The sequence below is a fragment of the Aeromonas sp. S9(2024) genome (assembly GCF_041403185.1).
Classification (GTDB): domain Bacteria; phylum Pseudomonadota; class Gammaproteobacteria; order Enterobacterales; family Aeromonadaceae; genus Aeromonas; species Aeromonas enteropelogenes.
Window position 1 is genome coordinate 115343 of the sequence record NZ_JBGLRE010000006.1, and the last position, 55761, is coordinate 171103.

The following is a 55761-nucleotide window of genomic DNA, read 5'->3' on the forward strand; positions in this document are numbered from 1 at the left end:
GCGCTTTCGGCGAGCTGCACCAAGGCGATGGGTTGCGGCATGCCATAACCAATCACGCACAGCTGCTCTATGATGGACTCCTGCCCAAGCAACCCTTCGATGGGGACAGGCGCCACATACTTGCCCTTGGCGGTCTTGAACACATCCTTCATCCGCCCCGTGATGGTGAGATACCCCTCCCTGTCCAGCTTGCCCATGTCGCCGGTATGGAGCCAGCCATCCGCATCGATGGCCTCGGCGCTGTGCTCGGGATCCTTGTAGTAGCCCAGCATCATGCCTTCGCAGCGGCAGAGGATCTCCCCTTCATCGGAGATCTTGATGGTCACGCCAAGCCCCGCCTTGCCGACGGTACCGATCTTGTCGGCCCTGAACGGATAGTTGATGGTGGAGTAGGCATGGTTTTCAGTCATGCCCCAGGCTTCGGTGACATTCAGGCCGATGCTCAGGTACCACTCAAGCAGGGCCGGTGACACAGGCGCCGAGCCGCAGCCCAGCACACGCGCCTGATCCAGCCCCAGCCCCTTTTGCAGCTTGCTCTTGATGAGGCTGGAGACCAGCGGGATTTTGAGCAACAAATCGAGTTTCTTCTGGGGCAATTTCTCGAGGATCTTGATGCGGAACATGGCCCACAGGCGCGGCACCGAGATGAACACGGTGGGACGGCAGCGCTTGACGTCCTCGATAAAGGTGTCGAGGGATTCGGGGAAAGCGATGGTGGCGCCGCCAAACAGGCTACCGCCATAGATGTAGACCCGCTCTGTGATGTGAGCGAGGGGCAAATAGGAGAAGCCGCGATCGGCCTGAGTCAGGCCAACCGTTTCCACCAGCTTCTCGCAAGACCAGGCGTAACGCTCGACGCTCAGCATGGCCCCTTTCGGCTTGCCGGTGCTGCCAGAGGTGTAGACCAGGCTCAGCAAGGAGTCCGGCGCCTGCACCGGGCTGTCTGGAATGGGCTCGTGCGACTCCAGCAGGTCGTCCCACTGGTGGCTGGCCGGCATGGTGTCATAGGGAAAGGCGATACGCAGCAGATCGGCGGGGACGCCGGCCTCCTGACTCTTCCAGTCATCCAGCTTGCCGACGAAGATAGCCTTGGCTTCGCTGTGGCGCAGCACATATTCGATGGTATCAACGTTGGCGGTGGGATAGATGGGCACACTCACATACTGCCCCATCTGCATGGCGAGATCGGCGATGAACCACTGGGCACAGTTCTTGGAGAGCAGCGCCACCTTGTCACCAGAAACCAGCCCCAGATGACGCAGGGCCGTCACCATGCGCCGCGCCTCTTCCGCCACTTCACCCCAGGTGAAGTCGACATATTCGCGGTTGATGGTTTGTCGCAGATAGATCCGATCAGGACACTGCCGCTCCCAGTGATAGAGCATCTCGAGCGGCAGTTTCTTGGCAATACTGGATGTGGAAGCCATAGTTTAATCCCTGAAACAAAAGGCGATACTTATTATTAACCTTTTGATAACTATCAGGGAAGCAGAAACTCATACTTCCGTTTGAAATTTGTTTTTGATCAAGCTTCCGCTTGTTGCTGCAGGCGTTTCCACATGGTCTGCACCAGCTCTTCATCCTGCTCGGAGAGCTCCCCCTGCAAGATGGCCTCGTTGAGACTGCGCAGCACATAGCTCTTGACGTCGCGCACCAGGGTCTTGCCTTCCAGCTCGGCCCGGGCCACCGCCAGCGAGATATGCCCCCGCAAGTATCCTCCGGCAAACAGCTCATCGTCTGTCGCGGTGGCAACCATGTCGTCGATCAGTCCCAACAACTTGTGCTCAAAATCGTGAATCGTCATGTAACGCAGCCTCATTTCCGGGGTTGCCGGCAAAATAATTCGGGGGTATGGAACCGCAATCCGGTTGATTGCGGCTCTCTGGCGCCAGGCCAGCGGCTTCCTTGACGTCCTATTCCGGGTTGGCCACCGGGTAGATGACCTGATCCTTGTATCCCGTGGTGATCCGCAGATAACCACTCAACGCCCGGTTCAATTCGGGATCATCGGTATCCACCAGCAGCGGTCGGCCCTCAAGCGCGGCCAACTTGCTCTTGGTCGCCAGCACCTGGATATTTTCCAGTCCGACACACCGAATCACCTCTGGACTCAATTGCTGATTTCCGCGCCCGAACAGATGTCCCTGACCGCCTATCAGGGTAATGATCAGACGGCAGCGACGGCCGCGGATCCGGGTCAGGATCTCGGCGGCGGACAGATCCTGCCCGATAAGCCGGCCATTTTCCACCAGATCCACACCGAGCAAGGTATTTTCCAGGCCAAGCTCCGCCATGCAGGCGGCCACCGTGCTGCCGGACCCCATCAGGTAGAGAATATCGGGTTCCATTTGCTCCACAAAGCCGGCGGCCAGATCCGCCAGCACCAGCTCTTCGGACTCCTTGCCCCCCTGCTTGACCGCCTGTACGTAACGCAGATCGCCGGGCACCAGCAGCTGGCCATAGTGACGGGCACGCACCTTGCCCGCTCGAAACGCCTCTTCATCTATGTCCATCACCTCGGCATCGATGAGGCTGAGCAGCTCCCCTGCGATCATCCGTGCCGCCACCCTGCCCGTCGCGGCAGGGGTCACCCCGTAGACCCCCGAGTGGATCTTGCAGCCCGCCGGAATGCCGAGCACATGGCACGACTCCCCCACCGCCGCACAGATATCCCGCGCCGTGCCATCGCCGCCGGCAAACAGCAGCAAATCGACCCCGGCATCGCGCATCCGCTCGGCCGCCTGACGGGTGTCGGTGGCGCTGGTGGCCTCCCCTTCGGGGTGGTAGACAATCCGGCAGGGCAAGCCAAGAGAATGGGCCAGCGCCTCCCCCATTTCGCCGGCGACCGTCAGCAACTCGAACCGCTCAGTCAGCTCGCACAGTGGCAACAGGGCCTGCCGTGCCCGCTCTTGAGCCTTGGGCACGGCGCCACGAGCAAGCGCCTCTTCCACTACGCCATCACTGCCCTTGAGACCAACTGCCCCGCCAATGCCGGCAACCGGATTAATGATGAGTCCTAATCGAAACATGTGTCCCTCCCTTACGATGGCGACCATTCTTATCTTTTCGCCACACTGGGACAAGCGGTCTCCCCCTGTTAAAATGTTCCGTTTCGTTTTTCCCTATCAAGGTGCAATTATGTTGGAATGGGTTCTTGACCCCTCAGCCTGGGTCGCTCTCGCTACTCTTACCCTGCTCGAAATCGTACTTGGCATTGACAATATCATCTTCATCTCCATCCTGGTCGGCCGCCTGCCCGAGGCCCAGCGCCAGAAGGCGCGCATTCTGGGACTGGCGCTCGCCATGGGCACCCGCATCCTGCTGCTGCTCTCCCTGGCCTGGGTGATGCGCCTCACCAGCCCGCTCTTCACCGTGCTGGGCGAGGCCATCTCGGGGCGCGATCTGATCCTGTTGCTGGGGGGCCTGTTTCTCATCGGCAAGAGCGCCCACGAGATCCACGCCACTCTAGAGGGCGCGGCTGAGCCTGAGAGCACGACGGCCGTCGCCTCCGGCTTTGTCAGCACCCTGCTCCAGATCGCCATCCTCGATATCGTGTTCAGCCTGGATTCCGTCATCACAGCAGTCGGCATGGCGGATCATGTACCCGTCATGGTGCTGGCCATCATGATCGCCGTCTTCATCATGATGTTCGCCGCCAAGGCCATCGGCGATTTTGTCGACAGCCACCCCACCATCAAGATGCTGGCGCTCTCCTTCCTCACCCTGGTAGGCTTCGCCCTGATGGCGGAAGGACTTGATGTGCACATTCCGAAGGGGTACATCTACTTCGCCATGGCCTTCTCGCTGGTGGTGGAGATGATCAACATTCGCCTGCGCAGCCACACGACTGCCAGCGGGCAGAAATAGCCATCACGATCGCAGGATCAAAAAGAGCGCCTCCCGGGGCGCTCTTTTACTATGTACACGACATGTCTGGCTGGCTCTTGCCTTATTCGTTGGCAATCACGATAGCCACCCGACGATTGTCTGCCCGTCCGGCCGAGGTGCGATTGTCGGCTACCGGGGCCGTATCACCACGCCCGCGGACCTCGAGGTTGGCCGGCTTCATGCCCACCGAGACCAGCACATCCGCCACCGACTGGGCCCGTTTCACCGAGAGCTGCTGGTTATAGGCGGCGTCACCCGTGTTGTCGGTATGACCGTCTATCCTGGCCTTGTCGAGGCCCACCTTCAGCAGGGAGTTGCCCAGCGTTTCCACCGCCTGGCGGGTCTGTGGCGTAAGCTTCCCGACGTTGTTGGCAAACAACACCCGGTTGGCAAAATCCAGCGTCCAGCCTTCATCTGTCAGATGAAAACCTTGCTCCTTCAATACCGTCACTTGTTCTTCGGTCAATCCCCTGGGCGGACTCTGACAGCCAGCCAGCAGGGAAAACAGCAGGCCAAGTACGGCGGCCTTGAGGGAGAGGGACATCTTCATGGTTACGACTCCTTAACGACTTCCATTCACGCCGTCCTGGCGGCATCAACCTCCTCTCGACGGGCGCGTTTTGCCAGATACATGGCACTGTCAGCCAGCGCACAAAGCTCGCTGGCACTTGTCCCGGGCTGATGGATGGCAAACCCTATGCTGATCCCGGCGACCAGCTGCTGCCCATCCCGCAATACCACAGGATCCTTCATCGCCTGCTGAATACGAGTGATCACCTCTTCCACATCCATAGCCTGATGGGCGGGACTCAACAGTATGGCGAATTCGTCTCCCCCGAGGCGGCACACCAGATCCCGCGGCCGCAGCTGGTGCTGCACACGCTTGGCCAGGGTAACCAGCACATCATCGCCGGCGTTGTGCCCGAGGGAATCATTGATCTGCTTGAAGCGATCACAATCAAGGTAAAGCAGTGCAAAGGAGCTACCCTCCTGCTCCACCTCTATGATGGCCTGCTCCAGACGAGCCTCGAACAGTGCCCGATTGGGCAGCCCCGTCAAGGCATCGTGAGTCGCCTGATGCAGCAGGCTGGCATTCTCGCGAGCCTGATGCTGCTGCCATTCCTGCAACTCGTCGAGCAGGGAGTTGAAATCCTCCCCCAACTCGTTGAGCTCAACGATGGCAGCGGGGCTGGCGCGCATCCCAAGGGTGCGCTGGCGGCGCACCGAGTGGGCAACCTGCGCCAGATCCCTCAGCGGCCCGATGATCGACACCTGCATTCGTCCTGCCACATAGAGCGCCCCCATGGCACTGAGCAGCAGGCAGACCAGCATCACCAGCAACACCGCCAGCAAAAACAGCAACAGCGACTGTCCGTGTCCCCTGACCCGCACTTCGGCGATCACTTCCTTGCCCCGCATCATGGACTCACGGGCAGGCCCCGGCAGTATCCGTTCGGCCAGGTAGTTCTCCAGCCCCGCCAGGGGGGTATTCGTGGCTCGACGCCAGTTTGCCAGCAGGGTGCCATCGGGCAGATAGATCTGCGCTTCGGCAACCTCTTCACGCTCGGCGATGGTTCTGAGCGCCTCGTTGGCCGCCTCCTCATCCCGGAACACCACAGCCGCCTCTGCGGTATAGCTGATGGCTCGGGCCACCAGCTCCAGATTGTGCTCCGCATGGAACCGCATGGCCAGCAAGGCGATCAGGGTAAGGAAGATCCCCACTACGCAGGCCGAGGTGAAGGCTGCCATCAGGTGGGTACGTCTGAGGTTTTGGTGCAGGGTCAGTCGTTGATCACGAGAGCCTGGCCAGGCCGTCATGGAGCCCCCCTATTCGCCTTGGCAAGCTTGAGGACAGCGGGATGGACCCGCACACCGCTCAGGGCCAACGCATCCAGGTTGACGTCGAAGCGAACCCGCTCGCTCGCGGGATCCGGCTGCAAACAGAAGACTGCACTGGCACTGCACTCGGCGTTCTGTTCACTGATGCTGAGCACGGCCCGGCCTTTCAGGCGGGAAAAGAGGTCGAGCCGGGTCGTCTCATCCACCACCCCCAGATAGAGGACATCACAGTGATCGCGGATGGCAGGATCCGTCACCCCGTAACGATTGACGCTTACCGCTCTCCCATTGCTCTGCCCCGTGATGGAGAAGAGGGCGCCGGCATATTCGGTCGGCGCCACCACACACAGACGCAGCACCTCGGGCTCCACCGGCCAGCGGGTGTAGCTCATGATATCGAGCACCAGCTCCTTGACGGCACTCGCCCGCACCTCGGCAGCCGTCTTCGCCGCGGCGATGGTCCCCGAAGGAAATACCAGCCCCAGTGCCAGCAACAGGAGTGACAGGCGGACAACAACGCCAGGGGAAGGAAATAACATCAGGATAAAACCGCCTCTCTATATCACCGCCATCGTGCGGTTTCGGTACATGAACTGGAGAGAGTAAGGGGCCCGGCAACCCCTTGACAAGTCCGGATCCGGTCCCGATGGTCGGGTCGTACAAATAAAAACGGAGCCCATATTCCAATGGACTCCGTTGGATGCAAGGGGCGGGAGGAGATTACTTCTTGCCGATCCCGTATTCCCGCAACTTGTTGGCGATGGCGGTATGCGACACACCCAGCCGTTTGGCGAGCTGGCGGGTCGACGGGAAGGCCGGATAGAGCCGCGCCAGCAACTGGCTCTCGAAGCGCTTCACCGCATCGTCGAGATCCCCCTCGAACCACTCGTCGATGAGCGGCATGGCCTCGGCAGCCACCGGCAGATCGATCTGCTCGGGACCCAGCTCATCCCCTTCCAGCAGAGTCATGGCCCGATAAAGACAGTTGCGCAGCTGGCGCACGTTGCCGGGCCAGCGATAGGCGGTCAGGTAATCGGCCATGTTGCGGGTAAAGCGCGGACGCGGGCGCTGCAACTCGCTGGCAAAGCGGGAGACAAACTGCTGGGCCAGCGCCATGATGTCCGCCTTGCGCTCGCGCAGGGGGGGCAGAGCCAGACTCAGCACGTTGAGGCGATAGTAGAGATCTTCCCGGAACTTGCCTTCATGCACCAGATCCAGCAGTTGCTTTTGGGTGGTGCAGATGAAGCGCACGTTGACCTTCACCTCCTGCTCGTCGCCCACCCGGCGAAATACCCCGTCCTGCAGCACTCGCAGAAACTTGGTCTGCAGATGGGGAGACATGTCGCCGATCTCGTCCAGCATCAGGGTGCCACCGCTCGCCAGCTCCAGCACGCCGCGCTTGCCCTCGGTGTTGTTGCCAAAGGCGCCGGGGGCATAGCCAAACAGCTCGCTCTCGGCCACGTTGTCCGGCATGGCGGCGCAGTTGAGGGCCATGAAGGGGTGGCTGGAGCGCAGGCTGGCGCCGTGACAGGCGCGAGCCAACAATTCTTTGCCGGTGCCGGTCTCGCCAACGATGAGCAGCGGGGCATCCTGCATCGCCAGCTTGCGGGCCTGGGCCAGCACCTCTTTCATCTTGGGGCTCTCGGCCTGCAGATGCTCAAAGCCCCCCACCTCCACCGCATGGAGAGCGCTGAAATGCATGCCGACCCGGCGGGCGGACTTGAGCACCACCACGGCGCCGGCCAGGGCCTGTTTGCCCTTCTCCTCGGCCACAAACAGCGGCATCAGATCCGCCAGATACTCCTCACCATGGATGGTGAGCTTGCAGGTCTGGGGCTTGATCTCGCTCGCCTCCAGCCAGCGACCGAAGGAGAAGCCCTTGACCAGGGAGCCCAGCGCCACGCCGCGCACCTCCTCCACCGGCAGGCCGAGGGTGGTGAGCGCCGACTGGTTGGCCTGGGTCACCTTGCCCTTGCTGTCGAGGGAGAAGACCAGATCCGGCAGCGCCTTGAGCAGCGCCTCGATTTCGTGGTGTTCCCGTTCGGAGGGCATGTAGGGGATGGTCTTGACGTCATAGACGCCGGGAATGCGGCGGATCTCCGGCATCAGGTGCTGGAAATCACGAAACTCCAGCTCGGGAAAGTTGAGATAGATGATGCCTGAGGTATCGATTTCGATGCCGCGCAGATCGATGTTGTGCTCCACCAGGCGGTCGAGCAGTTCCCGGGTCAGGCCCAGGCGGTCTTCACAGCTGACTTCAAGACGCATTCGGGACACACTTCCTAGCTAACTCTATGAATGACGGGATAATACAGACTCGCCCCCCCCAGTGCGAGCGCCAGCCCATAAAAATGCGGGCCTACCCCGCTTTCGCCGGGCAGGCCCTGGTCAACCCATGACGCTTATTTGAGCAGCTGATCGGTGCGCGCCGCCATGATGAAATCGTTGCGGTGCAGCCCCCCAATCTTGTGGGTCCACCAACTCACGGTCACCATATCGCCCACTCGATGAGTGGTGGCGTCTTCACTTCAGCAGCTCATCCGTGCGTGCCGCCATGATGAAGTCGTTACGGTGCAACCCGCCGATCTTGTGGGTCCACCAGCTGACAGTGACCTTGCCCCACTCGGTCAGGATGGCCGGATGATGAAACTCCGCCTCTGCCAACTCGCCGAGCCGGTTGGTAAAGGCCAGCGCCTCCTTGAAATTGCGAAAGACGAATTCGCGCCTCAGCTGCAGCGCCCCCTCCACGACCAGCGGCTGCCAGTCAGGGATGAGATGCATCAGCTCGGCCAGCTCCTGATCGCTGACTTTGGGGGCATCGGCGCGGCACGCTTCACACTGCTGGCTCGCCAGTTCGGACATGGGACTCTCCTTGTTGCTCTCTTGATGGGGATCACGAAAAACGGGTGACGTTCAGCTCGCCTGCTTGCCCGCGGCGGGGGCAAAGCGTGGCGGGCGCAAGCCAAGGCGTTTGGCCTCGGCCAGCGCGGCCAAGATCTCCTCCCCGGTCAGCCGGTAGAGGGTATCTAGGCTTGGCAGCACAAAATAGGTGGGCTGCATGATATCGATGCGATAAGGGGTGCGCAGTATCTCGAGCAGGTCGAAGGGTTGCAACAGCGGCTGGCCCGAGAGGGCATAGGCGGTCTCGCCGATGGAAGAGAGAATACCGCCGCCGTAGATCCTAAGCCCCGCCGGGCTTTCAATCAGGCCAAACTCCACGGTGAACCAGTAAAGGCGCGCCAGAAAGACCCGCTCCTCCTTGCTTGCCTTCTGCCCCAGCTGGCCATAGAGATGAGTGAAGTGAGCAAAGGCGGGATTGGTCAGCATGGCGCAGTGACCGAAGATCTCGTGAAAGATATCCGGCTCCTGCAGGTAGTCGAGCTCGTCCCGATGGCGAATGAAGGTCGCCACCGGAAACTGGCGATTGGCCAGCAGGGCGAAGAAGCGATCGAACGAGATGAGGGCAGGTACCGCGGCCACCGACCAGCCGGTGGCCTCTTGCAACACGGCATTGATCTCTGCCAACTGGGGGATGCGATCCCGGGGCAGGCCGAGGCGGGCCAGCCCCGCCAGGTACTCATCGCACGCCCTCCCCTCCAGCGCCCCGAGTTGGCGGGCGATCAGGATCTGCCAGGTGCCATGATCTTCATCCGGGTAGTGAATGACACCCCGGGCATCCGGCTGATATGCGGTGTAAAGCGTTGTCATAGCGGTTCCATCCCTCAGCCCGGTGCGGGCTCCTTGACACTCTCTGGATCACTGTAACGTTTCGCCCCGCAAAAAAGCAGCCGACCCTCGGGTCGGCTGGCGGCAACAAATGTAAATAATTTGTGACAACCATTCTGGCTACGCTGCTAGAGCTTGACCATGATGTGGCGCGGCACCGTGTAGTCCTCCAGGGCGTAGAGGGAGAGATCCTTGCCATAGCCGGACATCTTCATGCCGCCGTGGGGCATCTCGGAGGTGAGCATAAAGTGGGTGTTGATCCAGGTGCAGCCGTACTGCAGGTGGTTGGCCACCTTGCTGGCAAGGCCGAGATCCCGGGTCCAGACCGAGCTGGCGAGGCCGTAGTCGGAGTCGTTGGCCCACTGCACCACCTGCTCGGCGTCGCTGAAGCGGGTCACCGACACCACGGGGCCGAACACCTCCCGGCGTACGATTTCATCCTCCTGGCGGGCATGGGCGATCAGGGTCGGCTCGAAGAAAAAACCGTTACCGGCGCGGATCTTGCCGCCGGTGGTCACCTCCACGTGGCCGCTGCTCTGGGCCCGCTCCACGAAGCTGGCCACCCGGTTGCGCTGCCGGTCCGAGATAAGCGGTCCCATCTCCACCCCCTCCTCGCGCGGACCGCCCACCTTGATGGAGGCCACCGCATTCGTCATGGCGGCGACGAATTTGTCATAGATCTTGCCTTGGGCATAGATGCGGCAGGCGGCGGTGCAGTCCTGGCCGGCGTTGTAGAAGCCGAAGGTGCGGATGCCCGCCACCACGGCCTCCAGATCCGCATCGTCGAAGATGATGACCGGCGCCTTGCCCCCCAGCTCAAGGTGGGTGCGCTTCATGGTACGGGCGGCGCTCTGCAGGATCTTCTGGCCGGTGGCGATGTCACCGGTCAGCGACACCATGCGTACCAGCGGGTGCTCCACCAGCGGTGCCCCCACGCTCTCGCCCCGGCCGCAGACGATGTTGATGACGCCGCGTGGGAAGAGCTCGCTGGCCAGCTCCGCCAGGCGCAGGGCGGTGAGGGGGGTCTGCTCGGAGGGCTTGAGCACGACCGTATTGCCGGCGGCGAGCACCGGGGCCATCTTCCAGGCCGCCATCATCAGCGGATAGTTCCAGGGGGCGATACTGCCCACCACTCCGATGGGGTCACGGCGGATCATGCTGGTGTGCCCCTCGATGTACTCCCCGGCGAGCGGCCCCTGCAGGCAGCGGGCGGCACCGGCGAAGAAGCGGAAGCAGTCCACCACCGCCGGCAGCTCGTCGTTCAGCACCGCCAGATAGGGCTTGCCGCAGTTGAGGGATTCCAGCGCCGCAAACTCCTCGGCGTGGCGTTCGATGGCATCGGCCAGGCGCAGCAGCAGGGTACTGCGCTGGGCTGGCGTGGTGCGGCTCCACTGGGCGAAGGCGCGTTGGGCGCCGTTCACCGCCCGGTTCACCTGCTCGAACGAGGCTTCGGGCACCGAGGCGATCAGCTCACCGGTAGCCGGGTTGAGGATGGGCTCGGCCTGGCCGTCACCGGTGACGAACTGACCGTCGATCAAGAGTTGGGTAGAGAGTTTCATGGTTGCATCCTTGCGCACGCGTTGAGTCGTTATTTGCCACTGCCGGCGACGTCCTGGCCGTCGCGGGTGAGGTAGTAGGCAAGCAGAATGGGAATGGTGGTGAAGGCCACTATGATGAGCGCCACCACGTTGGTGACCGGCCGATCGCGCGGGCGGATCAGCTCCTGATACATCCAGATGGGCAGCGTGGTCTGCTGGCCGGCGGTGAAGGTGGTGACGATCACCTCGTCAAAGCTGAGGGCAAATGCCAGCATGCCCCCCGCCAGCAGCGCGGTGGCGAGGTTGGGCAGGATCACGTAGCGCAGGGTCTGGAAGCCGTCGGCGCCGAGATCCATCGACGCCTCGATGAGGCTCTGATTGGTGCGGCGAAAGCGCGCCAGGGCGTTGTTGTAGACCACTACCACGCAGAAGGTGGCGTGACCGATGACGATGGTCCAGAAGCTGAAGGGGATCTCCATCACGCCATAGGCGGAGCGCAGCGCGATGCCGGTGACGATGCCGGGCAGGGCGATGGGCAGCACCAGCAGGAGTGACACCACCTCCTGGCCGAAGAAGCGGCTGCGGGCGATGGCCCCCGCCGCCAGGGTGCCGAGCACCATGGCCACCAGAGTAGCGAGACCGGCCACCTCCAGCGACAGCTGGATGGCGCGCCACACATCGGGGCGGTTGAGGGTCACCTCGAACCACTTGAGGGTGAGTCCGGGGGGCGGGAACTGGTAGCTCTTGCTCTCGCTGGTGAAGGCGTAGAGGAAGATGAACAGGATCGGGAAGTGCAGGAACAAGAGGCCGCCGATGGCCGCGTACTTGAGCAGGCCGGAGGGCTGGTTCGTAGAGGGATTAGAGCGCATCGAAGGCCCCCAAGCGTTTCGCTATGGTCAGGTAGATGGCGATGATGAGGATCGGCACCAGCGAGAAGGCGGCGGCGAAGGGCAGGTTGCCGGCGGTGCCCTGCTGCATGTAGACCACCTGGCCGATGTACATGGTGGAGTTGCCGATGATGCCGGGGATGATGTAGTCCCCCAGCGTCAGGGAGAAGGTGAAGATGGAGCCCGCCACCACGCCGGGCAGGGCCAGCGGCAGGATCAGGGTGCGAAAGGTCTGGGCCGGGGTGGCGCCCAGATCACTGCTCGCCTCAAGCAGAGAGCGCGGGATCCGCTCCACCGCCGCCTGGATGGGCAGGATCATGAAGGGCAGCCAGACGTAAACGAACACGATGAAGGTGCCGATGCGGGAGAAGGAGAGCGACGGCCCCCCTATCACCGGCAAGGAGAGGATGGCGTCGAGCAGCCAGTCCAGCCCCAGGGTGTCCGCCAGCCAGCTGATAACCCCCTCCTTGGCCAGGATCAGCTTCCAGGCATAGACCCGCACCAGATAGCTGGACCAGAGCGGCAGCATGATACCGACGTAGAACAGGGCCCGGGTCTTGCCGCTGGTGTAGCGCGCCATGTAGTAGGCGACGGGGAAACCGAGCAGGGCGCAGGCCAGGGTCACCAGCAGGGACATGCCGACGGTGCGCAGGATCACGTCCAGGTTCTCCGCCCGCAGCAGGGCAACGAAGTTCTGCAGGCCCAGCTCGTGTCGGATCTGGCCGCTGAACTCGTCCAGCCCGAAGAAGGCGTTGGAGAGCAGCATCAGCAGGGAGCCGACATAGATGATGCCGAGCCAGAGCAGGGGCGGCCCCAGCAGGATGGCCAGCAGCAGGCCGGAGCGGCCATAGAGCAGGGTGGAGAGGCGCCGCAGCGGCCTGAAGCGAACGGAGTCGGTAGCTTGGCTCATGGCAAGGCTCGCACTGTGGGGGGCGCTCATGGTTGAGCTCCCTGGTGGGCGGTGTGCAGACGATGGATCGCCTGCTCCGGCCAGCTGAGGCTGACCCGGGTGCCACGGGGCAGACGGGCCTGGCCCTCGTTGGGATGGTTGACGATAAGCTCGAGCTGCTCGCCGAGATCGACCCGGTAGCGCACGAAGGGGCCGAGGTACTCCACCTCGCGCACCTCCCCGGACCAGCCGGGAGCGCCGGCCTCGGCGAGGCGGATCCGCTCCGGGCGCACCATCATCTGGCGAGCATCGCCACACAGGCGGCGGGCCTGCTCCCCCTCGAACAGGTTGACGGTGCCGACGAAGCGGGCGACGAAGGGGGTGGCGGGGGCGTCGTAGATGGTGTCCGGCGCGGCGATCTGCTCGATCTTGCCCTGATTGAAGATGCAGATGCGGTCGCTCATGGAGAGCGCCTCCTGCTGATCGTGGGTGACGAAGATGAAGGTGATGCCGAGCTGGCGCTGCAGCGCTTTGAGCTCAAGCTGCATCTGCTCGCGCAGCTTGAGATCGAGCGCCCCCAGCGGCTCGTCCAGCAAGAGGATACGCGGCTGGTTGATCAGCGCGCGGGCAATGGCGATGCGCTGGCGCTGGCCGCCGGAGAGCTGGCCGGGCTTGCGGTTGCCGACACCGGGCAGGCGTACCAGCTCCAGCATCTCGTCCACCTTGCGGTAGCGCTCCGCCTTGCCCACGCCCTTGAGCATCAGGCCGTAACCGATGTTGTCGCGCACATCCATGTTGGGGAACAGGGCGTAGTCCTGAAACACCGTATTGAGGTTGCGATCGTAGGGCGGCACCGTCGAGCAGGGTTCACCGAACAGGCGGATCTCCCCCTCGCTCGGGTATTCGAAACCCGCGATCATCCGCAGGCAGGTGGTCTTGCCGGAACCGCTCGGCCCCAGCAGGGTGAAGAACTCGCCGGCCGGGATCTGGAAGGAGATGTCGTCAACCGCGGCCACCTCGCCATAGTGGCGGCTGACCCGGTCAAATTGTACGGCTGTCATGGTACGTCCTTGTCAGAGGGAAGCGGGCCGGACTCCTGTCCGGCCCTGTGGTTACAGCATTGCCAAGTCTGGATCAGCGGCCACCCAGGATGGCGATATAGTCGGAAACCCAACGGTAATAAGGCACACAGGTCCCTTGGCTCTTGCACTGGGAGACGGGGGTACGCCAGAAGTGCACCCGATCGAAGTTGTCGATGCCGTTGGTCTTGCACCCCTCTTTCCCGAGCAGGGCATTTCCCTCGCAGGCGGCCGGCACCACGGGCACGGAACCGAACCAGGAGGCGAGATCCCCCTGCAACTTGTTGTTGAGGGAGTGCTCCAGCCACTTGTAGGCACAGGTGAGGTTTTTGGCGCCACTGTGCACCATGCTGGTATCGGCCCAACCGGTGACCCCTTCCTTGGGCACCGTCGTGGCGACGGGCTGCTTGTCGGCGATCAGGGTATTGGCCTGGAACGGCCAGGAGTCGGAGGCCACGACTCCCTCGTTCTTGAAGTCATCGATCTGGACGAAGGCGTCGTGCCAGTAACGTCCCACCAGCTGGCGTTGCTGGCGCAGCAGGTCGAGGGAGGCCTTGTACTGATCCTCGTTCAGTTCATACGGATCCTTGATACCGAGGGCCGGCTGATGGGTCATCAGATAGAGGGCCGCATCGGCGATGTGGATGGGGCCGTCAAACGCCTGCACCCTCCCCTTGTTGGACTTGCCGTCCGCCAGGGTTTGCTCCTCGAACACCACGTTCCAGGAGTCCGGCGCCTTGGGGAACACCTTGGTGTTGTACATCAGGATATTGCCGCCCCACTGGTAGGGCACGCCGTAGTGCTTGCCATCCACCGTGTGCCAGGGGGCATTTTGCAGGCGGGGATCTATCTTGTTGTAGCTCGGAATGAGCGCCAGATTGAGCGCCTGCACCTTGCCGCCAGCGATGAGACGCAGACTGGCATCGCCGGAGGCGGTCACCAGATCGAAGCCCCCCTCGTTCATCAGCGCCACCATCTCGTCCGAGGTGGCCGCCGTCTTGACGTTGACCTTGCAGCCGGTCTCTTTTTCAAATCCAGTGACCCAGTCGTAATTCTTGTCAGTTTCACCGCGCTCGATATAACCGGCCCAGGCCACAATGTTGAGCTGGCCTTCCCCCTTGCCGAGTGAGGTGGGGGCGGCCTGAGTCTGGCCTGCCAGCAGCGCCGGGATCAGGGCCAGGGTCAGAGGGGTCAATTTCATCTTGCTCTCCTTGCATGATTGGCAACCGTGGCGGCGCCACAGTAGGCATTAACATCCCGTTAACCAGTCATGAGCGTAGGAGAAGGTGGGAGCAATGAGAATTTCAATTTTTAACGGCTTTGGTATCTGCAAAATCGATATCGAGTGCAGATGAATCTGATTTTTAGCGACAACCCCGCCTGATGGTTGACGCCATCCCTTCGGTTAGCGGGAAGCCTGCTGGCGAGCCCGCAACCGGCTCTGATCCCGCGCGATATCGATAAACTCGCGGGCGGTCCAATCCAGCCGGGAACCACGTCGCCACACCAGGCCGATGTCGATGGCGGGGATCGGCTCCTTGATGGCACGAGCCTCGACTCGCTCCTGCTCCAGCGACCAGGGGCGATAGGCAAAATCCGGCAGCAGGGCGACGCCGAGCTGGCTCGCCACCAGGCTGCGCACCGCTTCCACCGAGGCAGTGCGCAATACGGTGCGCGGCGCAACGCCGTAGCGACGCAGCCCGCCGCCGATGATCTGATCCAGCTGATCGGCGGTCAGGGAGATCATGGGCTCCTCCCCCAGCGCCTTGAGAGAGAGGGTGGATTCGGCGCAGAACGGGTGGTTGGCGGCAAGCCAGAGCCGCAGCGGCGAGCGGGTCAGCAGCTCGGTATCGAACGCCTCCTGGCGGATGGTGCGGTTGGTCATCAGGATCCCCACATCAACCTCGCCATTGACGATCTGGTGCTCAAGATAGGGCTGCTCATCCTCCTTCACCTCGATCTGCACCGCCGGAAAGGCGCGGCGAAAACGGCCGAGCGCCTCCGACAGGTAGTAGCCCGCCACCAGGGTCGTCACGCCGATAGTGAGCCGCCCCTGATCCTGCTGGGCCACCGCCTTGAGGGAGTGGCTGGCCTCGGTCATGGCGCCGAGGATGCGGCGAGCGTGCAGTAAAAACTGGTGGCCCTGGGTGGTGAGGCTAACCCCGCGCGGGTTGCGATCGAACAGGGGGGCACCGAGCTCGGTCTCCAGTTCGCGGATGGCGCTGGTGACCGCCGACTGGGAAATATGCAACTCGGCGGCGGCGCGGCTCACCGAGAAGCTGTCGGCCACCGCCACGAAATAGCGGATCTGGCGAAAGGTAAAGTTCATCTGGCATCCTTGCCGTAGAGCATCGGTCGAATGGCCAGCTTACCCGCAATGCCCGCCGGACAACAATGCACACAGGGATCACAGTTGCTGAACCGGAGGGGCAACACGACGCATCCCCGCCACCCTTAAACAGGATCGGCGGGGATGCGATGATCCACATGTCATCGAAAGGCAGGATCAGCCTTTGTTGAGATAACCTGCCAGCTGGCCGATCAGCCGCTTGCGCAGCTCACCGAGTTTGGGTTTCTCATCCGCGCACCAGGGCAACGGGCGGCACGCCTCTATGGTACGCAGACCAAGGCGAGCGGTAAGCAGCCCGGCCCCCACCCCTTGCGCGGCGCGGGCGGAGAGCTTGGCAGTGAGCTCGGCCCCCAGCAAGTCCATCCCCACCTCGGTCACCAGCTCGGTGGCACCGGCGTAGAGCATGTTGCGAAACACCTGGCGAATGAGGCGAATGCGGCTCCAGTAACCAAGCTCGATGGCGTAGACATCGGCGATGTCCTCGATCATCCGCAGGTTGCGCCACAGCATCAGCATCATGTCGACGGTGGCAAGCGGGCTCAGGGCCACCAGCACGGCGGCCTCCCCCGACCACTTGGCCACCCGCGCCAGGGCCAGCTTGTCGCGCTCGCCGAGCACCAGCTGGCTGTAGAGAGTCAGCACCTCCCGATCGCTGTGGCTCTCGTCGAGCTGGGCAAGCCAGCTCTGGTACCCTTCGCGCCCCTTGTCACCGCTGCGCTCGGCCAGCTGTTCGCAGAACGCCAGCCCCTGCCCGACCCCCTGATGGGCCAGCAAGTCTTCGGCCCGCGAGCGCACATCTTGGCGCTTCTTGAGGGTGCGCAGCCGCAACCACTCGCGCCCCACCACCCCGGCGGTACCCACCGCCACCAGGCCTGAGGCCAGCAGCCAGGCGCTGCCCCAGAGAGGGGTGGTGAGAAATTGATCGTAGAGGAAGGCGCCATATTGCCCCAGGGAGAGCAGGCCGACCGCCCCCAGCCCCCAGGCGAGCAACCGATGACGCCGGCGCGGCCGCAGGGTCAGAGCCGGCTCCACCTCGGTGAGGGCATCGAGATCGTCGAGGCGCTCGAAGCTGGTCTCATCGAGACGCTGGGCGGGGGCAGGCGGTCGCTCCTCGCTCGCCACCTTGAGGGCTGGCTCCAGGATCACCTTGCCCTGCAGCGATGCCTTGGCATCCCCGTGTTGTTTTGTCTGATCGTTCATCACTTTTTCTCCTGTGCGCGGCGTGTCGGCACGACACGACAGCGCGCACGACTCATTCGAGATGATCCCCGAGCAAAAACTCCAGCGCCGCATCGAGCCGGATATGGGGCAGCACCTGATGGGCACTCATGGGCATGGGGCGAAACGCCTGAAAATCAAAGCCCTGGGTGTTCCACCATTGCGCGGGCGGAATATGGGAGGGCACCTCGCCCGGGAACAGCAAGAGCGGCTCACCCGAGAGGCTGGTGCCACGGATGGCGGGAAACTCGCGGCCATTGGCCACCCCCTTGCCCACTTCGGTCGCCTTGATGGCGGCCAGCGCCAGGCACTCTGTGGAGATCCCCTCAAAGCGGGCCTGGCCGCGACCACTACGCACCAGATGCTGGAGCAGGGAGACCAGGGGACCGTGCTGCTCCGGCGTCACGTGATCCGCCTTGCTCGCCACAAACAACAGCTTGTCGATACGCGGCGAGAAGAGCCGGCGCCACCAGTTGCTCTTGCCGTAGGCAAAGCTCTCCATGATGCGAGCGATGGCCTGTTGCATGTCGCCAAAGCTGGCGGCGCCGGCATTGAGGGGCTGCAAACAGTCCACCAGCACGATCTGGCGATCAAAGCCCGCGAAGTGCTGCTCATAAAAACCCTGCACCAGGTGCTGCTTGTACTGCTCAAAACGCTGCTTGAGGGTGGCGTAGAGGGTGCCATCAACGGGTTCGCCGGCAGGCTTGTCCCACACCCAGGGCACAAACTGCAGCATGGGGGCACCAGCATACTCCCCCGGCAACACGAAGCGACCGGGCTGGATAAGGTGCAGTCCCAGCTCCCGCTTGCAGGCGTGCAGATAGTCGGTATAGCGCTCGGCAAGCTGGGCGACCGGCCGCTCCTCGAAGGGTTGATCCGCTTGCCAGGCGGGCGTCAGCCAGCCGGCGGCGAGGGTCTGCAGCTCGGGGCGGCGCAGCTGATCGCACACCTGCTCGCTCCACTGCTCATAACTCATCTCGAGTAACGGCAGATCGAGCAACCACTCCCCCGGATAGTCCACCAGATCCACGTAGAGGGTGGAGATCTCCCCCAGGTGCTTGCGCAGGGGATGACGGGTGCGATAACGGATTTCGAGGCGCACCTCGGCTACCCCACGAGTGGGCTCGGGCCAGGCCGGCGGATCGCCAAACAGGGAGTCGAGGCCGCGCTCGTAGGCAAAGGTGGGAATATGGGGATTTTGCTGCGGCACCCGGCGGGCACCGAGAATGCGCCCCTGGCGCAGGGCATCCCACAGGGGCAGACGACCGTCGATGGCCGCATGTTCCAGCTGGTTGACCAGGGCGGTGATGAAGGCGGTCTTGCCGCTGCGGGAGAGGCCGGTCACCGCCAGCCGGATGTGGCGATCCCGAACCCGGTTCACCACGTCGCTCGCCTTGTGTTGCAGGCGATTCAACTTCTGTTCCAGTTTATTGAGTATCAAGGCTGATCCCGTTCTCCCTAGCTTGGTGATTGGGTTGGTGATGGTGTTGCTGATTGGCTTGGATAGTCTCCCCGTCCAAACACTCGCCTCTGCCGATGGGCACCTGCCGCCACCTTGGTGGTGGCAAGTGCCTGTCTGCGGGGTGAGAGGTTCGCACAGGGCCGGTGGCTGGCTTACAGCTTGCGAAACTCCCGCTGCAGGGTGAACTCCTTGGAGGTCACCAGCTTCTCGATCTGCTGCAATCTGGGCTCCAGCGCATCGAGCTCGCGATGGATCCGCCCCAGGGCCTGATGGGGGGTGATCCCCGCCTGCCAGCTGCGCGCCTTCATTCGTACCTCGGCAAAGGCCTCTTCCTCCTGCTCATAGAGGGTGACCGGCTTCTTGTCGAGCAGGAACCAGGCCGCCATATAGGCGGTGAAGGTGATGAAGCCGGCGAAGATGAGGCCACTGATGGCCAGCAGGCGCACGATCCAGGTCTCCACCCCGAAATAGTCGGCAAGACCGGCGCAGACCCCCGCTATCTTGCCCTGGCGGGGATCGCGATAGAGATTGCGCCCCTCACGATACGCGCTGTTCATACCTTGTTCCTCCAGCCCGGGACTTCAGCGTCCAGAATCGACTCGAGTGCCCCGACTCGCTCCTGCATCTTCTCGGCGCGGGCCAGCAGCCCTTGCAGCTGCTCCCGCTCGCTATCGGCCAACCCGGCGCCGATCCGCCCCTTGGCCCGGTAGTGCAGCACCAGCCAGATGGGAGCCACCACCACCATGAAGACCACCATGGGAACCATCAATACACCCAGCAGATCTTCCATCTGTTACTCCCCCTGTTTCGGCGCACTGTCGCCCTGGCCCAGCTTCTGACGCATGGCCTCAAGTTCGCGGCTTATCTGATCGTCTACCTCCAGCTCGGCAAACTGTTGATCCAGCGCCTTGTCGGACTGTCCCAGATCGGCGCGGGCCTCCATCTCGTCGATGCGACGCTCCATGCGCTCGAACTTGCTGACCACCGCCTGGCTGTCACCACGGGCCACCTGGCTCTGCACGTTGAGACGGCTGCTGGCCGCTTCGCTGCGAATGGCCATCGCTTTTTGGCGGGCGCGGGCATCTTCAAGCTTGGCTTCCAGCTGACGGATCTCCTCCCCCAGCTTCTCGATGCCGCTGTCCACCGCCTGCTGCTCGCGCAGGAGCGCGTCGGCCAGCTCGGTCTGCTTTTTCTTCTCGATGAGGGCGGCGCGGGCCAGATCCTCACGTCCCTTGGTCAGGGCCAGTTCGGCCTTGGCCTGCCACTCGTCCACCCGCTCCTGATGACGGGCGACCTGACGGCCGATCTCTTTCTGGCTGGCGAGGAAGCGGGCCAGGTTGGAGCGCTCCTTCACCAATTCGTCTTCCATCTCCTGGATGATCAGGCGCACCATCTTCTGGGGATCTTCTGCCTTGTCGAGCAGGGCCGTCAGGTTGGAATTGATGATGTCGGCCAGACGGGAAAAAATACTCATGATTGCACTCCTGTTATTGGCATGGCGTTGTTTCTCCATTGACAATGGCAACTTGTGTGCCAATCTGGAACGAAATTTAACTCTTTGATTTATATGGGTGCAGAATGATCGCGTTTCAAGGTGCCCGGTACAAGTGGTGATAAAAATCACCAACTTTTGGTAAGATTGACCAGCTTTTATAACCGACAGGGATCACTATGACCACGGCCACGGAAAGCCTGCTGGGAGAATCCAACGTGTTTCTCGAGATCATTGAGCAGGCCTCACGCCTCGCCCCGCTGCGCAAACCCGTGCTGATCATCGGTGAGCGGGGAACCGGCAAGGAGCTCATCGCCCACCGCCTACATTATCTCTCGACGCGCTGGGATCAAAGCTTTGTCACCGTCAACTGCGCCACTCTGAGCGAGAGTCTGCTGGAAACCGAGCTGTTCGGTCACGAGGCAGGCTCCTTCACCGGCGCGGCCAAGCGCCACCAGGGGCGGTTTGAGCGGGCCGACGGCGGCACCCTGTTTCTCGACGAGCTGGCCACCACCAGCGCCCGGGTGCAGGAGAAACTGCTGCGGGTCATCGAATATGGCGAATTCGAGCGGGTCGGTGGTGCCAAGGCGCTCAAGGTCGATGTGCGGCTGGTGTGCGCCACCAACGAGGATCTGCCGGCCCTCGCCGACAAGGGGCAATTTCGCCACGATCTGCTCGACCGCCTCGCCTTTGACGTCATCACCCTGCCCCCGCTGCGCGAGCGCCGGGAAGACATCCTGATGCTGGCGGAGCACTTTGCCCACGGCATGACCCGGGAGCTGGGCTATCCGCTGTTCGCCGGGTTCTCGCGAAAAGCGACCCAGCTGCTGCTGGACTACCCCTGGCCTGGCAATGTGCGGGAGCTGAAAAACGTGGTGGAGCGCAGCATCTACCGTCAGGGCAACCCCCAGTTGCCGCTGTCTGATCTGGTGATCAATCCCTTCGACTCCCCTTGGCGGCCGCGCCAGACGGCGGTCGCCACAACGCCAGTCATGCCGGAAGAGCGCTCTGTTCCTGCGGGCGGGATGACGCCCCCCCTGGCCCTGCCGCTCGATCTGAAGCAGGCGGTGGCGGAGTACGAGATTAATTTACTCAAGCAAGCGATGCAGCAATCCCAGTATAATCAGCGCAAAGCCGCCCAACTGCTGGCCTTAAGCTATCACCAGTTCCGTGGCATGCTACGCAAGTATCAGCTGCAAGATGGTGACAATGATGCAGAACAGGACCAGACGGAGATCGGTTGAGACCGGCTCCCGCGACACGCCAGCCACGACGCTGGCACCTTCGTATAAAAACATGGTTAGACAATGAGAATGCTCAAACCCTTGCTGCTCGGCCTGCTGGTGCTGGTCACCGGCTGCCAGAAGCAGTCCGAGGCCTCGAAAACCGGGCTCATTTACTGCGCCGAGGGCTCTCCCCTCTCCTTCAACCCCCATGTCTCCAATTCGGGGGTAACGCTGGACGCCAGTGCCCGTCCGCTCTATGACCGCCTGCTGGAGGTCAACCCCAATACCCTGACGCTGGAGCCGGCCCTGGCGAGCAAGTGGCAGATAAGCGAGGATGGCCTCACCTATACCCTGACCCTGCGCCAGGGCGTCACGTTTCACCAGACCCCCTGGTTTACGCCGACCCGCACCCTCAACGCCGAGGATGTGGTCTTCACCTACGAGCGCCAGCTCGATCTCCTTCATCCCTATCACCAGGTTTCCGGCGGCGACTATCCCTATTTCTACAGCCTGGGGCAGGATCAGCTGATCAAGCGGGTCTACGCGAAAGATCCGCAGACAGTGGTGTTCGAGCTCAACCAGCCCAATGCCTCCTTCCTCGCCACCCTGGCCAGCGACTATGCGGTGATCCTCTCCGCCGAATATGCCGATCAGATGCTCAAAGCCGGTACCCCGGCGCTGCTCGACAGCCGCCCCATCGGCACCGGCCCCTTCCGCTTCAAGGAGTACCGCCACAACGAGTTCATCCGCTACCTGCGCCACCCCGGCTACTGGGGCGGCGAGGCCAGGATTGAACAGCTGGTCTACGACATCACTCCCAGGTCCTCCAAGCGACTGGCCAAACTGCTGACCGGCGAGTGCGACGTGATGAGCACCCCGGTTGCCAGCCAGCTGTCAGTGATCAAGCAGCACCCGGATCTCAACCTGTCGGTCCAGTCCGGGATGAACGTCGCCTTCCTGGCCCTCAATACCCGCAAGCCGCCGTTCAACGACATCAAGGTGCGCCAGGCCATCGCCAGCGCCATCAATGTCGACAATCTGCTGCAGGCGGTCTATTTCGATACAGGCTTGCCCGCCAACAGTCTGCTGCCGCCCCTCTCCTGGGGTTACAACCCGAGCCTGCCCCAGCGCAAGCAGGACCTGAAACGGGCCCGCCTACTGCTCAAACAGGCGGGTCTGGAGCAGGGTTTCGAGATGCAGGTGCTGGTGCAGCCGGACGCCCGCCCCTACAACCCGGATGCCATCAAGACCGCCCAACTGATGCGCAATGATCTCGCCAGGGTGGGGATCAGGCTCAAGATAGTGCAGCAGGCCTGGCCCGTTATCGAGCGCCGCCTCATGAAGGGGCAGTATGACAGCCTGCTGTCTGGCTGGATTGCCGACAACGCCGACCCGGACAACTTCTTTCGCCAGCTGCTGAGCTGCTCGGCGGTGGAGCGGGGCAATAACTACAGCCGCTGGTGCAACCCGGCCTTCGATCAGTTGCTTGACGATGCGGTCACCACACCCCAGTTGGCGTTTCGGCTGCGCAACTACTATTACGCCCAGACCCTGCTCAACGAGCAGTTGCCGCTCATTCCGCTGGCCCATGCCCTGCGCACCCAGATCAGCCGCAGCGATATCGAAGGGCTGCAGCTGATGCCCTTTGGTGGCACCGTCTTCAATCAGGCCTACAGGGAGTAAGCATGTTTCTCTACACCTTGCGTCGCATCAACCTGCTGCTCATCACCCTGCTGGCGCTAACCCTGGTCGCCTATCTGCTGGAGTATCGCCTCATCGGCCACGAGCTCAGTTTCTGGCGCGGCTATCCCGACTTCCTGCGCCGCATCCTGGCCGGCGATCTGGGGCTCTCCAGCGTCTCCGGGCTGCCGGTGCTGGACGAGATCCGCCACTACTTCCCCGCCACCCTGATCCTCTGCTTTGCGGCCTTTGCCATCTCGCTGCTGGTGGGGATTCCCCTTGGTACCCTGGCCGCCCTCTATCAGGGACGGGGGCTCGACCTCTCCATCATGACGGCGGGACTGATCGGCTATGCCGTCCCCGTGTTCTGGCTGGCCCTTCTGGTGGTGATGCTCTTCTCGCTGGATCTCGGCTGGTTGCCTGCCTCCGGCCAGATCAGCCTGCTTTATGACGTGCCCACCATCACCGGCATCGCCCTGATCGATGTGCTGCTGAGCCACGAACCCTGGCGGGAGGCGGCGCTGCACGATGCCCTGCGCCACCTCATCCTCCCCTCCCTGGTGCTGGCGGTAGTGCCCACCACCGAGGTGATCCGCCATGTGCGCAGCTCCCTCATCGACGTGATGAAGCAGAACTACATCAAGGCGGCGGCGAGCCGCGGCCTCTCCCGGGCCCAGATCGTCTGGCGCCATGGTCTGAAGAATGCCCTGCCCCCGGTGCTGCCCCTGCTCGGCCTGCAGCTTGGCAGCGTGCTCACCTCCGCCATGATCACCGAGGTAGTGTTCGAGTGGCACGGCATTGGCCGCTGGCTCATCAGCAGCATCGCCCTGCAGGACTACGCCGCCATTCGCGGCGCCACCTTGGTAGTGGCCAGTTTCGTGATTTTCATCAGCGTCAGCACCGAATTGCTGACCACCCTTATCTATCCGGCAAGGCGCAAAGAGTTGTATGCCAGACAAGATTGAACGCGCTCATGGCGTAACCCGGAGCCAGGTATCCTATGCAAGATAAATCGAACATCTATCCCGAGCTCAAGATCCTCTCCCCCATGGAGCAGACCTGGGCTGCCTATCGCCGCAATCCCCTGGCGATGGCGGGGCTCTGGTGCTTCCTGCTGCTGATCGCCATCACCCTGTTCGGACCACTGCTGGTGCCCTACGGCATTGACGAGCAGCATCCCACCCACCTGTTGCTGGCCCCCTCCTGGTCCAACAACGGCAACATCGATTACTTCCTCGGCACCGACGATCTGGGCCGTGACATGCTCTCCCGCCTGGTGGTGGGAGCACGGCTCACCTTCGGTTATGCACTGGTGGTGGTGGTCATCGCCCTGGTGGTGGGCTCGGCCATCGGCATCCTGGGGGGCATGAGCAAGGGGCTCAAATCGAGCGTACTGCACCACCTGCTCGATACCCTGCTCTCCATCCCCTCCCTGCTGCTGGCGATCCTGGTGGTCGCCATCCTGGGGCCCGGCCTGTTCAACACCCTGATCGCCATCACTCTCGCGCTGATCCCCCCTTTCATCCGCGCCACCTACAACGCGGTGCACGCCGAGATGCAAAAGGAGTACATCACCGCAAGCCGCCTCGATGGTTCGCCCCCTTTCCGGATCATGCGCCTCGCCATCCTGCCCAATATCGTCGAAACCCTGGTGACCCAGACCACCCGTACCCTGTCGGCCGCCATCCTCGACATCTCGGCGGTGGGCTTTCTCGGTCTCGGCGCCCAGTCGCCGCAACCCGAGTGGGGGGCCATGCTCGGCGACTCGGGGGATCTCATCTACCTCGCCCCCTGGACCGTGACTCTGCCCGGCATCGCCATCCTGTTCAGCGTGCTGGTGACCAACCTGGTGGGGGAAGGCATTCGTGAAGCACTCAAGGAGGGGAATGACTAATGCAGCCCCTGTTCGACAAAGCCAATATCAGCACCGGCGCCGTGGCGCGCCCAGTGCCACATCGTCATGAGGAAGGTCACTGATGCCCCTGCTCGATATTCGCAATCTCACCATCGAAATTGACACCCCACAGGGCAAGGTCAAGGCGGTGGACAAGGTGAGCCTGACCCTGGCCGAGGGGGAGATCCGCGGCCTGGTGGGAGAATCCGGCTCCGGCAAGAGTCTGGTGGCCAAGGTGATCGTCGGTATCCAGAAGGACAACTGGACGGTGCGCGCCGACCGGATGCGCTTCAACGACATGGACTTGCTGACCATGGCCCCCCGGGAGCGGCGCCGCATCATGGGCCGTGAAATAGCCATGATCTTCCAGGACCCCATCAGTTGTCTCGATCCTTCCGAAGAGATAGGCACCCAGCTTGAGGAGGCGATCCCGACCGACTCCTTCGAGGGGCAGTTCTGGCAGCGCTTCCAGTGGCGCAAGAAGAAGGCCATCGCCTTGCTCCACCGGGTCGGCGTCAAGGATCACCGCAAGGTGATGCGCGCCTACCCCCACGAATTGTCAGATGGCATGTGCCAGAAGGTGATGATCGCCATGGCGATTGCCAACCAGCCGCGCCTGCTGGTGGCCGACGAGCCCACCAGCGCCATGGAGTCCACCACTCACTCCCAGATCCTGCGGCTGCTGGACAAGATGAACAAGCTGGGCAACACCACCATCCTTATCATCAGCAACGACATCGCCGCCATCGCCAACCTGACCGACACCATCAACGTGATGTACTGCGGCCAGATGGTAGAGGTGGGCACCCGGGAGCAGATCCTGGAGACCCCCCACCACCCCTATACCGACGCCCTGCTCAAATCCATCCCGGACTTTGACAAGCTGGTGCGCCACAAGTCGCGACTCGAAACCCTGCCAGGGGTCATTCCGCCGCTGCAGCACCTGCCCATCGGCTGTCGCCTCGGCCCCCGCTGTCCCCACGCCCAGAAGCAGTGCGTACAGACCCCGCTGATGAGCAAGATCAAGGGCCATCAGTTCAGTTGCCACTTCCCGCTGAATATGGAAGAACCCAAGAAATGAGCCTGACCGTCAACCTTCCCCCGCAAGCGGCCCAGCAGGAACTCGACCCCTCCCTGTTGCAGGTCAGGGGCCTGTGCAAGACCTACCAGAACCGCACCGGCCTGTTCCGGCGCCAGGCGGTGGAAGCCATCAAGCCCCTCTCGTTTGACCTTGAAGTGGGCCAGACTCTGGCCATTGTCGGCGAGGCCGGCTCCGGCAAGAGCACCCTGGCGCGCATTCTGGCGGGCATGATCGAACCCAGCGGCGGCGAGATCGCCATCAATGGCCAGCGGATGGTGCACGGCGACTACCAGACCCGCTGCAAGCTGCTGCGGATGATCTTTCAGGACCCCAACTCCTCCCTCAACCGCAAAATCCGGGTCGGCCAGATCCTGGAGACCCCGCTGCGTCTCAACACCGAGATGACGGAGGAGGAGCGGCAGGACAAGGTGATCCAGACCCTGCGCATGGTGGGCATGCTGCCGGATCACGCCCTCTTCTACCCCCAGATGCTCTCCGCCGGTCAGCAGCAGCGAGTGGCGCTGGCGCGGGCGCTGATCCTCAACCCCAAAATAGTGGTAGCAGATGAAGCTCTTTCAACCCTGGATATCTCGGTGCGTTCCCAGATCATCAACCTGCTGCTGGAGATGCAGGAGACGATGGGACTCAGCTATGTGCTGGTGGCCAACGACCTGGGGGTGGTGAGCCACATCAGTGACGAGGTGCTGGTGATGCACGAGGGGCGCGTGGTGGAGCGTGGCAAGACCCTCAAGGTATTCGCCGATCCCCAACACGAGGTGACTCGCCGCCTCATTCAGAACTACGACAACGAATACCGTCGATAGCCTTTTCCCTTGCGGATATAAAAAAAGCCCACTGCATGCAGTGGGCTTTTTGTTGATGCTTGCCGCTTAGGCTTGCAGCAGCAGACGGTTGATGCGGGAGACAAAGCTCGCCGGATCGTTCAGCCCGCCCTGCTCGGCCAGCTGGGCCTGTTCGTGCAGCAGGGTGACCCACTCGCCAAACAGCGCCTCGTCTTCGATGGTGTCGAGCTTCTTCACCAGGGCGTGGTCGGGGTTGAGCTCCAGAATGTACTTCTGCTCCGGCACCGGCTGACCGGCCGCGCGCATCAGCTTGATCATCTGGGTGCTCATGCCGTAGGTGTCGGTAACGATGCAGGAGGGGGAGTCGGTCAGACGGTGGGTGACACGCACCTCTTTCACCGCATCGCCCAGGCTCTTCTTGACCCGCTCCACCAGACCTGCGTTGGCCTTCTCGGCCTCTTCCTGTGCCTGTTTGGAGGCTTCGTCTTCCAGATCACCGAGATCCAGCTCGCCACGGGTGACGGAGATGAGTTGCTTGCCGTCGAACTCGGTCAGATGACTCATCAGCCACTCGTCGACCCGCTCCCACATCAGCAGCACTTCGACACCCTTCTTGCGGAAGATCTCGAGGTGCGGGCTGTTCTTGGCCGCAGCATAGGAGTCGGCGGTGATGTAGTAAATCTTCTGCTGGCCTTCCTTCATGCGGCCAACGTAATCCTCGAGCGACACGGTCTGGGCTTCGCCCTCGCCGGCGGTGCTGGCAAAGCGCAACAGCTTGGCGATCTCTTCGCGGTTGGCGTAATCCTCGGCCGGGCCCTCTTTGAGCACATTGCCGAACTCTTTCCAGAACTTGGCGTACTTCTCGGCGTCATCCTTGGCCAGCTTGGAGAGCATGGTCAGCACCCGCTTGGAGCAGGCCTTGCGCAGGGAGGCGGTCACCTTGTTGTCCTGCAGGATCTCGCGGCTCACGTTGAGCGGCAGATCGTTGGAGTCCAGCACCCCTTTGACGAAGCGCAGGTAGGTCGGCATAAATTGTTCGGCGTCGTCCATGATGAAGACGCGCTGCACGTAGAGCTTCAGGCCATGCTTCTGTTCGCGGTTGTAGAGATCGAACGGTGCACGGGCCGGCACGTAGAGCAGGCTGGTGTACTCCTGAGCCCCTTCCACCCGGTTGTGACCCCACAGCAGCGGATCTTCGAAGTCGTGGGCGACGTGCTTGTAGAACTCCTGATACTCCTCATCCTTGATGTCTTTCGGGTTGCGGGTCCACAGAGCGGTGGCACGGTTGACCTGCTCCCACTCGCCCGGGGTACCGACGATGGTCTCGCCATCTTCTTCCCGATCCGGGGTGCCTTCTTTATACATCTCCACCGGCACGCTGATGTGGTCAGAATACTTGCCTACCACGGAGCGCAGGCGCCAGTCGTCGAGGAACTCGTCCTCTTCGGCGCGCAGGTGCAGGATGACGTCGGTACCGCGACCCTCTTTGGTCACGTCAGCCACGGTAAAGGAGCCTTCCCCTTCCGATTCCCACTGCACGCCCTGGCTCGGCTCGGTGCCGGCGGCACGGGAGACCACGGTCACCTTGTCAGCGACGATGAAGGCGGAGTAGAAGCCCACCCCGAACTGACCAATCAGCTGGGAATCTTTGCCTTGATCACCGGAGAGGTTCTTGAAAAATTCGGCGGTGCCGGATTTCGCGATGGTACCCAGGTGCTCGATCACCTGATCCCGGGTCATGCCGATCCCGTTATCGGAGATGGTCAGGGTACGCTTCTCTTTGTCCACCACCAGGCGCACACGCAACTGGCCGTCGTTTTCGAACAAAGAGGCATCGGAGAGCGCCTTGAATCGCAGCTTGTCCGCCGCATCGGAGGCGTTGGAGATAAGCTCGCGCAGGAATACTTCTTTGTTGGAGTAGAGGCTGTGGGCCATCAGGCTCAACAGTTGTTTGACTTCAGTTTGAAAGCCGTGGGTTTCGGCATGAACACTTTGGGTCATGGACCAATCCTCAGAAACATCGGGTTGAACATACGCCCAACCTAGATGGGGACGGCCGATCAAATATCAAGGGGCGAGTGTGCAATCTGCCTCACTCGCCCCTCTTTTTCCGTTCGATTGCCGGTTTTTCGGCCAATGCGTGTCGCCATCAACAGGCGGCCAGCGGGCTTAGGTCAGGCGCTGGCGCCCCATCAGGGAGTGGGAGAGTGTAGTGCCATCCACCAGCTCCAGTTCGCCCCCCACCGGCACCCCGTGGGCGATGCGGCTCACCTCGACACCGGCGGCGCGGGCCATGTCGGCGATATACCAGGCGGTGGCATCCCCTTCGATAGTGGGGTTGGTGGCGAGGATAAGCTCGCTGATAGCCTCCTCTTTCAGGCGCCGCTCCAGAATATCGAGCCCCAATTCCTCAGGGCCTATGCCATCGAGGGGCGACAGGTGGCCCATCAGCACGAAGTAGCGACCGGAAAACTGGCCGGTCTGCTCGATGGCCGCCACATCCGCCGGGCTCTCCACCACGCACAGCAGGCCGTTCTCTTCGCGCTTGGGATTGGCGCAGATATCGCAGCAATCGTTTTCGGTAAAGGTGCGGCAGTGACTGCAGTGCCCGATCTCGGTCAGCGCCCGACTGAGCAGCTGGGCCAACCGCAAGCCACCGCTGCGCTCGCGCTCGAGCAGGGTGAACGCCATGCGCTGGGCGGACTTGGGGCCCACCCCGGGGAGCACCTGCAGGGCTTTCATCATCTCATCGAGCAGGGGACTGAATTTCATGGGCTAAGTATCCTTTGAGGCTGTATCGGCTGGAGATGCTGTGCTCTGCTCCCGAGGGAGCCTGACTACCCGGCCGAACCAATCTTGTTGGCGCAGGACTATACCCGAGCCGGCTCCGAGCGCCAATGACCTTCTGGCCTCCATTGCCCTGGCCGTAGTCTCTCCTTGCGCAGCACTCTGCCCTCACACTCTGCGCCAACTCTCTGCGCAACGCCCCGAACCGGAGCGCGGGGCCGGCTCGTCAGCATGCGATGCTCGCAGCTCTTGTCAGTCAGCAGCCGATATTCAGTATTTGCTATTCGCACTTTAATTCCGGGTCGTAGCGCAGTCGATGGCGCACGTTGTCACGCCATAGACCGGCTGCACCACCAGGCTGGCTGGGATAAACCCGATACGCTGGATAGAAATCGCTGCCAATGTCATTAAACATGACACAAACCACCAATCGAGAAATTTACGCGGAGTTTAAAACCGCAAAACCCATAAAGATCGATTTAATATCTCACTTTGTTTACCACTAACAGACCAACTGATAACATAAATAAAACACAAGCAGTCAGATACACCAGCAATGGCATTCATGACTGTCTGAACTGGCAAAAGAGACTGAGGAAATAAAGGCTCGCAGGCCGACATGGATAACAGTCCCCTTTATCACAGCAGGCGCCGATCAGTATCCAAGTTGCTATCGGCTGCCAATAAGGACGTTATCCCGACACAGAGATTCACGCAGGACATCCCCTGGATGTGGGATGCCAAATGACCTTGCCCCTTGATAGAGGGCAACCCTTTTTCTCTATTTCACGGAAGAAATGGCACATCATGAACACTGTTACCGCCAGCATCGATCTGGATGCCTTGCAACACAACTTTGCCGTGGTACGGCGCCATGCCCCCCACAGCAAGATCATCGCGGTCCTCAAGGCCAATGCCTATGGCCATGGCCTGCTGCCGGTCGCCCATGCCCTGGCCCGGGCCGATGCCTATGCGGTGGCCAGGGTCGAGGAGGCCCTGGTACTGCGCGCCAACGGCTTCACCAAGCCCATCCTGGTGCTGGGGGGATTCTTCTCGGCAGAGGCACTTCCCCTGCTGGCGGCCCACGATCTGCAAACCACCATCCACACCCGCGAGCAGCTGGCGCTGCTCGAGCAGGCCCACCTGCCCGCTCCCATCAAGGTCTGGCTCAAGCTCGATACCGGGATGAACCGGCTGGGGCTGCGCGCCGAAGAGCTGCCCGCCTTTATCGAGCGGCTCACCCGTTGCAAGAATGTGGTACAGCCTTTCAATCTCATGACCCACTTCAGCCAGTCCGATGAGCAGGATGGGCCGGCCACCCAGTTGCAGATAGCGGAGTTCAACCGCCTCACCGCCCATCTGCCGGGCGAGCGAGCCATGGCCAACTCGGCAGGGATCCTGGCCTGGCCGGATTCACGCAGTGACTGGATCCGACCCGGACTCATGCTCTATGGCGCCTCTCCGTTTGGTGGGCAACTGGCCAGCGAGCACGATCTGCGCCCGGTGATGACCCTCAAGAGTCAGCTTATCGCCACCCGGGCATGCAAGCAGGGAGAAAACGTCGGCTATGGCGGCCACTGGGTGGCCCCTCATGACACCATCCTCGGTGTGGTCGCTGTCGGCTATGGGGACGGTTATCCGCGCATGGCGCCCGAGGGCACCCCTGTGCTGGTCAATGATCGTCGGGTGCCCGTTGTCGGTCGTGTCTCCATGGACATGATCACGGTCGATCTTGGCCCCGGGGCCCGCGACAAGAGTGGTGACGAGGTAACCTTGTGGGGGGAAGGACTGCCGGTGGAACAGGTGGCCGAGAAGATAGGCACTATCCCCTACGAGCTGCTGACCCGGCTCACCGCGCGGGTCTTTATCAAGCTCAGACGCGCCGGTGAACAGGCCCCTTCACTGGTCGAGGCTAGGCGGGTTGCCTGATGACATGCACTCACCGGCACCTGTCCGTTTTCCCGCCAGGATTTGCGCAGTACGAGAAACGCCAGAAAGCAAAAAGCCCGACCATCAGGTCGGGCTTTGCAATTTGGCGGTGAGGGAGGGATTCGAACCCTCGATACGTTGCCGTATACACACTTTCCAGGCGTGCTCCTTCAGCCACTCGGACACCTCACCAAATTTTGGTCTGTTGTTTAACGTGTTCAGCCAACACGCTGCTCGTTGCGCCGTTGCGCTGGAACGGGGCGTAATTTAGGGGAAAGCCCCGCCCGCGTCAACGGCTTTTTTTGCAAAACGAATCGTTCGCGGAATTAATGAACAGATTCCGGTGCAACCTGGATTTCCGGCAGGTTGAGGAAGCCGGAACGCTCGCATTCGGATACCAGTTCATGGGTCGCCGCGATCGTGCTCTGCACGAACAAGAGGAACTGCTCGACGCTGAGCCCCGCCTTGGTGAAGACGGTGTGACCGACCACCAGCCGTGGCAAGTTGTCGTCGATGATATCGAGAAACACCTTGAGCGAAGGGTACTGCATGTTGAGTCGCCCCAGTTCGGCCACCAGCGGCAGCAGTGCCGAAGGACGAACTTCCAGTTCGGATGAAAACAGCAGCCCTTCCTCTTCGACAAAGATCCGGCTCTCCTGAATACCGTCGACGGACTGCAGGGAGACAATATGGATGCCATGGCACTGGTCACACACATAGTGCTCGATACGAGCCTGCTGCAACCAACGCATTATCATTTCAGAGCTGGGGATATTCATTATTTCCACGACAAGATTGGGATCGAGGGGCGCAGTCTAAACCAATTTGCCAGCAACCAAAAGCGCACCTGCCCACTCGGCGCGGGGCCGGCTTCTTTTTGGCAAGTGCTATGCATATACTCAGCCCAATCCACGGCCACGCTTGCCCCACAGGGGGCCCTATGACCATCCAAGAAAAATATCGCCTGCATCTGAAATCTCTGTCGGACGAGCTGCTCGCCCTGCAAAAGCCCATCCGCATTCTGGATGCCATCAAGTGGCCACGGCAGATGCAGGAGCGCTTTCTGGCCAGTGGCGGCCGGCAGCTTCCTGCTATCGACAGGCACTTCTACGAGGGGCTTCCCCTCGGCTTTGATCCCCGCAACAAGTATCTGGAGCTCAAAGAGCTCAGGGACCGGATCCGCAGAAAGCTGGGCCCCCAGGACGATCTCGGGCGCATTTTGCAGGAGACGGTCGATCAGTACATGGTGGTGATCGAGATGCTGCGCCAGCGCGGGCAACCGGACTTTCTGCGCTACAGCCAGCTGCTATATGGCTCGGCCAGCGATCACCTGCGCGGGGATCGCAAGACCCTGCGCGAGCTGGGGGAGCGATTGTGCGACATCTTCTCCCTGCCCGGCGCCCGCCATCTGGTGCGCCCCTACCCCAAGGAGTTTGAGGGGGAAATCGCGGTTGCCAGGCTGCAGGGCAAGCTCTCAAGTTATTTCAGCGACGGCACCGTGCAGGTCAAGCTGAGCGATGGCATCGTCTCGGACGCCGCCGCCGGCGGGGATTACATCAAGCTCAACTCCCATGCCCGCTTCTCGGAGCTCGATCTGCAGGTACTGGAGGTCCACGAGGGCTGGGTGCACGTCGGTACCACCCTCAACGGCCGTCAGCAACCCTATGCCACCTGGCTGAGCGCCGGCTCCCCCCGCATCACCGCCTGCCAGGAGGGGTTGGCCGTGCTTATCGAGACCCTCACCTTCAGCTCCTTCCCGGATCGGGCCAAGCGCATCTCGGATCGGGTGATGGCCATTGACATGGCTGAGCGGGGAGCCAACTTCCTCGAGGTGTTCCAGCATTTCGTGCAACGAGGGGCCAGCGAGCACGACGCCTACAAGATCACCCAACGGGTGTTTCGCGGCGGCATGGTCGAAGGGGGCGCCTGCTTTACCAAGGATCTCTCCTACGTGCGCGGTTATGTGGAGACGGTCAACTTCATCCGTAGCGCCGTGCTGGAGGGGGTCCCCGAGATCCTGCCCATGCTGTTTGTCGGCAAGGTGACCCTGGATGATATCCCCGTGCTCTACCAGCACTACCTGGAGGGGTTGATCGCCGCCCCACGCTACCTGCCCCCCATGTTTCGCGATCTCACCGGCCTCTACGTCTGGTTCGGCTTCGCCTCCGGCATGTCGCTGGTGGATATCGGCCGGGTGCAGCATCATTTTCGTCAACTGTTCCACCGCCTGCCGGTGGCCGATCCCATCATAGCGCCGGTGGATATCGAGATTGACTGAGCCCCGGACAAACAAAAGGGCGCCGACATGGCGCCCTTTTGTTGTCAAAGGATCCGCAAGGCGACGTTACTTGAATGCCCGCCCTTCCAGATAGTGTTTGCGGCACAGTGACACATAGCGATCGTTGCCGCCGATCTCCACCTGCTCGCCATCGCGCATCACCTGCCCTGCCTCACTCACTCGCGAGTTCATGTGGGCCTTGTTGCCACACCAGCAGATGCTTTTGAGCTCTTCAAACTTGTCCGCCAGGCAGAGCAAATGGTAGGAGCCTGGGAAGAGCTCGCCGCGAAAATCGGTCTTGAGGCCGTAGGCGATGACCGGAATATCCTGCTCATCGACGATGCGCGCCAGCTGATAAACTTGCTCCTTGGTCAGGAACTGGGCCTCGTCGACGATGAAGACATCGATCCGTTTCTCGGCATGGCGCGCCTTGACCATCTCGAACAGATCGCAGGTGTCGCTGAACACCTCCACTTTCAATTCGAGCCCTACCCGGGCGCTGATCACGCCCACCCCGAACCGATCGTCGATCGCCGGAGTCATGGCCAGAGGATGCATGCCCCGCTCCAGATAGTTGAAATGCGCCTGGATGAGCTGGGTCGATTTGCCTGAATTCATGGTGGCAAATTTGTAGTGCAATGAAGCCATGTTACTGTTCCGAAACTGAATTGATGGGGCGCATGCTAACCAAAGCCCCAGACAAAACCAAGGGGCCCGCAGGCCCCTTGCACTATTGACGTTACGCGGTGGCAAGCACCGGCCGCGCTTTCGCCTTTCTCAGGTGATAGCTGGTAAAGAGTGCAAACCAGAGAGCACTGATGCTGAAACCGGCCAGGGCGGAGTGCATGAACCCCATGGCCAGGTAACCCAGCGCCGCGCCGAACGCGATGGAGAGGGCATAAGGCAGTTGGGTCATCACGTGATCGATGTGATGGCAACCGGCACCGGTGGCCGACAGGATACTGGTGCTGGAGATGGGCGAGCTGTGATCGCCGAATACAGAACCGGCCAGTACCGCCGCCAGCATCGGCAGCATCAACGCCGCATCGCTGGCCGCGGCCATGTCGCCGGCCAGCGGCAGCATGATGCCAAAGGTGCCCCAGCTGGTACCGGTGGCAAACGCCATGGCGCAGGAGAGCACGAACACCACGGCAGGCAGCACTTCGACAGGCAGGTTGCCGTTGGCCAGGGAAGCCAGGTACTTGCCGGTCTCCACGTCGCGCACCACGGCGCCGATAGTCCAGGCAAACAGCAGGATGTTGATCGCGGGCAACATGGCCATTACCCCTTGCGGCGCGGCCTTGATCCAGTTCTTGGCACCGAGCTTGAGGCGCATGGCCAGACCGATGGAGACCACCAGGCTGCACAGGGCACCGTACACCAGGGAGGAACCCACGTTGGTGTTCTCGAACGAACCGAGCACGCTAAACGGCAACCCTTGCTCGCTCAACACGGCGGCACCTGAGTCAATCATGAAGTAGATGGTGGCGGCGGTCAGGGTCAGGATCGGCAGCACCATGTCGATCATGCCGCCGTTGCTCTCTTCCGGGCTCTCCATGTCCAGACCGATGGGGCGCCCCTTGGATTCATCCCACAGCTTGCCTTCCAGCGCCCACTCTTCATGCTGGCGCATCGGGCCGATATCGAGCTGGAATGCGATCACCACCAGCACCATCACCAGGGTGAAGACGGCATAGAGGTTCATCGGGATCATCTCGACAAACGCGGCGATGGGGCTCTGTTCAGTCAGGCCATGGGCCGCCATAATGCCCCCCACCAGGGCGATGATGTAGGCCCCCCAGGAGGAGATGGGCATCAGCACGCACACGGGCGCCGCGGTGGAGTCGAGTAGATAGGCCAGCTTGGCACGGGAGATCTGGAAACGGTCGGTCACCGGACGGCAGATGGCCCCCACAGACAAACTGTGGAAGAAGTCATCGATGAAGAAGGCAAAGACCATCATGCCGGTGAGCGCCTTGGCCCCCTTGCGGGTCTTGGCACGACGTTCGGCCCACTCGGCAAAGGCCCGGGTCGCGCCGGAGACGCTCATCAGGCTGATGAGGCCACCCAGCAGCAGCATGAACAACAGCATGTTGATATTGTCGCTATTGAGGGCACCATCAACCCAGAAAATCTTGAGCACTGTGTTCAGCAGGTAGTGCAGGGAATCGAGCGGTGAAAACTGGTTGAGCAGCAGGCTGCCGGCTAGGATACCGACCCCGAGCGACAGCAGGACGCGGCGGGTCAGGATCGCCAGGGCGACAGCCAATAAAGGGGGAACGACAGACCAACCTGAGTCGGCGAAATGACTAATGTCCATGATCTCTTTGCACCTAAAGATACAGGTGGAGATCTACCGAGAGGATCTAAAGAAACAAAACCCATGGGGAGGTCATACTCCTCAGCCCCTTCAGGTAGCGCTCCATAGTGGATGACTATGGCAGTCCTGCACCTATTAGATGCAGAACCAGCAGCCCGGTATGATGGCCTGGCCACTTCGGCGCTGACTCCTTTCCTTGTGCATCATCGGCATCACCCTCCACACAAGTAGTCATAGGCAGCGCGCCTCTACTTAAAGGTATTCGCAGGACATTTTATCCAGCCATCAGCTTATAGCAAGTCTTTTGATTAAATAACCATAACAAACACGTCACCAAGCATCAAAAGGGTAGTCAAATGATTCGCTATTGAATTTTTTGGCGCTATTTTCAACTAGTCAGGCGCCATTGATATCCCGTTGAACAATGTCCCGACTACCAATTATTGCTGCCAGCATTATCCGGACAAGGCTCCTGTTATATTTCCACTGCCTTGACATATTTAATTTGAGACGCAAGAATCAGAGTCGACATATATATTTCCTTGTGACGCTACATGGTAAATCCTATGCATGATTTCTTGAAAGTACTGCTTAATATCCGCAGCCTGCGCGCGACTTGCCGCGAGCTATCCCTGGCACAACTGGAAGAGGGCTTGGAAAAACTTTCGATTATCGTAGCCGAACGCCAGCAGGATGAGGCCGCTGAACGTCAGGCTCGCGAAGAGCATCAACGGAAAATTGAAGAATACAGTGAAATGCTCAAAGCGGCCGGTATTGATCCTGCCGACCTGGTCAAAGTTGTCGCAGCCAGCCCGGCCAAATCCGAAAAAACCAAGCGGGCACCCCGTCCTGCCAAATATCGTTATCAGGATAACGGCATAGAGAAAACCTGGACTGGCCAGGGACGCATGCCATCGGTGATTGCCAATGCCATTGCGGCAGGCCAATCGCTGGAAGATTTCGCTATTTGATGACATGCCTATCCAATAAAAAACCTCGCCAAGGCGAGGTTTTTTATTATTTTTCCCATCAGACATTCGAGGGCTGGCGATCGGCAGCTTTGAGCCACACTACCTCCCCCTTGCCTTCCCGGCTCAAGAGGTAACGGGCGATGGTAAAGAACCAGTCGCTCATCCGGTTCAGATAAGGCAGGGTCTCGGGGTTGATGGCCTCTTCCTTGCTCAGGGTCAGCAGCAGCCGTTCACAATGGCGCACCAGGGTTCGCACCACATGAGCCTGGGCTGCAGCGCGCGATCCCCCGGGCAGTATAAATTGACGCAGCGGGGTCAGCTGCTCGCTGTAAGCGTCTATCTGTTGTTCCAGACGGGTAGTCCAGGCGGCATTGACTTGCCAGATGGCAGCATTCTGGGCGGCACTGGAAAATGCCAGCTCGCCGCCCAAATCGAATAACTCCTGCTGCAGCAACTGCAAATCGGCCAATAAGGCTGTCTCTTGCGCGGGTACCTCGCAAATCAATACCCCGATATGGGAATTGAGTTCATCGATATAACCATAGGTTTCGACGCGCAAATGATCCTTGGCCAGACGAACACCATCTGCCAGGCGAGTCATGCCCTTGTCACCCTGCCTCGTATATATTCTCATACCGACATCCTGTTAATAATGGGAATAATCATGGACTCCAGCCCGTTTAGCTTGATCTCGTAGGCCAGGGCCAGTGTCTGACCCAATTTACCGGCTGGAAAACCATTGCGGGCCAGCCACACCAGATAAGGTTCCGGAATATCAATGATCCGCCGCCCCTGATATTTGCCATAGGGCATTTTATTGGCCAGCGTCAGCAGCACCCGCTCGTCGGACAACCACTCCATATTAATCGATATCCAGATATTTATGGGTCTGGATGGAGAGTCGCCAATTACGGGCAATACAGGTCGTCATCGCCAACTGGGTAGCTCTGGGCTTCTGGCTGATAGGCTGCAGCGCAATCACCACATCGGCCCGCAGGTGTGCAGTGGCCAGCAGCTCATCCAGCTCTTCGATATGGTGTTCGGTGGCCACCGGATGCTTTATCTCGTTGGCACGCTCCAGCGCCGATACCAGCACGGGCAGCCCCCCTTTCATACCGATCTTGGGAGACACTGTCACCCAGGTATCGTCATGGGTCTTGATCTCGCTGGTGCCACTGGTTTCGATTTGCACCTGATAACCCGCCGTCAGCAAGGCGGTGGAGAGCTCATGCAGATCATAGAGGCAGGGCTCGCCCCCGGTGATCACCACATGGCGAGCCTGATAGCCAAGTTGCTGAAAACTCGCCAGGATCTCTGCCGTGCTCATCTTGCTCCAGCCATCCGACTCGTTGGAGCAATCCAGCACCGCCTGCATACCCACCTCACGTTCGGGATCGACAATCCAGGTATGACGGGTATCGCACCAGGGGCAGCCCACGGGGCAGCCTTGCAGGCGTACGAAGATGGCGGGCAGGCCGGTGAAGATGCCCTCCCCCTGGATGGTCTGGAAAATCTCGTTGATTGGGTAGTGCATCTTGATCACTGCTGGTTGCAAAAGTCGCGGATTATACCTCAAGCACAGGCAAGAGGCAGGTTTACAATCCGGTTTTCTCGCGCAGGCGAGTCGTTACGCCAGCCTTGTCGGCGAGATAGTGGTTCAGCCCGCGGCTGCGCAATTCGCAAGCCGGGCAACTGCCGCACCCATCGCCGGGGATGCCGTTGTAGCAGGTGAGCGTCTGCTGGCGCACCGTCTCCAGATGGCCGTAGTGATCCGCCAGCGCCCAGGTCTCGGCCTTGTCGAGCCACATCAAGGGGGTTTCAAAGCGGATGCCGCGATCCAGCCCCAGGGACACCGCCTGATTGAGCGCCCTGACGAACTCGTCACGGCAATCCGGGTAGCCGGAGAAATCGGTCTCGCACACGCCGGTGATCACCGCCTCGGCTCCCACCTGGTAGGCATAGATGGAAGCCAGGGTCAGAAACAGGATGTTGCGACCCGGCACGAAGGTGTTGGGCAGGCCGTTATCCTGCAGCTCGCCGCTCACCGGAATGTCGTCACGGGTCAGGGCCGAGACGGCCAGTTCGTTGAGTAGCGTCACATCCATCACCTTGTGGGCCGCGACGCCCAGCTGGCTGGCCAGACGACGGGCCGTGTCGATCTCTTCCCGATGGCGCTGGCCATAGTCAAACGTGATGGCGTGCACCTCGTCATATCGGGCCAGTGCCTGCACCAGACAGGTGGTGCTGTCCTGCCCACCGCTGAAAACCACAACTGCTTTTTTCATCTTGATGACTCCTCGGGATATTTAACGACGGCGCCCTTCGGCAAAGGCCAGCCACTGGCTGTTGAGCTGATTGAACAGGGTGAGCAAAGGGGCATAGCGCTCGGGCGTGCCTTCCCATTGGGCGAGGAGGTGATAGCCCGCCTCCAGGGTCGACAACGCGTCGGGAAAGGGTTTCTTGCGAATGGCGTACTGGCCTGCCACCGCCTCCAGGCCGATGCGGGGCAGCCGGGCCAGCATGGGGTTGCTCTGCAACATGCGATACGCCTTGCGCCAGGTGCCATCGAGCAGAATAAAGGCGATCGGCAAATGCGAACCCGAAGTAAGTTCGCACTGCTGGCGCAGTTGAGCCAGTGACAACGCCTCCTCATCCGGCCACAACAGATAGCAGCGGCGTGCGGGATCGGCCAGCAACTCATTGAGCCAATCCACTTGCGAAAAATCTTCGCCAACATGCAGCTCGGCGCCTTTGAGAGAGGCCGCCAGCAGGGAAGCCGTGCCCTTGGGATGCGCCACTTCATTGGGGTGTTGCAGGATATAGAGCGGCGTCTGGTTTTCAACCGGCACGATATAATCGCACAGGCACGCTTTAAGGGCCCGGGTACAGCGTGTACAGTATCGACTCTTCTTGTTGTTGGGCTGTGTCATGTTGTCAGAAAAATCCGGATGGCTCTGGGTTATCACGCTCTCTCTCGCCAGCTTGCTGCTCTTTTTTACCGTCCCCAATCTCCAGCTGTCGTTCGACAGGGATCTGATCGCCCGGGGCGAAGGGTGGCGGATCATAACAGGCAATCTGGTTCATACCAATCAATGGCACCTGTTGCTCAACCTGGGTGGACTCACAATCCTGTATAGCCTGTTTCGCGACTACCTGGGGTACGCCAGACTCCCTGTGCTGATGCTGTTGCTCTGGTGCGCCGTCGGATTGGGGATCTGGTGGTTGTGCCCGCAGACCCACTGGTACATGGGGCTATCCGGCTCACTGCATGGTCTGTTTATGTGGGGCGCCATGCAGGATCTGCGGCACGGGCGCCGGATCTCGGGCTGGCTGATGCTGGCAGGAATGGGGATCAAACTGGCGGTGGACTTCTACAATGCCGGCGAGAGCCCGATCGCCACGCTGATCGGTGCCAGGGTGCACATAGAATCCCATCTGATAGGAGCAGGTGCAGGCCTGTTGCTCGGCCTGCACCCGGTATCCATTACGCACTCAACTCGGCATTGATGCTGGCCAGCATGGCTGCCGGATCGGCGGCCTGGGTGATGGGACGGCCGATGACCAGATAATCGGAGCCCGCCTCGACGGCCGCTCGCGGCGTCATCACCCGGCGCTGATCCCCGGCATCGGCGCCGCTTGGGCGGATCCCCGGCGTCACCAGCTTGAAGTCCGCCCCCAGCAAGGCTTTCAGCTCATGCGCTTCATTGGCGGAACACACCACACCATCGAGCCCTGCCGCCTTGGTCAGCTTGGCCAGGCGGATCACCTGTTCGGCCGGGGTCACATCCAGCCCCATGGGGGCCATGTCGGACTGCTCCATGCTGGTCAGCACGGTCACGCCGATCAACAGCGGTGCCTTGTCACCATAAGGTGCCAGCGCCTCGACGGCGGCACGCATCATGCGTTCGCCCCCACTGGCATGCACGTTGACCATCCAGACGCCCAACTCGGCACTGGCGGCCACGGCCTTGGCAACGGTGTTGGGAATATCGTGAAATTTCAGATCCAGAAAGACATCGAACCCCTTGGCCACCAGTTGGCGCACAAACTGCGGGCCAAACAGGGTGAACATCTCCTTGCCCACCTTGAGACGGCACTGAGCCGGAGAGATACGTTCAACGAACGCCAAGGCATCTGCCTCGTGTTGATAATCCAGCGCTACCAGTACTTTGGGATCTAGCATCTCACTTCCTATTAGTTGTTATTCACCCTCCTGGATCGCGTTCATCGCCTTGATCCAGGTTCCGTTTGCTGACATAGATGTGGCGCTCAATTCGCGCCACATCAGATGTTCAATTGCTTCTTTTATTCCCCATCCAGGCCACGTATTGGCTTGATGGAGCCCCACTGGCGGCAGGATGGACACTGCCAGAACAGCGAGTGCGTAGCAAAACCACACTGGCGGCACTTGTGGGTCGATTTGATTTTTATCTGCTCGCCCACCAGCTGCTGCAGCAGCTCGAGGCTCTCCTTGGCAGGCCCCTCCTCCGCACTGGCCAGCTGAAATCCCACCAGCTGATAGAACCCCTTCATGGAGGGATGGCGACGCAGCTGACGCAACACCAGTTCGCGGGCCTGGCTCAGGCCATCGCGCTCCTCCACCAGCTTGGCAAGTGCCAGGGTCACGCTGACACCGGCATGCTCCTCTACCGCCTTCTCGAGGATGGGGATCAGCGCCTGGCTGCGCCCCAGTTGCTGGTAGCACTGCAACAATTTGGGGATGGCTTCGGAGGCAAAATCCATATCCTGTTCAAATACCCGCAGCAGCTCCTTGCTCGCCCGCTCATATTCCCCCTCAGCCATGGCCAGCTCAGCCAGCCGCAGACTGGCACGGGCGCAGGCGGGGTTGATGCCAAGGGCCCGTTTGAATTTGGCCAGCGCCTCCCCCTGATTGCCTTCGCGCAGGGCGTTTTCAGCCTGCTCACAATAAAAATGGGAGATGGGTTCGGCCAGCTTCTTGCCCTGGAACTGTTGCAGGCGCACTGCCACATCGATGGCCTTGTCCCACTCTCGCAACTGCTGGTGGATGATGAGCAACTGGGTGAGCGCCGTCTCTTCGAAATCGCTGTCTTCACACAGCTCTTTCCAGATGGCTTCCGCGCGATCCAGCAAGCCGGCGGCGAGAAAATCGCGGGCCAGCTCCTGCAATGCCAGCTGGCGCTGTTCGCGGGTCAACTGGCGGGCGACCAGATTCTGGTGGATCTTGATGGCACGATCGACCTCGCCGCGCTGGCGAAACAGGTTGCCGAGGGAGAGGTGAGTTTCGATGGTTTCGCTGTCCACCTCCAGCAGCTGGATAAAGAGATCCACCGCCTTGTCGGATTCATCGGACAGCAAATAATTGAGACCCGCCACGTACTGGCGGGAAAACTGGTTACTCTGTTTTTGGGTGTCCTGGCGAACACTCCTGCGGCCCATGTACCAGCCATAACCGGCAGCGATGGGCAACAGCAGGAAAAGCAGTTCAAGCATTGAGGAGCATTATTCCTTACCCGCTGTACGGGCCAGCTCCAATTCGCGGGATTGACGACGCATGGTGCGATTGAGGGTGCGGTTTTGCATCTTCAAACGCAGGAACAGCAGGCCGAATACCAGCCAACCAAGGAGGAAGCCGCCAGCGAAGAAGAACCCGAGCAGCATGGCGAGCGAGAACTCTCCTTGCGCAATCAGGTAGTTGAACTGAACCAGCTGACCGTTTTGTGAACCCAGCGCCAGGGTCAGAATAAAGACCAGCACCAGCGGGATAAGGGCCAAAATACGCTTCATAAGAGCTCCCTGTCAGTATCGAGTGAGAGGCTGATTATCCTTAAAATCACAGGCAGACTCTAGAGTGAATGGGAAAAGAGTTTAAGAAACAAGATGATTGGCACAGGTTCAAAGGCCAAAAACAAAAAAGGCATACCCGAGTATGCCCATTTTTGCATTATTCAATGGTGTTGACGCGCTCGCGCAACTCTTTGCCAGGTTTGAAGTGCGGGACATATTTCCCGGTCAGTTCAACCTTGTCCCCGGTCTTGGGGTTACGGCCCACGCGGGGGGCACGATAGTGCAGTGAAAAACTGCCAAATCCGCGAATTTCAATCCGGTCGCCGTTTTGCAAGGTCGACGCCATTTGTTCAAGGATCTCCTTGATGGCAGCTTCGACATCCTTGGCCGGCATATGCATGCGGCTGGCTGCCAGTTGTTCGATGAGATCTGATTTGGTCATAACGTTAAATCTCCTTCCCCGATCACATGCAATATTCATTTTGCCAGGATAAAAAAGGGCGGCGCAATGCCGCCCTTTTCTTGCATCAAGGATTACTCACCCTTGGCGGCTTTGAACGCTTCAGCCATAGCGTTGCTGAACACAACTTCTTCTTGCTGGTTCAGGTTGTCGATAGCGACACGCTCGTCAGCCTCGTCCTTAGCGCGGACAGACAGGCTTACGGTGCGGTTCTTACGATCAACGCCCATGAATTTGGCTTCAACTTCGTCACCAACAGACAGCACCAGAGTGGCGTCTTCTACGCGGTCACGGGCAGCGTCGGAGGCACGCAGGTAGCCTTCTACGCCGTCAGCCAGTTCGATAACGGCACCTTTGGCATCAACCTCGGTAACCTTACCCTTCACGATAGCACCTTTCTTGTTGTCAGCCAGGTACTTGTTGAACGGGTCTTCTTCGATCTGCTTGACGCCCAGGGAGATGCGCTCACGCTCCGGATCCACTTGCAGAACAACGGCTTCGATCTCGTCGCCCTTCTTGAATTCACGCACGGCTTCTTCGCCCTGGTTGTTCCAGGAGATGTCAGACAGGTGAACCAGGCCGTCGATGCCACCATCCAGACCGATGAAGATACCGAAGTCAGTGATGGACTTGATCTTGCCGGAAACACGGTCGCCTTTGGCGTGAGTTTCGGCAAACAGCTGCCACGGGTTGGATTTGCACTGCTTCAGACCCAGGGAGATACGACGACGCTCTTCGTCGATGTCCAGAACCATCACGTCAACCACGTCGCCAACGTTAACAACTTTGGACGGGTGGATGTTCTTGTTGGTCCAATCCATCTCGGATACGTGTACCAGGCCTTCAACGCCTTCTTCGATTTCAACGAAGCAGCCGTAGTCGGTCAGGTTGGTCACGCGGCCAGACAGACGGGTGGTCTCCGGGTAACGCTTGGCGATAGCAACCCACGGATCTTCGCCCAGCTGCTTCAGACCCAGGGATACACGGGTACGCTCGCGGTCGAACTTCAGAACCTTGACGGAGATCTCGTCGCCAACGTTGACGATTTCGGAAGGATGCTTAACGCGCTTCCACGCCATGTCGGTGATGTGCAGCAGGCCGTCAACACCGCCCAGATCTACGAATGCACCGTAGTCGGTCAGGTTCTTGACGATACCCTTAACTTCTTGACCTTCTTGCAGGTTAGCCAGCAGGCTTTCGCGCTCGGAGGTGTTCTCGGTCTCGATCACGGCACGACGGGAAACAACAACGTTGTTGCGCTTCTGGTCCAGCTTGATGACTTTGAACTCGAGTTCTTTGTTTTCCAGGTGAGCGGTGTCACGGATCGGACGCACGTCAACCAGAGAACCCGGCAGGAAGGCACGGATGCCGTTCAGTTCAACGGTGAAACCACCCTTGACCTTGCCGTTGATGATACCGATAACGGTAGCTTGCTCTTCGTAAGCTTTCTCAAGCTGCAGCCAGGCTTCGTGGCGCTTGGCTTTTTCGCGGGACAGCTTGGTTTCGCCGAAACCATCTTCGATAGAGTCCAGAGCCACGTCAACGGAGTCACCTACGTTGATTTCCAGCTCGCCCATGGCGTTTTTGAATTCTTCAGCCGGGATAGCGGACTCGGATTTCAGACCGGCGTCAACCAGTACGAAACCGTTCTCGATAGCAACGACAGTACCCTTGACGATGGAACCTTGACGGGTTTCAACGGCGTTCAGGGACTCTTCAAAGAGTTGAGCAAAAGATTCGATCATTGTTTATGTCACAAATGAAACATCCACTTGTCATCCAGCACAAGCGGGGTTGTTTTAAATAATCTGCGCCATCCTTGGTGCAGACGACCGGATGTCAGCTTGCGCTGGCATCTCCGAGTTGTTGCTCCGCATAGGCGAGCACTGTTGCCAGCACTTCATCTATGGTCATGGCGGTTGAATCCACCACGAGAGCATCTTCTGCCGGTTTCAGGGGGGCGGTGGCGCGATTTCTATCGCGATCATCACGCTCCCGAATCTCGGTTAAAAGACGCTCAAAGTTAACATCAAAGCCTTTATCTTGCAACTGCTTATAGCGACGTTGGGCCCGTTCTTCGGCGCTGGCGTCGAGGAAAATCTTCACCTCGGCCTCCGGGAAAACCACGGTTCCCATGTCACGGCCATCGGCGATGAGACCAGGGGCCTGACGAAATGCACGCTGACGACGCAACAGGGCTTCCCGAACCCGCGGGAAGGCTGCGATTTTACTGGCCGCGTTGCCAACCTCTTCGGTGCGGATGGTACGGGAGACATCCTCCCCTTCCAGAATCACCTTGACCAGCTCCCCTTCAACCTGAAATTGCACGTCCAGGTGGGCGGCCAAGGGCACCAGCGCAGCTTCACTGTCCAGCTCCACATCATGATGCAAGGCGGCCAGGGACAACACCCGGTAGATGGCGCCCGAATCCAGCAAGTGCCAACCCAGCTTCTCGGCGAGCAACTGGCACAAGGTGCCCTTGCCGGCACCACTGGGGCCATCAATTGTCATTACGGGGGCCATCTGAGGCATAACTTCTCTCCTGCACTGTGTTGCGCCCATCCCGAAGGAATGGGTTAATGGGCGCCGATTATACCCAAATGTGCTGCCACTGGCAGTCACCAATACATACAATGGCGCAAAAGCCCGCTCTGCTCCGCCATTTGCCGTCGGTACATTTCATTAATCAATGCAGGGACTTGTTCTTATGGTCGTTCCCGACAAGGCGCGCTAAACTGGCCCCCTTTTTTTGAGCAGTTGTAGTAAGGAGCAACCTATGAGCAGCGTTACCCTCGTGGCCAGATCCAAATTGCCAACCCCCTGGGGCACTTTCACGCTGGTAGGTTTTCAGGAAACCGGCACGGGTAAGGATCACGCCGCCCTGGTCATGGGCGACATCACCGGCACGGAACCCGTTTTGGGCCGGATCCACTCGGAATGCCTGACCGGCGATGCCTTGTTCAGTCTGCGTTGTGATTGCGGCTTCCAGTTGCAGGCTGCCCTCGAGAATATCGCCAAAGCGGGCCGCGGCGTTTTGTTGTATGTGCGTCAGGAGGGGCGTGGCATCGGTCTGCTCAACAAGATCCGGGCCTATCATCTGCAGGATCAGGGGGCCGATACCGTCGAGGCCAACGTGGCCCTGGGCTTTGCCGCCGACATGCGTGATTACACCATCTGTGCCGACATGCTCAAGTTGCTCGAGGTTCAATCTCTCAAGTTGATGACCAACAACCCGCGCAAGATGAAGGCGATGGAGAGTTTTGGCATTCCGGTGGCCGAGCGTGTTCCTCTGCAGGAGGGGCGCAATCCCCACAACGAGTTTTATCTCTCGACCAAGGCCAACAAGCTGGATCACATGCTGAAAAAGTGAGTCTGTTACTTTTCAGCTAATGAAAACGCCTCCCATGAGGCGTTTTTTTATGTCTCCATCACGGCAGTCAGGCGCTATGCCCTTTCTTGCATCCAGCCAGCAGACACCAGGCCAATATCTCCATGAGCGCATCCCCCACCAGGCCTTGGCAAATCTCGCATCGAGCCCCGGATTAGGCCTGGGTGTCCTACGCCCTTGAACGTTCACTCAGCAAAAAGTCCCGCAGGGCGCGGTTGGCCATGGAGAGCGGATCCCCCCGCCGCCAGGCCACGCAAAGATCGAGGAAGATGGGGGGCCGAAACGACACGCCCCCCAGATCGGCGTCCTCTTCCAGCACCATTCGCAGGAAGGTGGTCACCGCAAAACCTTGGCGCACTACTGCCTTGAGCAGGGGGATCAGGTTGCTCTCAAAAGCGATATTGGGCTCGACACCCAGGGTCTGGGCCAGGGCTTCCATATGCTCCCTGTGGTAAAAACCGCGGCGAAACAGAGCCAGCTCCTGCTGGAAGAACTGCTCGAGCGTCACCCCGGGCGCGCCATGGAGCGGGTGTTCCTCCCCTACCACCATCAGCATCTCCTCGGTCAACAGGTGAGCCCCCTCGATGGCGGGGGGCAGATCGCTGGTGATGAGGATGGCCAGATCCAGGGTACCGTCCACCATGCGGCTAAGCAGCTCGCGGGTTCCCGCCTCCTCCACCCGGATCTTGAGCCCGGGATAGCGGTGCTTGAACGCCATCAACCTCGGCGGAAAATAGTAGGAGCCCATCATGTAGGGAATGCCGATCCGCACTTCCCCCCGCTCCAACCCTTTTAGCTCGGCCATCTCAGCCTCGGCCTGGTGCTTCTGCAACAGCAGTCGCTCGGCATGGCGGCAGAGCACCTCCCCCTCCGGGGTGAGACGCACCGCCCGATCCTGCCTGTCGAACAGACGCAGCTCCAGTTGCTGCTCCAGCTTGGCGATGGCCATGCTGATGGCAGGCTGCGCAACATGCAGCCCGCTGGCCGCCTTGGTGAATGAACCGGCATCCCTGACCGCCAGCAGATAAGTGAGCTGTTTCAAATCCATATCAATTCATCTTATGAGATAGATAACTTAAATATATTATATTTATGTGTCATGGCGCTCTACCCTGATGAAAAGTTATCAGGACATTGCAAGCATGATCGAAGTTGGAAGTCGCGAATGGATACGCGCCACCCTGGCGCTCAGCCTGGGTTCTTTTCTGGTCTTTCTCAATCTCTACCAGACCCATCCCCTGTTGCCGCTGATCGCCGAGGTGTTCTCGGTCAACTCTCTCTCGGCCAGCTGGACTCTGGCTGGCTGCACCGCCGGGCTGGCCGCCTCCCTGCTCCTGTGCGCCAGACTGGCCGATCGTCATGGCCGTCGCCAGGTGATGCTGGGCACCCTCACGCTGGCGGTTCTGCTCTCCCTGCTCATTCCGCTGGTCGAGCAATTTGAAGCCCTGCTGCTGCTGCGGATCCTGCAGGGCGCCCTGTTGGCGGGTCTGCCCGCCACGGCCATCGCCTACATGGGCGAGGAGTTCAGCAAGCGGGCGCTACTCTCGGCGGTCGGGGTCTATATCGCCGCCAACTCCCTCGGGGGGATCGCGGGCCGGGTGGTCGGTGGCTTGCTGGCAGGCTGGTTTGGCGACTGGCAGCACACCTTCCTCGGCATTGGCGCGATCAGCCTTGCCTTGCTGCCGCTGGTGTTCTGGCTGCTGCCTCATCAAACGCGCTTTGTCGCGGCCTCCCCTGTGCCGGGCCAGTTTGCCCACGCCTTGCAACAACATCTGAGCAATCCGCTGCTGGTGGGCGCCTATCTGATTGGCGGGCTCAACTTCATGGTCTTTCTGAACCAGTTCAGCTATCTCACCTTCTTGCTGGCAGCCCCTCCATTCTCCCTGCCGACCCAGTGGCTTGGCATGCTGTTTCTGACCTACCTCTCCGGCACCGTCGCCTCCTCCTTGAGCGGGCGCTGCGCCAATCGCTGGGGAGCCCAGCGCATGTTGCTGGCGGGGATTGCCCTGATGGCGCTGGGGAGTATCTGCCTGCTGCTGGGCACTCTGTCCGGGATCCTTACCGCCCTGCTTGTCTCCAGCTTCGGTTTTTTCCTGGCTCACGCCTGCGCCAGCGCCTGGGTGGGTCAACACGTCGAGCACAACCGGGCGCTCGCCTCCTCCCTCTATCTTGTGACCTACTATCTGGGGGCCAGCCTCGGGGGGCTCTACCTCCACCCGTTCTGGGAACAAGGCAGGCTCGGGGGCCTGGTGGTGGGGATCGAGCTGGTGCTCTGCCTGACGGCAGGCCTGGGAATCTGGTTGGGGCGCCTGAAACAGCGCCATGAAAAGATGTTCCATCTCCCCTCCTCCCACCATTGATTGGATAAAGGAACTGGGAGCCTTGGGTCCCTTATCGGGAGTGAAAGATCACTGGCGCAGGCAGGGAGAAGGAGGATGCCGGGATCAAATCAGTCATTGGTAATGAGAAAGCCAAGAAAGCAAAAAGCCCGACCATCAGGTCGGGCTTTGCAATTTGGCGGTGAGGGAGGGATTCGAACCCTCGATACGTTGCCGTATACACACTTTCCAGGCGTGCTCCTTCAGCCACTCGGACACCTCACCAAATTTTGGTCTGTTGTTTAACGTGTTCAGCCAACACGCTGCTCGTTGCGCCGTTGCGCTGGAACGGGGCGTAATGTACGGGATACGCAGGCATTTGGTCAATGCAATTTTTTACTTTTTGCGTTCGTTCGCTTGATAGTCGAACAAAATGACCAAAAACATGCCGTTTTGTATCCCTTTTACTCAATTTTCCGCCGCTTCGTGCAAGTGTTCCCCTTTGAGGGCCTCTTCCAGCGAGCCGTAGAATTCCAGCTTGCCGGGCTGAGGACGCACCTTGGCACGGGCAAGCGTCTTGAGCGGCTGGAACTGCAGCTCGGCGACACGCACCTCGACCCCGGCGGTGGCCATCTGCTTGCCAAAGTGCAGGAAGGCCGACAGCCCGCCCGCATCCAGGATGGAGACTGCCTCCATCTGCAACACCAGCAGACGATGCCCCTTCACCTGGGCTTCCAGCTCACCAAAGACCCGCTCGGCCGCAGCGAAGAAGAGCGGGCCGTTGATCTTGTAGACCAGGCTGTTATCCGGCAGCTCCTTGACATAGCGCTTATGCTCGGCCAAATCGTGCAAACGGGTCATCTTGGCGATCTCGCGCATAAAGAGCAGGGAAGCCAGGATCACCCCGAAGGTAATGGCAATCACCATGTCGAAGATGACGGTGAGCGACAGACAGACCAGCAGCACCAGCACATCGGATTTGGGGGCACGGCGCACCAGCTCCACCACCTTGTGAGCTTCGCTCATGTTCCAGGCGACGATGAGCAGCAGCGCGGCCATGGCCGACAGCGGTAACCAGGAGAGCCAGGGCGCCAGCACCAGAATGGCCGCCAGCACTACCAGGGCATGGACGATGCCGGAAACAGGCGAGGTCGCTCCCGCCCGTACGTTGGCGGCAGAGCGGGCGATGGCGGCAGTGGCGGTGATACCGCCAAAGAAGGGCGCCAGTATATTGCCAAGCCCCTGCCCCACCAGTTCGGCGTTGGAGCTGTGCTTGCGACCTGTCATACCATCCAGCACCACGGCGCACAGCAGGGATTCAATGGCCCCCAGCATCGCCATGGAAAACGCAGCCGGCAGCAGGCGCTCGATGGCGGCCAGGTTCCACTCGACAGGGGCTCCATCCGGTCCGGGCAGGGCCCATGGCATCACCAGGCTAGGCGCGATGGGCGGGATCCCCATCCCCTGGGTCCCGTCGGCCAGGGTATAGCTGAACTTGCTGCCGATGGTGGCCACATCCACCCCGAACTGATGCAGGCCAAAGCCCAGGCCCACCCCCACCAGCACGGCAGGCAGATGGCCCGGCACTGGCAGGCGCAGTCGCGGCCAGAGCAGCAGTACCGTCAGGGTCGCGACCCCGACGAGGGTGTCACCCCACTGCCAGCTGGGCAGGGCATGTACCAGCGCTTCAACCTTGCCGACATAGGTTTCCGGCATCTCGGCCACGTGCAGGCCGAAGAAATCCTTGATCTGCAGGGTCGCAATCACGATGGCGATACCACCGGTAAAGCCCAGAGTCACTGAGGGGGGGATGTACTCGATAAGGCGGCCAAGCCGCGCCATCCCCATGGCCAGCAGGAAGAAGCCGGAGAGCAGGGTCGCCATCAACAGGCCACCCACACCAAATTGCTGGGCCACCGGATAGAGGATCACCACAAAAGCGGCGGTCGGCCCCGAGATGGAGTAACGGGAGCCACCGGTTACCGCAATCACGATACCGGCGATAATGGCGGTGTAGAGGCCATGTTGTGGCGGCACGCCACTGGCAATCGCCAGCGCCATGGCCAGCGGAATGGCAATAATGCCCACGGTAATGCCGGCGATCAAATCGCGGCCAAAACGGGCAACACTATAGGGTTCATCGATACAGGATTGGCGTAAAGCAACGGCCAGCTTCACGCTATTCAAAGGTGCTTGCTTGTGCATGTATATCGTAATACCAGAAGAGGGAGATAAAGGCCGGATAAATCCGGCGCCCGATCATCATCAAGGGCCGGCAGAACTGTCGACGCGGCGATGGTATCCTGCGTAACCTTACTCCTGCCGCGCCGTTTTTTCGATGGTCAGGATCAATGAATGACACACTCGCCCACCATTTTGCCCATTCGCCACCAAATCCCCGATATTTATCCGGACTCCAGCCCAGTTAGCCGCAAAGATTGCCATTTGAGACATTGCGTCAATTTTGCACGTTCGCAGCCGATAAAGGGAAGTTTCCCTCATCAGCACACACCCTCTAGTCCCTCTTTGTGACCAGTGAAGCAAGTGCAAGAGACTGATTGTGCTCAAAATAAGCGGCAAAGACCAAGTTTTGGGCAAACAGGTCGAAAATCCGTTTTTAACAAAGATCGCGGGTTGACACCCGCCACCCTGGCCATTAATATCCGCCCCGTCTCGACGAGACAGGCAATTCCTCCTTAGTTCAGTCGGTAGAACGGCGGACTGTTAATCCGTATGTCACTGGTTCAAGTCCAGTAGGAGGAGCCAATTCCCCCGTAGTTCAGTCGGTAGAACGGCGGACTGTTAATCCGTATGTCACAGGTTCAAGTCCTGTCGGGGGAGCCATTTTCAAAAACAAAAAGCCCGGTCAATCGACCGGGCTTTTTGTTTTCTCCCTCCCGGATTGCTCCCTCTGGCGGCCAGGTCATGGCAACCTGTTCCCTGCTTTTCTGACTGCCCCAGTCGCTGCCGGCATACCACCTATCCGTTGCTCATCCTCTCCGAGCTGAAAACCATTCAGGCTTTATTCATCACCAATAGAATTGATAACTCTTTTCATTGCCTTTTCTGCGTTATAGACTGCTTCACCCAAACCGACCATCGGTGCCGGAGCATTCATGACAAGCCTTTCCCTCTCAGCACGCCCCTTCTGGCAATGGCTGGCCTATCACCATCAGGCCGCCGAGGGCTCCCTCTATCTGATGTTTTTCTCCGGCCTGCTGCTGTGGGAACCGCTGACCCCGCTCTGGTCGTTGGCACGCTGGAACCTGTTCCTGCACGTCGCCCTCTCGCTCACCCTATTCCCCCTGCTGTTCGGCGCTTTCTGGCTCTCCCATCGCAGCTTGCTGAATAGAAGCCGCAAGCCCTTCTTGCGCACCACGGGCCGCATCATCGAGGGCCTGCTGCTGGTGTGTCTGGCCAGCGGCCTGCTGCTGGTACTGCACGGCACCCCGGGCGACAACCTGGGCAACCTTGCCAGCTGGGCCCACTGGCTGAGCGCGCTCGCGTTGACTCCCCTGGTGCTGCGCCACGCCTGGCGCTGGACCATCTTGAAATGGCGCACCTGATCTTATGTTGAAGTTGTTGTTATCCCTGATGTTGGCCGCCCTGCTGCTGGGAACAGCCTCGGCCCAGGAGATGGGGGCTGCCATGATTGCCTATAACGAGGGGAAAGCCCCTCGTCTGCTGGTAGCCAACCAGGGCGCAGGCTCCGTCACCCTACTGGAGCGAGAAAGTGGCAAGCGTCTCAAGGAGACCCGCTTTGGCGGCGATCTGCGCCAGCTCGCTCGCGCAGAAGACGGCACCCTGTTGGTGACCGACTACAGCGGCGATCGCCTGCTGCTGCTGGATGATGATCTCGACCTAAAAAAGGCGATCCCCACCGGCCATAGACCCTACGGCGTCATCTACGATCCCAAGCGGCGCTGGTTCTGGGTCACCTTGTTCGAGGCGGGCCGCCTGCAGGCCTATGACACAAATGGCAAGCTGCAGCTGGATATGGCCACTGCAGAGACTCCGCGCGGACTTGCCCTGACCGACGATGATCGCCTGTTGCTCACCCACGCCATGACCGGCCAGCTCGCCATCTACGATCTCGCCAAGCTGGAGGGCGGCGCCAAAAAAGCTGCCCTGCCCACACCGCGCCTGATCACCCTCGCCGAGACCCAGAGCTCCACCCCAAGCGACTCTCAAGGCTTGCCGCGCCTGCTGGACGGCATCGCCCTCTCCCCCGATGGCAGCGAAGCCTGGCTGCCCCATGTGCTGTGGAGTTTCGACCACCCCTTCCAGTTTCAGAGCACCGTTTTCCCAGCGGTCTCCATCATCGATCTCGAGGAAGAAAAAGAAAGGGTCGACGAGCGCAAACAGCTCTTCTTGCAGATCAACTTGCCCAATGTCGGCAACCGCAGCCAAATCGTCTCCAATCCCTTCGCGGCGCGCTTCGCCGCCGACGGCAAGCGGGTCTACCTGACCCTGGCGGGTTCGGAGGATCTGCTGGTGTTCGACCTCTCGCGCAGCGGCAAGTCCAACAGCAATCGCCACAGACGCAAGAAGTTTCAGGGCGGCGCCAAGGCAACCCAGCTACTGCGCCACCTGCCGGGCCAGAATCCGCGCGATCTTTTGATCGACGGCGACCACATTCTGGTACACAACGTCATGGGGCAGGATCTCACCCGCCTCAACACCGGCGGCAGCGGCCCCTTCGCCCGGGTCACCGTCGATGTGCCCCACTTCGCCAAACTGGTGGAATCCGATCCCCGCCCCGAGCCCCTCAAACGTGGCGAGCGGCTGTTCAATCTCGGCAACACCGCGGCAAATAGCCGCTTCCCCATGGCGGGGGACAACTGGATGAGCTGCAACTCCTGCCATCTGGACGGGTTCAACTTCACCAACCGCTATCTGATGGCGGCCCATCGCCAGAAAAGCCGCGACAACGCCATCAACGGCCACGCCAACCTCGCCAACATGGTGGCGGGGGATTTTGTCGGCGAATACCTGCGCATGACCCAGCAGACCCAGGGGGGCATGGGCCATGACACCCGCGATGGGGCCGAGACAGTCGATCCCGCCAAACCCCAGCCCGAGGTGAAGGCGATGATGGAGGATCTGCACGCCTTCGTGACCGCCGATGGCAACCTCCCCTATCTCGCCAACTGGCTGCGGCTTGATGCCCCGCGCACGGATCCCGCCAAGGCGCCAACCACCCACCCGAAAGAGTGGCTCAACTCCGCCTCCTGCCAGAACTGCCACCAACAGGCGTTCAAGGATTGGAGCGAGAGCAATCACCGACTGATGGGCAACTCCCACCCCTACTACAAGGTGGTACAGGCGCTGGCTCGCGAAACAGAGGGCGAAGCATTCGGCCAGTGGTGCCAGGGTTGCCACATGCCCCAGCAGGTGCTAACCGGCCAACAGGATCTGCCCAAGGGTTCGAATATGTTCGAGCAGGGGGGAGCCTCGCTCATTACCGCGCACAACAAGGGCGAACCTGTCGTCGAAGAAGGGACCGGCTGCGTGCTCTGCCATCGCATCACCAAGGTAGAAGACGCCGGCGGCAACAGCGCCTTCACCGTGAATTTGAAAGACCGCGAGAGCTATGTGTTCGAGGATGCCCCGGGCGGCAGCCTCCAGCACTGGCTGGCCGAGCGGCAGATCAATGCCCGCCCCGCCATGCACAAAGCCTCCTACCAGAAGGATTTCTACCAGGATGCGACCCTGTGCAAGTCGTGCCACAACGAGTTCGCCCCGGGCACCGGCGCCAATATCGTCAACACCTGGGACGAGTGGGAGAACTCCAGCTTCGCCAAGGCAGAAGATCCCGCCAAACGGCGCACCTGCATCGACTGTCATATGAACCCGGAGCCCGGCAACGGCGGCGCGCCGGTAGCCGGTCAGTCCACCGAGAACGGCACTCTGAAAGAACGGCTCTATCGCCACAACTTCACCGGTGCCCAGCACCAGCTGGTGGGGCTACGCAGTCCCGAGCTTGAGCAGGAGAGCCTGGCGCTGCTTCGCTCCAGCGCGACGCTGTCTGCCCGCATCGAAACCAAGACAGGTCAGCAGCCCGAGCTGGTGGTACGGGTCGCCAATACCGGCGCAGGCCATGCCCTGCCCACCGGGGTGGCCGATTTTCGCGAGCTCTGGCTGGAACTGACCGTCACCGATGTCACCGGCAAAGTGGTGCTCACCAGCGGCCAGCCGGTGGATGGCGCCGTGCCCGAGGATGCCCGCTTGTTCAGGAAGGTGTTCGGCGATGCCGAGGGCAAGCCGGTGGGGCTCAAGTTCTGGCGCTACGCCAAGCTCCTCGAAGACACTCGCATCCCGGCCGATGGCTGGCGCGATGAAGCCTGGCCACTGCCGGCGGATGCCAAAGCCCCCTTCAAGGCCGATATCAGACTCAATTTCCGCACCTACCCCAAGTGGGTCAGTGATGCGGTGCGCGCTGCCGAACCGAGCTTGCCGGAGCCCCCCATAGTGCTGCTCACTCGGCTACAA

General features: G+C 60.7%; 54 protein-coding genes, 4 tRNA genes and 1 riboswitch (2 of these 59 only partly in view). Of the genes, 17 read left to right on the forward strand and 41 right to left on the reverse strand.

Annotated elements, in window-relative coordinates:
- The 3 genes from ACB028_RS11755 to ACB028_RS11765 all read right to left on the reverse strand — a co-directional run.
- On the reverse strand, positions 1–1427 hold the 5' portion of the coding sequence (locus ACB028_RS11755; RefSeq protein ID WP_371144354.1) for an AMP-binding protein. 235 nt of this gene lie to the left of the window's left edge; 1427 of the gene's 1662 nt are visible here — the first part of the coding sequence; it begins with the start codon at positions 1425–1427; its stop codon lies off the left edge, out of view.
- 98 nt (positions 1428–1525) lie between these two features.
- Entirely contained in the window at positions 1526–1804 is a 279-nt protein-coding gene (locus tag ACB028_RS11760; RefSeq protein ID WP_042029226.1) for a YfcL family protein, read from the reverse strand.
- Between the two features lie 109 nt (positions 1805–1913).
- Positions 1914–3029 carry an ATP-NAD kinase family protein gene (locus tag ACB028_RS11765; protein WP_371144355.1) on the reverse strand — a complete coding sequence of 372 codons (1116 nt, stop codon included), beginning with the start codon at positions 3027–3029 and terminating at the stop codon, positions 1914–1916.
- Between the two features lie 109 nt (positions 3030–3138).
- Between ACB028_RS11765 and ACB028_RS11770 the strand changes: the two genes are divergently transcribed.
- The gene (locus ACB028_RS11770; protein ID WP_225632097.1) at positions 3139–3867 is read left to right on the forward strand and encodes a TerC family protein; all 729 of its coding nucleotides are present in this window, start codon (positions 3139–3141) and stop codon (positions 3865–3867) included.
- An 82-nt stretch (positions 3868–3949) separates the two neighbouring features.
- Here the strand turns inward: ACB028_RS11770 and ACB028_RS11775 are convergent, their stop codons facing one another.
- The 18 genes from ACB028_RS11775 to pspA all read right to left on the reverse strand — a co-directional run bounded on the left by ACB028_RS11775 (position 3950) and on the right by pspA (position 20350).
- On the reverse strand, positions 3950–4438 hold the full coding sequence (locus ACB028_RS11775; protein WP_042029229.1) for an OmpA family protein: 489 nt from the start codon (positions 4436–4438) through the stop codon (positions 3950–3952).
- Between the two features lie 26 nt (positions 4439–4464).
- Complete coding sequence (locus ACB028_RS11780; protein ID WP_201941194.1) at positions 4465–5706, reverse strand: diguanylate cyclase domain-containing protein; 1242 nt, start codon at positions 5704–5706, stop codon at positions 4465–4467.
- Positions 5703–6272: a YfiR family protein gene (locus ACB028_RS11785; protein ID WP_342012797.1), complete on the reverse strand. Its 570-nt coding sequence runs from the start codon at positions 6270–6272 to the stop codon at positions 5703–5705. Before ACB028_RS11785 ends, ACB028_RS11780 begins: the two co-directional genes overlap by 4 nt.
- A 175-nt stretch (positions 6273–6447) precedes the next feature.
- The gene (tyrR, locus tag ACB028_RS11790; protein ID WP_342012053.1) at positions 6448–7995 is read right to left on the reverse strand and encodes a transcriptional regulator TyrR; all 1548 of its coding nucleotides are present in this window, start codon (positions 7993–7995) and stop codon (positions 6448–6450) included.
- A 134-nt stretch (positions 7996–8129) separates the two neighbouring features.
- Positions 8130–8222 (reverse strand): 4a-hydroxytetrahydrobiopterin dehydratase, encoded by a 93-nt coding sequence (locus ACB028_RS11795; RefSeq protein ID WP_268884775.1) that lies wholly within the window; start codon positions 8220–8222, stop codon positions 8130–8132.
- A 28-nt stretch (positions 8223–8250) separates the two neighbouring features.
- Positions 8251–8589 carry a 4a-hydroxytetrahydrobiopterin dehydratase gene (locus ACB028_RS11800; protein ID WP_042069638.1) on the reverse strand — a complete coding sequence of 113 codons (339 nt, stop codon included), beginning with the start codon at positions 8587–8589 and terminating at the stop codon, positions 8251–8253.
- Positions 8590–8640: 51 nt separating this feature from the next.
- Positions 8641–9435, reverse strand: coding sequence for a phenylalanine 4-monooxygenase (phhA, locus tag ACB028_RS11805; RefSeq protein WP_371144356.1), 795 nt, complete (start codon positions 9433–9435; stop codon positions 8641–8643).
- Between the two features lie 146 nt (positions 9436–9581).
- Positions 9582–11012: a gamma-aminobutyraldehyde dehydrogenase gene (locus ACB028_RS11810; protein ID WP_371144357.1), complete on the reverse strand. Its 1431-nt coding sequence runs from the start codon at positions 11010–11012 to the stop codon at positions 9582–9584.
- A gap of 29 nt (positions 11013–11041) precedes the next feature.
- A complete protein-coding gene (locus ACB028_RS11815) occupies positions 11042–11860 on the reverse strand; it encodes an ABC transporter permease (RefSeq protein WP_017779087.1) in 819 nt (272 codons plus the stop codon).
- Positions 11850–12818: an ABC transporter permease gene (locus tag ACB028_RS11820; RefSeq protein ID WP_371144358.1), complete on the reverse strand. Its 969-nt coding sequence runs from the start codon at positions 12816–12818 to the stop codon at positions 11850–11852. The genes ACB028_RS11815 and ACB028_RS11820 overlap by 11 nt, the downstream gene beginning before the upstream one ends.
- Positions 12815–13828, reverse strand: coding sequence for an ABC transporter ATP-binding protein (locus ACB028_RS11825; protein WP_371144359.1), 1014 nt, complete (start codon positions 13826–13828; stop codon positions 12815–12817). The genes ACB028_RS11820 and ACB028_RS11825 overlap by 4 nt, the downstream gene beginning before the upstream one ends.
- A 73-nt stretch (positions 13829–13901) precedes the next feature.
- Complete coding sequence (locus ACB028_RS11830) at positions 13902–15047, reverse strand: ABC transporter substrate-binding protein (RefSeq protein ID WP_371144360.1); 1146 nt, start codon at positions 15045–15047, stop codon at positions 13902–13904.
- Between the two features lie 204 nt (positions 15048–15251).
- Positions 15252–16175 carry a LysR family transcriptional regulator gene (locus tag ACB028_RS11835; protein ID WP_216992161.1) on the reverse strand — a complete coding sequence of 308 codons (924 nt, stop codon included), beginning with the start codon at positions 16173–16175 and terminating at the stop codon, positions 15252–15254.
- Positions 16176–16352: 177 nt separating this feature from the next.
- On the reverse strand, positions 16353–17396 hold the full coding sequence (locus ACB028_RS11840; protein WP_371144361.1) for a YcjF family protein: 1044 nt from the start codon (positions 17394–17396) through the stop codon (positions 16353–16355).
- A 52-nt stretch (positions 17397–17448) separates the two neighbouring features.
- Positions 17449–18855: a YcjX family protein gene (locus tag ACB028_RS11845; protein ID WP_371144362.1), complete on the reverse strand. Its 1407-nt coding sequence runs from the start codon at positions 18853–18855 to the stop codon at positions 17449–17451.
- Between the two features lie 173 nt (positions 18856–19028).
- The gene (gene pspC, locus ACB028_RS11850; RefSeq protein WP_216992158.1) at positions 19029–19433 is read right to left on the reverse strand and encodes an envelope stress response membrane protein PspC; all 405 of its coding nucleotides are present in this window, start codon (positions 19431–19433) and stop codon (positions 19029–19031) included.
- Positions 19430–19666 carry an envelope stress response membrane protein PspB gene (pspB, locus tag ACB028_RS11855; protein WP_025326779.1) on the reverse strand — a complete coding sequence of 79 codons (237 nt, stop codon included), beginning with the start codon at positions 19664–19666 and terminating at the stop codon, positions 19430–19432. Before pspB ends, pspC begins: the two co-directional genes overlap by 4 nt.
- A 3-nt stretch (positions 19667–19669) precedes the next feature.
- Positions 19670–20350, reverse strand: coding sequence for a phage shock protein PspA (gene pspA, locus ACB028_RS11860; protein ID WP_026456297.1), 681 nt, complete (start codon positions 20348–20350; stop codon positions 19670–19672).
- A 197-nt stretch (positions 20351–20547) separates the two neighbouring features.
- Here pspA and pspF point away from each other — a divergent pair, with 197 nt between their 5' ends.
- From pspF to ACB028_RS11890, 6 genes are all read left to right on the forward strand, one after another.
- Positions 20548–21612, forward strand: coding sequence for a phage shock protein operon transcriptional activator (pspF, locus tag ACB028_RS11865; RefSeq protein WP_371144363.1), 1065 nt, complete (start codon positions 20548–20550; stop codon positions 21610–21612).
- A gap of 69 nt (positions 21613–21681) precedes the next feature.
- Entirely contained in the window at positions 21682–23277 is a 1596-nt protein-coding gene (sapA, locus tag ACB028_RS11870) for an ABC transporter substrate-binding protein SapA (protein WP_216994173.1), read from the forward strand.
- A 2-nt stretch (positions 23278–23279) separates the two neighbouring features.
- Positions 23280–24239, forward strand: coding sequence for an ABC transporter permease subunit (locus ACB028_RS11875; protein ID WP_042029243.1), 960 nt, complete (start codon positions 23280–23282; stop codon positions 24237–24239).
- Positions 24240–24274: 35 nt separating this feature from the next.
- On the forward strand, positions 24275–25168 hold the full coding sequence (locus ACB028_RS11880; protein WP_042029244.1) for an ABC transporter permease subunit: 894 nt from the start codon (positions 24275–24277) through the stop codon (positions 25166–25168).
- A gap of 82 nt (positions 25169–25250) precedes the next feature.
- Entirely contained in the window at positions 25251–26249 is a 999-nt protein-coding gene (locus tag ACB028_RS11885) for an oligopeptide/dipeptide ABC transporter ATP-binding protein (protein ID WP_042029245.1), read from the forward strand.
- Entirely contained in the window at positions 26246–27073 is an 828-nt protein-coding gene (locus tag ACB028_RS11890; RefSeq protein ID WP_371144364.1) for an ATP-binding cassette domain-containing protein, read from the forward strand. Before ACB028_RS11885 ends, ACB028_RS11890 begins: the two co-directional genes overlap by 4 nt.
- Before the next feature lie 66 nt (positions 27074–27139).
- Here ACB028_RS11890 and htpG read toward each other — a convergent pair whose 3' ends face one another.
- Together htpG and recR are read right to left on the reverse strand one after the other, a co-directional pair.
- A complete protein-coding gene (gene htpG, locus ACB028_RS11895; RefSeq protein WP_371144365.1) occupies positions 27140–29053 on the reverse strand; it encodes a molecular chaperone HtpG in 1914 nt (637 codons plus the stop codon).
- Positions 29054–29221: 168 nt separating this feature from the next.
- Positions 29222–29824 carry a recombination mediator RecR gene (gene recR, locus ACB028_RS11900; protein ID WP_371144366.1) on the reverse strand — a complete coding sequence of 201 codons (603 nt, stop codon included), beginning with the start codon at positions 29822–29824 and terminating at the stop codon, positions 29222–29224.
- Between the two features lie 822 nt (positions 29825–30646).
- Here recR and alr point away from each other — a divergent pair.
- A complete protein-coding gene (gene alr, locus ACB028_RS11905; RefSeq protein ID WP_371144367.1) occupies positions 30647–31768 on the forward strand; it encodes an alanine racemase in 1122 nt (373 codons plus the stop codon).
- 104 nt (positions 31769–31872) lie between these two features.
- Here the strand turns inward: alr and ACB028_RS11910 are convergent.
- Positions 31873–31960 (reverse strand) — tRNA-Ser (locus ACB028_RS11910).
- A 134-nt stretch (positions 31961–32094) separates the two neighbouring features.
- Positions 32095–32520 (reverse strand): YbjN domain-containing protein, encoded by a 426-nt coding sequence (locus ACB028_RS11915; protein WP_042029255.1) that lies wholly within the window; start codon positions 32518–32520, stop codon positions 32095–32097.
- A 188-nt stretch (positions 32521–32708) separates the two neighbouring features.
- Here ACB028_RS11915 and ACB028_RS11920 point away from each other — a divergent pair, with 188 nt between their 5' ends.
- Positions 32709–34046 (forward strand): flavohemoglobin expression-modulating QEGLA motif protein, encoded by a 1338-nt coding sequence (locus tag ACB028_RS11920; RefSeq protein ID WP_371144368.1) that lies wholly within the window; start codon positions 32709–32711, stop codon positions 34044–34046.
- A gap of 66 nt (positions 34047–34112) precedes the next feature.
- On the opposite strand, the gene ACB028_RS11925 is transcribed toward ACB028_RS11920, so the two are convergent.
- Positions 34113–34694: a thymidine kinase gene (locus ACB028_RS11925; protein ID WP_042069658.1), complete on the reverse strand. Its 582-nt coding sequence runs from the start codon at positions 34692–34694 to the stop codon at positions 34113–34115.
- Between the two features lie 91 nt (positions 34695–34785).
- Positions 34786–36366 carry a Na+/H+ antiporter NhaC family protein gene (locus ACB028_RS11930; protein WP_042029257.1) on the reverse strand — a complete coding sequence of 527 codons (1581 nt, stop codon included), beginning with the start codon at positions 36364–36366 and terminating at the stop codon, positions 34786–34788.
- 87 nt (positions 36367–36453) lie between these two features.
- Positions 36454–36625, reverse strand: a riboswitch (Lysine riboswitch).
- A 307-nt stretch (positions 36626–36932) separates the two neighbouring features.
- On the opposite strand from ACB028_RS11930, the gene ACB028_RS11935 reads away from it, so the two are divergent.
- The gene (locus ACB028_RS11935; protein WP_371144369.1) at positions 36933–37337 is read left to right on the forward strand and encodes an H-NS family nucleoid-associated regulatory protein; all 405 of its coding nucleotides are present in this window, start codon (positions 36933–36935) and stop codon (positions 37335–37337) included.
- Positions 37338–37395: 58 nt separating this feature from the next.
- Here the strand turns inward: ACB028_RS11935 and ACB028_RS11940 are convergent, their stop codons facing one another.
- The 5 genes from ACB028_RS11940 to ACB028_RS11960 form a co-directional block, all read right to left on the reverse strand.
- Entirely contained in the window at positions 37396–37971 is a 576-nt protein-coding gene (locus ACB028_RS11940; RefSeq protein ID WP_124239927.1) for a cob(I)yrinic acid a,c-diamide adenosyltransferase, read from the reverse strand.
- Positions 37968–38198: a DUF3820 family protein gene (locus tag ACB028_RS11945; RefSeq protein ID WP_026458128.1), complete on the reverse strand. Its 231-nt coding sequence runs from the start codon at positions 38196–38198 to the stop codon at positions 37968–37970. The genes ACB028_RS11940 and ACB028_RS11945 overlap by 4 nt, the downstream gene beginning before the upstream one ends.
- 1 nt (position 38199) lies before the next feature.
- On the reverse strand, positions 38200–38871 hold the full coding sequence (gene queE / locus ACB028_RS11950; RefSeq protein WP_371144370.1) for a 7-carboxy-7-deazaguanine synthase QueE: 672 nt from the start codon (positions 38869–38871) through the stop codon (positions 38200–38202).
- Positions 38872–38932: 61 nt separating this feature from the next.
- A complete protein-coding gene (queC, locus tag ACB028_RS11955) occupies positions 38933–39622 on the reverse strand; it encodes a 7-cyano-7-deazaguanine synthase QueC (protein ID WP_224209412.1) in 690 nt (229 codons plus the stop codon).
- A gap of 21 nt (positions 39623–39643) precedes the next feature.
- Positions 39644–40267 carry a tRNA-uridine aminocarboxypropyltransferase gene (locus tag ACB028_RS11960; RefSeq protein ID WP_342012036.1) on the reverse strand — a complete coding sequence of 208 codons (624 nt, stop codon included), beginning with the start codon at positions 40265–40267 and terminating at the stop codon, positions 39644–39646.
- Between ACB028_RS11960 and rrtA the strand changes: the two genes are divergently transcribed.
- On the forward strand, positions 40266–40844 hold the full coding sequence (gene rrtA / locus ACB028_RS11965) for a rhombosortase (RefSeq protein WP_042029263.1): 579 nt from the start codon (positions 40266–40268) through the stop codon (positions 40842–40844). The genes ACB028_RS11960 and rrtA overlap by 2 nt on opposite strands.
- Here the strand turns inward: rrtA and pyrF are convergent.
- From pyrF to cmk, 6 genes are all read right to left on the reverse strand, one after another.
- Entirely contained in the window at positions 40822–41520 is a 699-nt protein-coding gene (pyrF, locus tag ACB028_RS11970; protein WP_342009700.1) for an orotidine-5'-phosphate decarboxylase, read from the reverse strand. The genes rrtA and pyrF overlap by 23 nt on opposite strands.
- Positions 41521–41642: 122 nt before the next feature.
- Positions 41643–42809 (reverse strand): lipopolysaccharide assembly protein LapB, encoded by a 1167-nt coding sequence (gene lapB / locus ACB028_RS11975; protein WP_371144371.1) that lies wholly within the window; start codon positions 42807–42809, stop codon positions 41643–41645.
- Between the two features lie 9 nt (positions 42810–42818).
- A complete protein-coding gene (locus ACB028_RS11980; protein ID WP_026457385.1) occupies positions 42819–43103 on the reverse strand; it encodes a LapA family protein in 285 nt (94 codons plus the stop codon).
- 157 nt (positions 43104–43260) lie between these two features.
- On the reverse strand, positions 43261–43545 hold the full coding sequence (gene ihfB / locus ACB028_RS11985) for an integration host factor subunit beta (protein ID WP_026457386.1): 285 nt from the start codon (positions 43543–43545) through the stop codon (positions 43261–43263).
- 92 nt (positions 43546–43637) lie between these two features.
- Positions 43638–45308, reverse strand: coding sequence for a 30S ribosomal protein S1 (gene rpsA, locus ACB028_RS11990; RefSeq protein WP_026457387.1), 1671 nt, complete (start codon positions 45306–45308; stop codon positions 43638–43640).
- A 94-nt stretch (positions 45309–45402) separates the two neighbouring features.
- Entirely contained in the window at positions 45403–46095 is a 693-nt protein-coding gene (gene cmk, locus ACB028_RS11995; protein ID WP_042029266.1) for a (d)CMP kinase, read from the reverse strand.
- Between the two features lie 244 nt (positions 46096–46339).
- Between cmk and ribA the strand changes: the two genes are divergently transcribed.
- Positions 46340–46933 carry a GTP cyclohydrolase II gene (gene ribA / locus ACB028_RS12000; RefSeq protein WP_042029267.1) on the forward strand — a complete coding sequence of 198 codons (594 nt, stop codon included), beginning with the start codon at positions 46340–46342 and terminating at the stop codon, positions 46931–46933.
- Between the two features lie 187 nt (positions 46934–47120).
- Here ribA and ACB028_RS12005 read toward each other — a convergent pair whose 3' ends face one another.
- Positions 47121–47999: a LysR family transcriptional regulator gene (locus tag ACB028_RS12005; RefSeq protein ID WP_371144372.1), complete on the reverse strand. Its 879-nt coding sequence runs from the start codon at positions 47997–47999 to the stop codon at positions 47121–47123.
- Between the two features lie 94 nt (positions 48000–48093).
- On the opposite strand from ACB028_RS12005, the gene ACB028_RS12010 reads away from it, so the two are divergent.
- A complete protein-coding gene (locus ACB028_RS12010; protein ID WP_371144373.1) occupies positions 48094–49311 on the forward strand; it encodes an MFS transporter in 1218 nt (405 codons plus the stop codon).
- Between the two features lie 155 nt (positions 49312–49466).
- On the opposite strand, the gene ACB028_RS12015 is transcribed toward ACB028_RS12010, so the two are convergent.
- A tRNA-Ser gene (locus ACB028_RS12015) sits at positions 49467–49554 on the reverse strand.
- Between the two features lie 183 nt (positions 49555–49737).
- Positions 49738–51474 (reverse strand): C4-dicarboxylic acid transporter DauA, encoded by a 1737-nt coding sequence (gene dauA, locus ACB028_RS12020; protein ID WP_371144374.1) that lies wholly within the window; start codon positions 51472–51474, stop codon positions 49738–49740.
- 485 nt (positions 51475–51959) lie between these two features.
- On the opposite strand from dauA, the gene ACB028_RS12025 reads away from it, so the two are divergent.
- From ACB028_RS12025 to ACB028_RS12040, 4 genes are all read left to right on the forward strand, one after another.
- Positions 51960–52035: transfer RNA gene (locus ACB028_RS12025), tRNA-Asn, on the forward strand.
- Positions 52036–52037: 2 nt separating this feature from the next.
- Positions 52038–52113: transfer RNA gene (locus ACB028_RS12030), tRNA-Asn, on the forward strand.
- A gap of 272 nt (positions 52114–52385) precedes the next feature.
- The gene (locus ACB028_RS12035) at positions 52386–52835 is read left to right on the forward strand and encodes a hypothetical protein (protein ID WP_201939940.1); all 450 of its coding nucleotides are present in this window, start codon (positions 52386–52388) and stop codon (positions 52833–52835) included.
- A gap of 4 nt (positions 52836–52839) precedes the next feature.
- Positions 52840–55761, forward strand: the 5' portion of a protein-coding gene (locus ACB028_RS12040; RefSeq protein ID WP_371144375.1) for a YncE family protein. Its footprint extends 54 nt past the window's final position; the window shows 2922 of its 2976 coding nt (coding positions 1–2922); its start codon is at positions 52840–52842; its stop codon lies beyond the right edge, outside the window.

What these genes read in the sequence shown, in the direction of transcription:
- ACB028_RS11875 (WP_042029243.1), top strand. Translation starts at nt 23,280, where the DNA reads ATGTTTCTCTACACCTTGCGTCGCATCAACCTGCTGCTCATCACCCTG.
- queE (WP_371144370.1), bottom strand. Translation starts at nt 38,871, where the DNA reads ATGCACTACCCAATCAACGAGATTTTCCAGACCATCCAGGGGGAGGGC.
- pspC (WP_216992158.1), bottom strand. Translation starts at nt 19,433, where the DNA reads ATGAACAGCGCGTATCGTGAGGGGCGCAATCTCTATCGCGATCCCCGC.
- cmk (WP_042029266.1), bottom strand. Translation starts at nt 46,095, where the DNA reads ATGCCTCAGATGGCCCCCGTAATGACAATTGATGGCCCCAGTGGTGCC.
- ACB028_RS11940 (WP_124239927.1), bottom strand. Translation starts at nt 37,971, where the DNA reads ATGAGAATATATACGAGGCAGGGTGACAAGGGCATGACTCGCCTGGCA.
- ACB028_RS11925 (WP_042069658.1), bottom strand. Translation starts at nt 34,694, where the DNA reads ATGGCTTCATTGCACTACAAATTTGCCACCATGAATTCAGGCAAATCG.
- ACB028_RS11780 (WP_201941194.1), bottom strand. Translation starts at nt 5,706, where the DNA reads ATGACGGCCTGGCCAGGCTCTCGTGATCAACGACTGACCCTGCACCAA.
- ACB028_RS11770 (WP_225632097.1), top strand. Translation starts at nt 3,139, where the DNA reads ATGTTGGAATGGGTTCTTGACCCCTCAGCCTGGGTCGCTCTCGCTACT.
- ACB028_RS11960 (WP_342012036.1), bottom strand. Translation starts at nt 40,267, where the DNA reads ATGACACAGCCCAACAACAAGAAGAGTCGATACTGTACACGCTGTACC.
- phhA (WP_371144356.1), bottom strand. Translation starts at nt 9,435, where the DNA reads ATGACAACGCTTTACACCGCATATCAGCCGGATGCCCGGGGTGTCATT.
- tyrR (WP_342012053.1), bottom strand. Translation starts at nt 7,995, where the DNA reads ATGCGTCTTGAAGTCAGCTGTGAAGACCGCCTGGGCCTGACCCGGGAA.
- ACB028_RS11810 (WP_371144357.1), bottom strand. Translation starts at nt 11,012, where the DNA reads ATGAAACTCTCTACCCAACTCTTGATCGACGGTCAGTTCGTCACCGGT.
- ACB028_RS11775 (WP_042029229.1), bottom strand. Translation starts at nt 4,438, where the DNA reads ATGAAGATGTCCCTCTCCCTCAAGGCCGCCGTACTTGGCCTGCTGTTT.
- ACB028_RS11890 (WP_371144364.1), top strand. Translation starts at nt 26,246, where the DNA reads ATGAGCCTGACCGTCAACCTTCCCCCGCAAGCGGCCCAGCAGGAACTC.
- recR (WP_371144366.1), bottom strand. Translation starts at nt 29,824, where the DNA reads ATGAAATTCAGTCCCCTGCTCGATGAGATGATGAAAGCCCTGCAGGTG.
- ACB028_RS11945 (WP_026458128.1), bottom strand. Translation starts at nt 38,198, where the DNA reads ATGGAGTGGTTGTCCGACGAGCGGGTGCTGCTGACGCTGGCCAATAAA.
- ACB028_RS12035 (WP_201939940.1), top strand. Translation starts at nt 52,386, where the DNA reads ATGACAAGCCTTTCCCTCTCAGCACGCCCCTTCTGGCAATGGCTGGCC.
- ACB028_RS11765 (WP_371144355.1), bottom strand. Translation starts at nt 3,029, where the DNA reads ATGTTTCGATTAGGACTCATCATTAATCCGGTTGCCGGCATTGGCGGG.
- ACB028_RS11885 (WP_042029245.1), top strand. Translation starts at nt 25,251, where the DNA reads ATGCCCCTGCTCGATATTCGCAATCTCACCATCGAAATTGACACCCCA.
- ACB028_RS11935 (WP_371144369.1), top strand. Translation starts at nt 36,933, where the DNA reads ATGCATGATTTCTTGAAAGTACTGCTTAATATCCGCAGCCTGCGCGCG.
- queC (WP_224209412.1), bottom strand. Translation starts at nt 39,622, where the DNA reads ATGAAAAAAGCAGTTGTGGTTTTCAGCGGTGGGCAGGACAGCACCACC.
- ACB028_RS11815 (WP_017779087.1), bottom strand. Translation starts at nt 11,860, where the DNA reads ATGCGCTCTAATCCCTCTACGAACCAGCCCTCCGGCCTGCTCAAGTAC.
- lapB (WP_371144371.1), bottom strand. Translation starts at nt 42,809, where the DNA reads ATGCTTGAACTGCTTTTCCTGCTGTTGCCCATCGCTGCCGGTTATGGC.
- ACB028_RS11920 (WP_371144368.1), top strand. Translation starts at nt 32,709, where the DNA reads ATGACCATCCAAGAAAAATATCGCCTGCATCTGAAATCTCTGTCGGAC.
- htpG (WP_371144365.1), bottom strand. Translation starts at nt 29,053, where the DNA reads ATGACCCAAAGTGTTCATGCCGAAACCCACGGCTTTCAAACTGAAGTC.
- rrtA (WP_042029263.1), top strand. Translation starts at nt 40,266, where the DNA reads ATGTTGTCAGAAAAATCCGGATGGCTCTGGGTTATCACGCTCTCTCTC.
- ACB028_RS11840 (WP_371144361.1), bottom strand. Translation starts at nt 17,396, where the DNA reads ATGAACGATCAGACAAAACAACACGGGGATGCCAAGGCATCGCTGCAG.
- ACB028_RS11835 (WP_216992161.1), bottom strand. Translation starts at nt 16,175, where the DNA reads ATGAACTTTACCTTTCGCCAGATCCGCTATTTCGTGGCGGTGGCCGAC.
- rpsA (WP_026457387.1), bottom strand. Translation starts at nt 45,308, where the DNA reads ATGATCGAATCTTTTGCTCAACTCTTTGAAGAGTCCCTGAACGCCGTT.
- ACB028_RS11830 (WP_371144360.1), bottom strand. Translation starts at nt 15,047, where the DNA reads ATGAAATTGACCCCTCTGACCCTGGCCCTGATCCCGGCGCTGCTGGCA.
- ACB028_RS11800 (WP_042069638.1), bottom strand. Translation starts at nt 8,589, where the DNA reads ATGTCCGAACTGGCGAGCCAGCAGTGTGAAGCGTGCCGCGCCGATGCC.
- pspF (WP_371144363.1), top strand. Translation starts at nt 20,548, where the DNA reads ATGACCACGGCCACGGAAAGCCTGCTGGGAGAATCCAACGTGTTTCTC.
- ribA (WP_042029267.1), top strand. Translation starts at nt 46,340, where the DNA reads ATGAGCAGCGTTACCCTCGTGGCCAGATCCAAATTGCCAACCCCCTGG.
- pspA (WP_026456297.1), bottom strand. Translation starts at nt 20,350, where the DNA reads ATGAGTATTTTTTCCCGTCTGGCCGACATCATCAATTCCAACCTGACG.
- pyrF (WP_342009700.1), bottom strand. Translation starts at nt 41,520, where the DNA reads ATGCTAGATCCCAAAGTACTGGTAGCGCTGGATTATCAACACGAGGCA.
- ACB028_RS11795 (WP_268884775.1), bottom strand. Translation starts at nt 8,222, where the DNA reads ATGGTGACCGTGAGTTGGTGGACCCACAAGATTGGGGGGCTGCACCGC.
- ACB028_RS12010 (WP_371144373.1), top strand. Translation starts at nt 48,094, where the DNA reads ATGATCGAAGTTGGAAGTCGCGAATGGATACGCGCCACCCTGGCGCTC.
- dauA (WP_371144374.1), bottom strand. Translation starts at nt 51,474, where the DNA reads ATGCACAAGCAAGCACCTTTGAATAGCGTGAAGCTGGCCGTTGCTTTA.
- ACB028_RS11980 (WP_026457385.1), bottom strand. Translation starts at nt 43,103, where the DNA reads ATGAAGCGTATTTTGGCCCTTATCCCGCTGGTGCTGGTCTTTATTCTG.
- ihfB (WP_026457386.1), bottom strand. Translation starts at nt 43,545, where the DNA reads ATGACCAAATCAGATCTCATCGAACAACTGGCAGCCAGCCGCATGCAT.
- ACB028_RS11760 (WP_042029226.1), bottom strand. Translation starts at nt 1,804, where the DNA reads ATGACGATTCACGATTTTGAGCACAAGTTGTTGGGACTGATCGACGAC.
- ACB028_RS11930 (WP_042029257.1), bottom strand. Translation starts at nt 36,366, where the DNA reads ATGGACATTAGTCATTTCGCCGACTCAGGTTGGTCTGTCGTTCCCCCT.
- ACB028_RS12005 (WP_371144372.1), bottom strand. Translation starts at nt 47,999, where the DNA reads ATGGATTTGAAACAGCTCACTTATCTGCTGGCGGTCAGGGATGCCGGT.
- alr (WP_371144367.1), top strand. Translation starts at nt 30,647, where the DNA reads ATGAACACTGTTACCGCCAGCATCGATCTGGATGCCTTGCAACACAAC.
- sapA (WP_216994173.1), top strand. Translation starts at nt 21,682, where the DNA reads ATGCTCAAACCCTTGCTGCTCGGCCTGCTGGTGCTGGTCACCGGCTGC.
- ACB028_RS11825 (WP_371144359.1), bottom strand. Translation starts at nt 13,828, where the DNA reads ATGACAGCCGTACAATTTGACCGGGTCAGCCGCCACTATGGCGAGGTG.
- ACB028_RS11915 (WP_042029255.1), bottom strand. Translation starts at nt 32,520, where the DNA reads ATGCGTTGGTTGCAGCAGGCTCGTATCGAGCACTATGTGTGTGACCAG.
- ACB028_RS11820 (WP_371144358.1), bottom strand. Translation starts at nt 12,818, where the DNA reads ATGAGCGCCCCCCACAGTGCGAGCCTTGCCATGAGCCAAGCTACCGAC.
- ACB028_RS11880 (WP_042029244.1), top strand. Translation starts at nt 24,275, where the DNA reads ATGCAAGATAAATCGAACATCTATCCCGAGCTCAAGATCCTCTCCCCC.
- pspB (WP_025326779.1), bottom strand. Translation starts at nt 19,666, where the DNA reads ATGGAAGATCTGCTGGGTGTATTGATGGTTCCCATGGTGGTCTTCATG.